Source organism: Streptomyces sp. NPDC086989 (genome assembly GCF_044745505.1).
Lineage (GTDB): Bacteria > Actinomycetota > Actinomycetes > Streptomycetales > Streptomycetaceae > Streptomyces.
Genome location: NZ_JBIVAL010000008.1, coordinates 394,244 through 442,618 on the forward strand (window position 1 = coordinate 394,244; position 48,375 = coordinate 442,618).

The window sequence follows — 48,375 nt, forward strand, 5'->3', positions numbered from 1 at the left end:
CGACGAGAACGGCAACGCCTTCGGCGTCTCCCGCCAGGCCGCCAGGCCGCCAGGCCGCCTGGCAACGCTTCACCGACGAACTGTTGGCCATGCCCCGCTATCCCTGTGCCTGCGGGGCGGGCTCGGCGCGATGGGCCTGGCGGTAGGCGCGGGGCGTGGTCCCGGTCAGAATGCGGAAGTGGCGGCGCAGGACGGCTGGTGAGGTGAAGCCGGTGCGGATGGCGATCTGTTCGACGGGGAGGTCCGTCTCCGTGAGGAGCCGCCGGGCCTCTGAGACGCGCGCGTGGAGCAGGTACTGTACAGGTGTGCGACCGGTGTGGGTACGGAAGCGGCGGGTGAGGCTGCTCGTACTGGTCCGTGCGTGGGCGGCCATCTCCGTGAGGGTCACGGCCTGGTCGAGCCGGGTCTTCAGCCACCGAAGCGTCGGTTCCAGCCCTGAGCCGTCCAGGACCTCCCGTTCGATGGTGTTCTGGACCTCGTCCGCATCGAGCTGCAGGGGTGTGATCAGCTGCCGGGCGGTCTCGCCCGCCACTGTTGCGCCGTGGTCACGGTGGAGAACGCGCAGGCAGACGTCCAGTCCGCCGAACATCCCCGCAGCCGTGAGGAAGGAGCCGTCCTCGACCACGGTGCCGAGCGGGTCGACGTCGATCCCGGGATGGCGCGTCGCGAGGTCCCCGGTGTATCGCCAGCCGGTCGTCGCGCGACGCTCGTCCAGCAGCCCGGTCGCCGCGAGGGTGAACACACCGGTTCCGACTGCTGCGATACGCGCTCCCCGGCCAGCCGCCGTGTGAAGCGCGGCCCGTACGGACGCCGGCGGCACGTCACGGTGACCGGCGTGCCCGGCGATCAATACGACATCGGCATCTTCGAGGCCGTCCAGGCCCCACGGAAGGCTGACGGGCAGCGGAGCGGGCGCACGGACCATCCGGAGGCCGGGGGCGGCGCACAGGCGCACCTCGTATTCCACCCCCGGATGCTGACGGGACGCAGCCCCGAACACCATCGCGGGGGTGGTGAGGTGAGGGCCGGGTACCCCGTCGAGCGCGAGGACGGCGATGACTGACATCTTCGGAATATAGCCCCGGGTCGGAGGACGGAGGTCGGAGGACGAGGACGGGGGTCAGAGGCCGGAGGCCGGGATCGGCGCCGGTGTGGCGTCAGGCTCCTGCCCAGCCCCCCAGGTCCCCAGGTTCCCGGGAACCCGTAGCCTGCCCCCTCGGGTCAGCCGGACTTGTGGATCGTCTTGTTGATCCAGTCCGCGTACACCGGCACATTGGTGTAAAGGCCGGGCCCCGTGGCACACGTGGGGTCGTTGTCACCGTCGCCCGACGTCGTACCGATGAGCTCCCAGCGACCGCTCCTGGAGCGCTGCAGCTGCGGGCCGCCGGAGTCCCCGTTGCATGCCATGGCATCCGGCTTGGGGCTCACCGTGCACAGCCGGGTTTCCCCCGCTCGACCGAAGCACTCGGCCTCGGATCCCCTGCGGGTGTCCAGCTGCTGGAGCCGCTCGGGGAACACCCAGTCCTTCGGGAGCTCGGCGCCGACGACGGTACCGAAGCCGAGGATTCGGGTGGGGCTGCCCACCGGGCCCGCCTGCCTCGCGATCCGGACGGGCTTCTGAGCGACAGGACGGTCCAGGCGTATCAACGCGAGATCGTCCTTGTTGGGCGCTCCGGCCTCGCCCTGCGCATAGCCCGGGTGCATGACGACCTTGTCCACCTTGCGCACGGTGCCACCGGACAGGCGGTGCTCGCTGCCCACACGGACCAACCCCTCCTGGGTGACCCCGAGTGCCGGGTCCACACAGTGCGCGGCCGTGAGCACCCATTGCCGGTCGATCAGCGTTGCCCCACATCCGGCCTTCAGTACCGCCCCGTCCTCCAGCGGGATCGACAGGGGGATCGAGGCCATGAAGGAGTAACGCTCCGTTGAATTCTCGCCGTTCACGATGGCACTCGCGCTGCCGGTCATCAGCGTCGCCCCGAGCACGGCGGCCGTGCCGATCGCGGCCGTGGCTCGCACCGTCAACCCGTGCCAACGTGCGGACCGTGACGGGGGAGTCGGGCGGTGGGCGGGGGGAAGAAGCATGTGAGTCCTTCCGGAAGGGGCGCAGGATGGGGTACGGGCCGGGCGGCCCCTCGCGTCCCGGCCCCGTACTGATCCCCATCGTGCGGGCCGGGCCCCCGCCCCGAACAGCCGCTCCGATGTCACTCTCCGCTAAATTCGGGACATGTCGCTGATCGCCGTCCTGGCATTCGACGGAGTTCCCGGGCACCAGCTCACCACCCCCGGGCTGGTCTTCTCCGCTGCATCCGGGCACCACCCGTGGGTCGACTACGACCTGCGGATCTGCGCCGCGCCGGGCTTCGAGAACACGGGCGGCCCCGCTCCCTTCCGCATCGAGACGCCATGGGGGCTGGAAGGCCTGGAAGACGCCGACACCGTGCTGTTGCCCGGCTGCGCGGGCTTCCGGGCCGAGCCCGCGCCCGCCGTGACCGCTGCCTTGCACGCCGCCGTCGCCCGCGGCTGCCGCATCGGCGCGATCGGTACCGGTACGTTCGTCCTCGCCGCCACGGGCCTGCTCGACGGACGGGCCGCTGCCACCAGCCGTCGGCACACCGAGGAGCTGGCGCGCCTGCACCCGGCGATCGACGTGGACCCCGACGGCGCCGTCGTGTCACACGGGCCCTTCCATAGCGCGGCAGGTGTCCTGGGAGGCGTCGACCTCTGTCTGCATCTGGTTGCCCTCGACCACGGCGATTCCGTGGTCATCGAGACCGAGAGACAGGCGTTCCTCCAGCTCCGCTCTCCGGCCGGCGAAGTCTGCGCCACGGGCCCCGCCTCCTCGGGCGGCACCCTCGACGAGGTGATCAAGTGGATGGAGGCCAACCTGCACCATCCGCTGACCCTCGCCGACATCGCCGAACGCACAGGGCTCGGCATACGCACCCTGACCCGCCGCTTCCGCGCGGAGACCGGCCTCAGCCCGCTCCAGTACCTGCTCCGCGCCCGAATCCAACTCGTTCAGCGGCTCCTGGAACGCACGGACGACCCCATCGAACGCATCGCCACCCGTACCGGTCTCGGTACACCCGCGAACCTGCGACACCAGTTCCATCGCTGCACCGACACCACTCCCGGCATCTACCGCAACGCCTTCCGCTCTCTCGCATCCGACCTCACCTGGGCGGATCGGGACAAGGACCCGGAGCCGTTGAACAGCAGGCGCCTCGGCGCGGGGAGCGCCCGACACCCCTGAACGACAGCGGCCTCCCGGGAAACACTGATCGCGGTACGGAGCAGGCGCTTGCCCGTGCTGGACGCGTTCAGCCCCGTGAGGCAGACGACAACGTGCTGGGGTCGATCCCGGAGAGTTCGACGATCCGGTGCGCCGGCACACCGGCGGCGAGGGCCCGACGCAGCAGGCCGTCACGGTTGTCCTCACTGTCGCGGAACGCGAGCAGCTCTTCCTCGATGTCCGCCACGCGGTCCGTGACGGTGGCCCGGCGGACCCTTTCCAGCTCCTCCTCGCTCAGCGGGACAGGGAGCCGTTCGGCGTCCTTCGGGATCAGCCCGGTCTGCTCCGGCGGAACCACGCGGACGACCGCGGATGTGGGGCGCACGTTCTGGGCCGTGAACCAGGCACGGACGGCCGGGGTGTCCAGGCACTCCAGCTCTCCGACGAGGGCCAGCGGCGTTCCCTGCCAGCCGTCCGTGCTCAACGCGAGGAACAAGTAGGCGTCATCCGTCATCGCGGGGTCACTCTCCTGACACGCCGTAGCTGCATACGATCGCGCCGCTCCTACCCCCTTCTCCCGGGACCAAGCTGACCCGTTCGGACCGACCTGACGACGGCCCACCTCCCTCGATCGGCCCTCCCCTCCCTTCCAGCCAGCTGCTTCCACCCTCCATGGCCGCTCGGGCGCCCGCGTCGCCGGACGGCCCGTTGGTGTCTCTGTTCGGGGGTCATGGACGGGCCGAACGCGGGCAGGGGCGCTTGCAGGGGAACGGCTCCCCGGGTACGGCCGGAGGCACGCTTCCGGCCGGTGAGAGGAAGGACGCTTCATGTCGCAGGTCGTTGAGTCGGTCGAGGTCGATGTCCCCGTTCGCACCGCGTACAACCAGTGGACGCAGTTCGAGTCGTTTCCGCACTTCATGGAGGGCGTGGAGCGCATCGAGCAGCGCACCGACACCATGACTCACTGGGTCGCGAAGATCGGCGGGGTGACCAAGGAGTACGAGGCGGAGATCACCGAGCAGATCCCGGACGAGCGCGTCGCCTGGACCACTCGGGGCGGCGAGGTGAAGCAGGCCGGCGTCGTCACCTTCCACCACCTCGGCGACAACAGGACCAAGGTGATGCTGCAGCTCGACTACGACCCGGACGGCTTCGCGGAGAACGTCGGCGACAAACTGGGTTTCGTCAAGCGGCAGATCACCGGCGACCTGAAGCGGTTCAAGGAGTACATCGAGGACCGCGGCAGTGAGACGGGAGCCTGGCGCGGCCAGGTCTGACCCCTCGCACACCTTCGTCGGGGTGAACCAGTCTCCCCAGCTCCTCACGCCGCTTCCCGGGGCCCGGGAAGCGGCGTGAAGAGGGGGCTCATCCCCCGAGACAGGGCCAGCCGTCGGCGTATCGGGGGTCGGGGTGCCTCTATGTTCTTCGTCAAGCGTGTGGGCGGCTTCGGCGCCCCGAGGTTCGATCTTCTTCGTGGAGCATGGCATCGTCGGGTCGTGCAAGAGATGATGAGTGGGTGGGAGGCGGCCTTGGCTGAGGCGTCGTCTCCTTCGTGGAAGCAACGTGCTCGTGCCGGGCGTGACCTTGCCTTCTTCGCTGATGTGCCTGAGGCTGCGGAAGCGTTGGTGGGGCTGCTGCTGGATGTCGAGGACACGGCGGTGACTCGACAGACCGCCGAGGCCCTGGCCCAGGTGGGGACGATGGCGGCCGTAAGACTCATCGCCCTTGCGGTTGCCGAGGCTGACGACAACCACGCTGACTGGCTGAAGACCGGGGTGTATGACGCGCTCGTGGATCCAGACGGCGTCGCAGCGACCTGCCGGAAGCTCGCCCGAGACCAGGAAGAAGCTGTCCGCCGCGGTGCCGAAGAAATCTCGGCGTGGGCAGACGGCACGAGGTGTTGATCTGAACCGACCAGTCTGTGGGCTGGTTCATGCAACCGACGCGTGGGGGCCGCGTGCCTCGAAGAAGGTTCCGTCGCGGAGCATGGCGCACAGCACGCTGAGGCGATGGCGGGCGAGGCGGAGGAGGGCCTGGGTGTGGGTCTTGCCGCGGGCCCGGCAGCGGTCGAAGTAGGAAGCGTGGTCGTGCAGGGCGGCGAACGCGGAGAGGGATATCGCGCGTTTGATCTGCCGGTTTCCGCCTCTGGGCATGTTCGCCGTGGATCGAGGTTCCCGACTGCTTCGTGGCCGGGGCGAGGCCTGCGTAGGAGGTGAGGTGGCCAGCGGTGGGGAAGCTGGTGCCGTCGCCGACGGTGACCAGAAGGACGGCGACGGTCCTGACGCCGCCGGGCAGCGACGTCAGGCCTGGGAAACAGGGTGGGCCACCAAGAGCTGGCTGACCTGGGCCTCCAGGGCCCTGGGTTGTTCGTGGACGGCGCGAGTGAGCGGGCCAGGGACGGGATGACCACGTCGAGGGTGCCGGTGCCCGGGATGACGGGCCGCAGCAGCTCACGAGGCTGCCAGCACAGCCACACCCTGCTCGGCTCCGCACGCATGAACATGGACATGGTGGTCAGCTCAAGCGACTGAAGTCCCCAAGCTCCCCGAGCTCCTCCCGGATCCAGCCTGCGCACCAGCCAGGGCCACGCGGGGCCGACGGTCCTGTCGCCCGTCCGCCCCTTTTGCCAGTTGCCGATCGCGGCGGGTCCAGCAGGCCATGAGTCGGTGCGCGGTGTCGCGATGCCGTTTTCGGTCAGCACAAGGGGGAAGAGGGCCTTTTCGGTGCAGGCGCGCACCGAAAGGGTGACCGGAGGCCACACGCGCTTCCCGTACGTCGACAACGCGCGCCGTCCTTCCCGTGCGCGGTTGAAATGACCACCGATTTCGCCCCCGAAGCCTCCACGGCGGCCGCGCCCTCCCCATGTCAAGCGGGCGCTCCGGAAGTCCGAGTCGGCTCGGCAGGCGGTGAGCACCTGCCCGGCTTAGCTTGGAACTGTGGTCTCCCACGGCGAGTGCGGGCAGCACGCCGGGCAGCGGAGGGTGGACGCCGCCGACGTCAAAGGCTCTGGACCACCGCCTCGCACCACTACTGCAGCCGGCCGGAACGCGCCACCAAGCCGGAGCTGCCCCTCCCTATTCGGAGTAGAACCATGAGTATCTTGACATGGCGTAACGCGATAACGGCAGTTACCTCAGCCGTCCTGATTTCCGGCATAGTCGTGGCGCCCGACGCCGCAGCGGCCGGACCGGGGACGGTGCAAAATACGACTGCCGAGGTCTTGGTCAATGCCTCCGGGCAGCTGGCGGACTTGCAGAAGGGATGTTTCTTCCGGGACGGTACGGCACCGGGCGGAGGCATGAACACCGGAGGAACGCCGCCCCGTTTCGCCTACGGGAACAGCCCCTACCTCGGTGCCCAACTCGACTCGTGCGGCGATGTGGTCAGAGTTTACTACGGCGGTTACAACGCCACGCACTACAACATCCGCTACGTGTCCCCCACTTCCGGCCGATGGGTACAACAAGAACTGGCCGGGGGGCCCAGGAAAGTGTGGACCATCACCGCCGAGGCTGGTGACTACAACTTCGTCGTCCAGGCGTGCAACCGCGGCGGCGCCCTGAGTAGGTCGTCCTGCACCCGGTGGTCCCCGCAGATCTACCTGAACGCACGGCCGTGGTGACGGTTTCGAACCCCTGGAAGGAACAGTCATGGGCACGCATCCGCGCGGGACATCCCACTGGGCGCGACGTTTCGCGTTGAGCGCGACAGCACTGGCCGCAGTCGGCCTCGCGGCCTCGCCGGCCGGCGCAGCGCCCGCGGGCCTGGTCAGCCCGGCCGGGTCGACTCAAAGCAGTCCGGAAAAGGCGCCGCAAGGCCTTTACTTGTTCCAGTACACCTACCGGGGGCATCTCAAGATCGGGGGCGGTAACTTCACCCTCGGCGGCAAGGTGTACATAGCCGTCAAGTACAACTCGGGACAGATCAGGTACAACGGGAACGTCATCGCGAAGACGAACCCCGGGGTCCCCGGCGGGGCCGCCTACCTGGAGACGAACATCTCCGCTCCTTGCGCCCCCGGCAACAACGGCTACGCCCAGGCATACGACTACACCACCGAAACCTGGTCGCCGAGACTGCCGGTGGCAATCTGTGTGCGATTCGACTGAGCCCCGGCTCGCGGCGTGCTGTCGTAAGCCACACTGGCCACGGTACGAAGGCGGGGCGGCGCCCCGGCCGTCGTGAGGTGGCCGTCGCCGGCAGGCGGAGGGTTTGGGCACCGGCCCGGCGACGGCACACCTGAGCCGTGGGGTGCCGGGCGCTCTCCGATGCGGCAGCGCCGACCGTGATAGCGCCCCGGGCCCTTGCCCGCACGGCGGCAGCGCAGCAGGGCCCCGCCGAGGACCGTCGTGTTCACCATGACTCCGGCGGCGCCCGTGAGCTTGCAGGGCACTGCCGAAAACGCGGCGGCGGCACGGGCGCCGCCCACAGCCTCGGCGCGCCGCGGAGGCCGATCCGGACGCCGTACCGCCGGGCTGGCCGGGGCGGCCGCCGACACGGACCGCGCCGTGGTCGGTGCCGGCGGCCGTCCCGCAGGCGGCCCGTCGTCGCCGGCCCCCGACAGGTGATCGGAGGGCGGGCCGAACCCGCGGTCGCCGGGCGCTTCTCCCGTACGGTCCTGCCGGGCCGGACGGTGTCCTCGTCCCCCTCCGGAGAGGGTTGCGAAGTCGTCAACCCGCCAGTGCCGCGGTGATCTGGCGGGCGGTCTGCGCGGCGACGCGGGGGCTCGTGGCGGCGTACGAGACGTGGGCGTTCAGGCCCGTCGCCAGCGCCCAGCCCCGCCCTCGCGTCCAGGTGTCCTCGTCCACTCCCAGCGTCGTGCGGAACACGGCCCGGCTGCGGGCCGACATCAGGGTGAAGGCGATCATCAGGTCGCAGGCCGGATCGCCCAGACCGAGCTCGCCGAAGTCGATGACCGCGCTCAGCTCGCCCCCGGCCGTCAGCAGGTTCCCGGTGTGCAGGTCGCCGTGACACCACACCGCGGCCCGCCCCCATGCCGGAGCGGCGAGGGCGGCGTCCCACAGCGCGGTCATCGCCCCGGCGTCGAACACCCCGGCCAGCGCGGTGATGGCCGCCCGCGTCGCGGCGTCCCGCTCCGCCAGCGGAGCCCGAACCTCGCCCCCGCCCTCGCCCCCGCCGTCCGTCGGGCAGGCCGCCAGCGCCGTCAGGAACCCGGCGAGGCTCCGGGCGGCCGGCACCGAATCACCGAGCCCCGCCGCCGTCGCCGTCTCACCCTCGATCCAGCGCGACACCGCCCACGGCCACGGGTACTCGGCTCCGCCCTCGCCCACCGCGACCGGCACCGGCACCGCCAGCGGCAGCCGCGGGGCGAGCCGGGGGAGCCAGCGCAGCTCCTTGGCCGCCTGGCCGACGGCATCCCGGTGGCACGGCAGCCGCACCGCCAGCTCCCTCCCGAGGCGGTGGACCACATGATCGGACCCGGCCGGCTCGACCCGCTCCAGCGGAAGCCCCGCCCACTGCGGGAACTGCGCGTCGACGAGCCGGCGCACCAGCGCGGTGTCAATGGCGGGCCTGCTGTCGACGGTCCCCACACGCGGCTCCGGGTTCCGGCCCGCACGACGACGGGCGCTACATGGTCCAGACCATCCCATCGCGACCAGCCCCGCCTGTCGACCGGTTTTCCAGCCCGCAAAACCGAGATCGGGCTGCGGTCGGGGCGGGAAGCCGGGCGGGTCACCAGGGCACGGGGCCGGTGGCGCCGGAGAAGGCCGGGCTCGGCTGGCCGGAGCCGGCGGTGGCAGCCGCGACGATCACGGCGGCGCCTTCCTCTACGCTCTGGGTGCCCTGGTGGCCGTTGAGGTCCGTCGCCGTGAAGCCGGGGTCGACGGAGGTGACGCTGATCTGCGGGAACGCCTGTGCGTAGACGACCGTCAGCATGTTCAGCGCGGCCTTGGAGGAGTTGTAGGCCAGCAGCGGCGCCCACGCGGTGAGGATGCTGGTGTGGGCGGCCGGGTCGGCATTGACCGCAAGTGAGCCCAGGCTGCTGGAGACGTTCACGATCGTGGGCCGGGCAGCCTCCTGCAACAGGGGCAGGAAGGCACGCGTGGTGCGCACCACGCCGAAGACGTTGGTGTCGAAAACCTGTTGGAGGTCGGCCGCGGTCAGCTGGCCGGCGGCCGCGGACGGTCCGGCGATGCCCGCGTTGTTGACCAGCACGTCCAACCGCCCGCCCTCGACACGCACCCGGGCAGCGGCAGCGGCCACGGACGCGTCGTCGGTGACGTCGATCAGCAGCGGTCGGGCTCCGAGGGCCTTGGCGGCCTGCTCGCAGCGATGAGCGTCTCGGGCGCCGACGTAGACGGTATGACCCTGCTCGATGAGACGGCGGGCCGTTTCGTACCCAAGGCCCTTGTTGGCCCCGGTGATCACAGTGACTGTTGTCATGGCACTCAGCCTGCACGCCACGGAAACACCGGGGGAGAGCTCTCCTCAGCGGGGGGTCGGCCAGTACCAGGCTGTTTCCGCCCCTCCGACGGAGAATGGATGCGTGAACGACGACCCCGTAGCCCTAGGTCAGGCCCTGCGCCACTGGCGCGACCGTACCCGCCCCCAAGACCTTGGCCTCCCCATCGGCGGTGTCCGCCGCGCACCTGGGCTGCGGCGCGAGGAACTCGCCCAGCTCGCCGGCCTGTCCGTCGACTACGTGACCCGCCTCGAACGGGGCCGCGCCACCTCACCCTCTCCACAGGTGCTGGCCGCCCTCTCCCGCGCCCTGCGCCTGACCGGCACCGAACATGACCACCTCCATCTGCTCGCCGGCCAGGCTCCGGCCGGCCCCGGCCAGATCTCCGCCCACGTCCCGCCCAGCGTCCAGCGCCTCCTCGACCAGCTGCGCACCACCCCGCTCAGCGTCCACGACGCTGCCTGGAACCTCATCTCCTGGAACCCGCTGTGGGCCGCCCTCGTGGGCGACCCCTCCCCATGGCGCGGCCGCGAGGCCAACATTGCCTGGCGGCACTTCACCGATCGGCCCACCCGCGTCACCCACACCCCCGAGCAGCAGTTGCGCTTCGAGACCGCACTCGTCTCCGACCTGCGCTCCTCTGCCGCCCGCTACCCCAAGGACAAGCCGCTCAGATCGCTGATCACCGACCTGCGTAGCGCCAGCATCCGCTTCGACGACGTGTGGGCGTCCCACACCGTCGGCTTCCACACCACTGACAGCAAGACCGTCCACCACCCCGACGTCGGGCCTGTCACCGTCGACTGCGACACCCTGACCATCCCCGGTAACGACCTGCGCATCGCCGTCCTCTCCGCGCCGGCGGGAACCGCAACGGCCGCCCAGTTCGACCTCCTGTCAGCCATGGGCACCAAGGCCGTGACGGCCTTTGCCGTCGAGCGTGTCTGAGACGAGTCCGGCAGCTCCTTGGAAAAGGGGGCGTGGAAGTACTCGCCTGAGGCAAGGCCGATGCCGTAGCGCCGTACCACTCGAGCCCGGGTGCACGGCCGCGGCCGCCTCGCCCTGTTCTGCCATGACTCGTCCGATCCGCTTGGCCCAAAAGCCCGAGGCCGAGTCCCGGCCAGGCTCTCCTGGGTCCGGCCCGTCGCGGAAACGTCGGGACCGTCTCTCAGGGGGATTCGATGGCCGACGACGCGGCCAGGCAGCCGAGCGCACGCGCGCCGCTCTGGCCTACGTGTGCACCCATGTCGAGCAGATCCGCGAGGATCTGCTCGAAACCGGCGACGCCGTTGCGCTGGAACGGGTGACGGCGGCGTTGCACGCCGACGGGAACCTGTCCGGGCCGCTGGACGTGCTCCACGGGGTGTCGCGGGCGTGTGGGCGGCGTCCAGGGCCGCGTCGTCGGGCCGCGGCCGGCACCCGTTCCGTCTCGGCGCCAAGCGCTGGCGACCTCGCCGATGACCACCGAGGAGCCGACGCTCGTCTGGGAAGCGGCATAAGGAACTCCGCACTTCCCCCGGCGATCCGGGACCGAGACGGGGGTCGGGCCGCAAGCCTCCACCCCGCGCATGCCGAGCGCCGCCCCCACCTGCCCGCACCACACCCGCCTGCCCGCACCGCCCTGGAGCGCGGATCCCATGAAGGGCTGGGCACGTAGTCAGCGGTACTCCCAAACGAGGTGAGCCTGCCCGCGACGGACATCTGGACCACCGCCTGCCAGGAGTTGCTGGCGGAGGTGGCGAAGGACGAGAGGCACGGCGGTCCTCCGAGAGGGCGACGCGGGAAGCCCTGACCGCGTTCGGTCTCGGGGGCGCCGAGTGCGTCGCGGGGCCGCCATCAGGAATGAGGCCCGAGCCTCCGCGGGTATCCGCGAGGCGGCCGGGGTGGATGTGACTTCGTTTGCCAGTCGCTACGGGCCGCCGGAGACTGGAGATATGAGCATGGCCCCGCCTCGGGAAACTGGGCTGGCCGGCGCCGATGCTTCTTCCCCTTGCCACGCCCAGCGGGCTCCTGCCGTTCGGCCACGAGACCCTCGCGGAGCGGCGTCGGCGTGGCAACGCCGTGTCCTGCCGCATCGAACGTCGTGCACCCTCCCCGCGCCGCTGCCTGCTCGCCCATTGTTCTTCTTTCCCAGGAGGTGTCCTATGTGCAAGACCTCCCTACTCAACTGCATCATCCCCCCGCACCTGCTCAAGAAGCTTCTGGAGAGCGAAGACACCGAGGTGCGCCAGGCCGCCTTGGACACCATGCTGACCACCGCTCGCCTGCGGGGCGAACGGGCGATCCGGGCGTCCTTCGCCGGCCCAGCCGCAACCGCAACCGGTAACGGTCGGCGCACCGTCTTCGACTGCGACCACGGGAGCTTCCTCGCATCCGCCGACCTGGCCAGGTCGGAGGATGGACCGGAGTCCATGGACGAGTCCGCGAACCGGGCATTCGACGGACTCGGCCTGACACGCGATTTCTACAAGGAGGTGTTCCAGCGTGATTCGATCGACGGCCACGGGATGCGCCTGGACGGGTACGTTCACTTCAGTGTGAAGTTCAACAACGCGTTCTGGGACGGACGGCAGATGGTCTTCGGTGACGGAGACGGAAAGATGTTGGACGACCTCACCAGATCCCTGGACGTGATTGCGCACGAGTTGACGCATGGAGTCACCGAACACACTGCGGGGCTCGTGTACCACAATCAGTCCGGGGCCCTGAACGAGTCGATCTCGGATGTTTTCGGGTCGTTGGTCAAGCAGTGGTCGCTGAAGCAGTCGGTTGAGGAGGCGGACTGGCTGATCGGGGCTGATGTGTGGACTCCCGGGATCGATGCCGACGCCCTGCGATCGATGAAGGCCCCGGGGCACGCATACGACAATGCACTGTTCGGAAAGGATCCCCAGCCTGACCGTATGAGCAAATTCATTCACCTGCCCGACACCGAGGAAGGGGATTCCGGCGGGGTGCACTTCAACTCGGGCATCCCGAACAAGGCGTTCTTCCTGGCGGCTGTGGGCATCGGCGGATTCTCATGGGAGGGTGCGGGGCCCATCTGGTACGAATCGCTGAAAGCGTCCGGCCCCGAAACCCAGTTCCAGGACTTCGCGGACACCACCTTCCAGAAGGCCGGGGAACTCTTCGGCATCGGGAGCGCCGAGCAGTCGGCTGTGCTGGCAGCGTGGCAAGAGGTGGAAATCCCCATCAGAGGCGTCCCGGCCGGAATCGCGCGGGCGCGGAGCCTTGCTGTCGACGGGAACGGTGGTGTGAGACGACAGGACGGGCTCGCATCCTTGACCAGGCAGGTCGGGGAACTGAGCACCCAGATGACGAGACTGGCCAAGGAGGTGGCCGCGTTGAAGCGGGCCGGTTGACACCAGAGATTGCCGCCGCCCGAACCCGGACCCATCGTAACGAGGTTGCGCGCAATGAAGGTGACTCTGGCGACACACGGCGGGTTGGCGGCGGCGGCCAATCTCCGCCTCCCGCCCAAGGTGCTGGATACGGACACCCTCCCGGAGAACGCTGCCTCGGAGCTGGCCCGGCTGGTGGAGGCGGCCGTCGCAACGGGCGAGCCGGACCAGCCCGGCCGGGCCAGGGATGCGATGAGCTACACCATCTCGGTGGAGGACGGCGGTCGTTCGACGGTTCTCAAACAGTCGGACGCCGCCATGACCCCCGCGTTCGCGGCCCTGCTCACCCGGCTGCAGGAGTACCTGGAGTAGCAACGACGCCTGCCGGGCCAGGTCGTCGGCCACTGGCGCCCACCTAGGCGGTGAGGGGGGCGCGGGCCGAGGCGGGGGCGCTGAGTGGGTCCTCCGCTGCCTCGTGTAGGGCGCGCATCGATGCGAATCGCGTTCAGGTGACTACTCTGCGTGCATGCCGAATGCTCAGGCGCAGTTGAAGCTGCGAGACGTGCCGGGCTGGGCGGTGGGGTTGTGCCTGTTCGGGCTTGCCGCCGGTCTCTTCATGATCATCTGGTACGTGGCGGATCCGCCGTTCCGCGCCAGACCCCCACTGGACAGCGAACTGCTGCTGCAGTTCGCGGCGACGGCAGATACGGCTCGTGCCATCGTGAAGGACGGAGGCGGGGCCAAACTCTTCCAGGACGGCCTCGTGCTGGACTGGCGCTGGTACGTTCCCGGGTACGGAGCGGCCCTCGCCGGGGCTTTCGGACTCGGGCACCTGCTCCTCTACCGGAAGTCCACGCGCCTGTGGGCCCGGCGCGCGCTCCTTCTCATCCCTGTGGTGGTCGCGGCGGATTGCGTGGAGAACATCTTCCTCTGGAAGGCACTGGACCGGATCAAGGCCGCTCCGGACGGTCCTGTACTGCCCTGGTTCGGCGTCTTGCGAACGGCCGCGGAGCGCGATCTGGAGCGGAACCTGAAGTGGGCGACCTACTTCGCCCAGGTGAAGTGGGCGCTCGTCGTCCCGCTGGTGGTAGCGGCCGTGCTGACCGTCCTCACCCTCTACTGCCGTCGTGTGCAGGACCCCTCCGTCCTGACGAGCGGCCGGGGGGACCATCCCCGTCCCGTCGTGGCCCACTGCAATCGGCCCGCCGACGAGACGGAGAGCCAGCGGAGCCACCCCGACGTGATCCTTCCGCCCGCTGCGCCCCACGACTGGGAGCCCCGGCCCGAGTGGACCGCCCCCGACCCGGCACGACCACCCCAGGCCCAGGCCCAGGACCCGGACGCCAACACGGTCACCCGCTGGCGCACGCGTGCCTACCAGCCGCCCGGTCGAAAGCCTGCTGAGCTCGGCTTCTGCGTTTCCGGCGGCGGTATCCGGTCGGCCTCGATCACCCTGGGCGCGCTCCAGGCGCTGCGCGGACAACTACTCAAGGCGGACTATCTGGTCTCGGTGTCCGGTGGCGGGTACACAGCCGGCGCCCTCCAGCTGGCCCTGACCGGTGCCCGGCTCAAGGACGCGGACGGGAAGCCCTCGGTGCGGCCCGGCCTTGCGGAGCCCGCCGACGCGTTCGCACCGGGCAGCCAGGAGGAGGACCACATCCGCCGCCACGCCAAGTACCTGGCTGACACGCCCAAGGAGAAGATGCACGCCGCGGGGGCGGTGCTGCGGGGCATGGCCGTTTCCTTCGGCATGTTGGCGCTGCTCTTCGCAGTGGCGGGCCAGTTCCTGAACGCGTTCTACTCGCACCTTCCGCTGACCGACCTGCACCGCTTCATGCCGCAGGCGAAGGTGTCCCAGCCGGCGTGTGCGGTTCCGAACGTCCCGGGGTGTCCTGGACTCCCACAGGTGTCCCTGCCGTCCTTTGAGTTGTATCCGCACGCGTGGCACCCCGTTCTGGCCCTGTTCGCCCTGGCGGGCCTGCTGTCCGTGGGCGCCGCCTTCGTAGGGGCGGGGAATATGAGGTCCCGCCCCGCCTGGCTGCGCAGCATCGTGAACACGATCGTGGCCATGGCCCTGACGGTCGCCCTCATCTCCATCGTCATCCCGGCGGTGATCTGGTTCTTCGCCTGGCTGGCGCGCGAACAGGGGGTGGTGCACAACGACGGCAGGGGGCTGTCGGCGCTCGCCGCGCTCACGGCGGTGGCGACTGCGGTCGGAACCTGGTTCACCGTCGTCCACAAGACGGTCAAGGAGCTGAAGCCGGACGGGGAGAAGCCCGGCCTGTTCGGCAGGGGCGGCCCGTCCCTCGTCGTTCACGTCGGTGCAAGCTGGGTCAAGGTCGTGGTGTGCTGGCTGGTGCTGCTCCTGGTCGCGTTCTTCTGCCTCGCCCTCATGTCCTGGGCCGCCGTCTACGCCGGTAGTTGGGACATCGGGTGGAAGGCCGGCGTCCCGATCGCCCTGATCGTGCTGTCGTTCGTGATCGACCAGACCACCTTCAGCCTGCACCCCTTCTACCGACAGCGGCTGGCGGGTGCCTTCGCTGTCCGGCGCGCGGTGTTGAAGGACGGCTCGGTGGGTGCTCTGCCGTATGACTACAACCACGAGCCGACCCCGCTGGACCCCTACGCGCAGCGAGTGCAGGGCTTCCCCCAGGTCATCTTTGCCGCCTCCGCTGCCATTTCGCTGCGCAACCGCACCGCCCCAGGGCGTCCCGCCGTGCCCTTCACCTTCGCCTCCGACTACTGCGGTGGCCCCGACACGGGCTGGGTCCGCACCGACACCCTGCAGAACACGGCACCCCCGCTGATCGGACGCGACCTGACCGTGCAGTCGGCCGTCGCCGTGTCAGGAGCGGCCTTCGCCTCCGCGATGGGCAGTCAGACGATCTTCATGGAGCGGCTGCTCGCCCTTTCCAACGTGCGACTGGGCACGTGGGTCCCCAACCCGCTCTACCTCGCGGAACTGGCGAAGTACGGGCCCTGCCGGCTCATGCCGCGGCTGCCCCGCGTACGGCGGCTCCGTTACCAACTCCAGGAGCTGGTGAGCTGGTACTCGGATACCACTCCCTTGCTGCTGTGCACCGACGGCGGGCACTTCGACAATCTCGGACTGGTCGAGACGCTCCGGCTCCGCTGCCGTACGGTCTACGTCATCGACTCCTCAGGGGACACGCCGCCCCTGGCCACCACCCTCGCGCAGGCGGTCACGCTCGCCTACGAAGACCTCGGAGTGAAGATCACCTTCAAGGACGAGGGGCAGAACGTGCTGGACCTGGTGCCCGGCAGCGCCCCACCGCTCCCGCCCGAGACACCGATGGCCGCGCTGAACGCCCGGTTCTCCGCCACCAGTGTGGTGCGCGGCACGATCGAGTACCCCGAGCCGGTCGAGTTCTCGCCCGGCACACCGGCCGACACAAAGGGGACGATCATCTTCGTGAAGGCCAGTCTGACTCCCGACATGCCGTACGAGCTGCTCAGTTACGCCCTCAGGGAGAAAGCCTTCCCCCGCCAGAGCACCTTCGACCAGTGGTTCGACCATGCCCAGTTCGACGCCTACCGGGCGCTCGGACACCACATCGGCACCAAGGCCGGGGAAGTGGGTGCTGCGCTGTCGGAGTCAGGGGTGGTAGCGGGGTGACCGGGCTCAGCCTGAGCCACGACGGGTCGGGCCCCGGCCTCGGGTCCGCCGGCCGCCCCGCGAAGGAACGGTCAGGTGACGCGGGAGGAGCGGTACGAGAGGGTGGGACGGGGATCCAAGAAGCGGCCGGAGGCGGAGAACGCGGCTGCGCCGAAACCCTCCTGCCGCATGTCAACCGCGGGGAACTCCTTGCAGGCGGTCTGCGGCTGGGCGGTGGAGTGGTTGAACCGGCAGGCGAGGCCCGTGAGCCTGATGGTGATGAAGTCCGCGATCTGGGCTCCGAACTCGATGGGCTTGCCGCCGATGGTGATGTCCCCGACGTCGAACCCCTTGCCCTGGGGCACTTCGTAGACGGCGCGGACACGGTGCTCCGAGTCGCCTCTCAGATAGGTCCAGTAGTCCTGGGGATCGGAGCCGTCCGGGGTCTCCCAGCCGTCCGTCGACAGGTCGTCGAAGTACAGGCCCACTGGGTCGGCGAGGCTGATGTCGGCCTTCTGACGGGCCAGGGCGTTGACTCCTGCGCCGATGTGGGGATCACTGTTGCGCTCCGCGGCACCGTACTTGCTGCAGTTGATGAGTTCCTGCTCAGTGCTCAGCTCCTGGCCGTTGACGACGCGCCGAATGGTGGCTGCCGCAGCCAACTCGATTTCTGCGCCCAGGGTGTTGTTCTGCTGAATCAAGTGCATGGCGCCGTGGCTCGTGGAGTTGTTCCACTTGTTGCGCGGTTGGTATCTGCCACTGGGCGAGAACAGATCCTCCTTGCGCACGTCCGGACTGATGAAGCTACGGTAGAGGGTGACCACCTTGTCCGGATTCGTCTGTGCCAGGATCTCCCAATACTCGGGGCCTTCACACGTGAACGTGACCTGGGTGATCTTTCCCGAACCATTCCGGGTGACGCTCCACTCGCAGTACTCGTCCTGGACGTCGCGGCTGGCGTCGGCGCGCTGCCACCGCTGGAGATCGCCAACGGAAGTGATCTTGATGATGCGGGGGAAAGCGGTCCATGTGATGGAGGCCCGCTGGACGTCCGACGCCGTATCCGTGCTGGTCAGGTTGTAGAACTGCGGTCGCGGACTGTCGTTCAGTACCTGACGGGGGTCGGGGCCCTGAATGGCCTCGTCGACCGTGTCGGAGATGAACACGTTCCATGCCTTGCGGCCGAAGTCGTCCAGATCGTCGAGGTTGCCGGGAGGCCCGTAAGCATCCACTGTGGCCATGGTGCTCGTTCTCCTTGCTCGGGAAGACGGAGGGGTGGGAGGCAGCGGTCGCCGGCGCCGCTGTAGCTGATGCCGTGCCGGCTGAGGAGGGTTGGCTTCAGGTCAGCTCCGCGACGGTGGCGTCCTCGCGCATCGCCAGCGGTGGCGCGTCGGGCGCAACGTTGGTGACCGGCAGGGTGAGCTCGAACTCGTTCAGTTTCATGAGACGAAATTGCCGGCGCCGTGACTCGGCCAACCGGACGTAGTCGTCGAATCCGGCTGCGGTCTGGATCTGTTGGGTGACCTTGCGCAGATAGCTGTCCACCCGCTGTCCGAACACTGATTGCCACCTGTCTTCAGGTACCTGCCAGTGCGCGGCGAAGCGGGCTTCGGGACTGTCGGCGGGCAGGTTTCGCGTTCGCGCGGCGTCCAAGATGGCCTGGGTGACGGTGTCACACAACTTCACGGCCTTGACCGGCGTGGTCGGCACGTACCGCATGAGGAGACTGCGGGCTGGGCTGAAGACCGGGTTCGGAAAGTCCACCATCAGCACGCACGCGGCGAACCTGGCCGAGATGAGCCCCCTGCGGACCATCTGCCGGATCACCTCGTTGTCCTCGTGGGCAGCCTCGGGGACAACGAAGGCGAAGAACGTGTCACCTGGCTGGGAGAAGCCGCTGATCTTCTCCTCCAGCCGGAAACCGAACCGCGTCAGGCCGGCCAGGTATGCGGCGGCCTGTGCCCGGGGCGGAGAGGCCTGCGTGAACAGTCGCAGGTCGTCGAACAGGACGTCCTGGTTCAGCCAGAACCCGGTGGGCAGCGTCAAATCGCCACTGTCCGCCGTGATGGTGCTGCTCTGCCGGTCCGTACTGGTGAGGTTGACCGTGGTGCTGGTGAACAGGTGGCGCAGTAGCCGGTCGGGGTGGTCCACGACGCCGTTCGCGGTGACCTCGGCGAGGCGGGCAGCCGTCCACCGGGTGATGAGGAACCTGACCGTCAGTTCCAGCCGCTCGGCTCCGATGACCTGCTGGAACAGCTGATCATGGCGGAGCGGGTCATCATCGGCGAGCCGGATCGTTGCCCGCTCCGACTGCCAGTTGTTCCAGGGGATCCTGAGTTCCTTCATCACGGCGCTGCCGTTGACGTGGCTGTCGAAGCAGCCCTTGCCCCGCGAGTCCGGCTCCAGCGCGTCCCAGGAGTTGCCCGCCCACACCCAGCTCGATCCGAAACGGGCATAGAAATTGAAGACCCTCGCTACAGAATCCCATCCCGCGACCTGAAGAAATCCCTGCCTGGGGTCGCCGCCGGCCTGGGTGCTGACCAGAAGGTCCACCTGATTGCCGTCCACGGCGGTCGTGATCGCGAACCGCATGTCGCGCTCGCTGATGGCAACCGGAGAGATCTGCCCGGCCTCGCTGACCAGATACACCTTGAGTGAGGCGGCTGCCGTGGCGGGGAGTGCGGAGAGCAGTTCCTGCACGGTGGTCGGAAACCTGCCGACGCGGAAGAACGTGACCGCCATCGGGTCACCCAACTCCGCCAGTTCCTCATCACTGACGGGCCGAGGCTGATCGTCACGGCCGCTGACCCTGCGGTACAGCCGCCCCGGCTCCAGCGCCGTGGAACCTGGTCCGCAGCCGCCCCCGGCGATGCCGGGCTTCAGCGGGAAGTGGCCGGATGGATCGAAGGCGGCCGAGATGCCGGCGGCGTCGGCCTGCTCGACGGCAGTTGCACTCATCCAGGCGGTCGCCCGCCGCAGCTGCGCGTGGTCGGGCATGGCCAGTCCGCTCCTACATCGCGTCATTCTTCCAGTGGCACTAAAAGGCAATGACTAAAAGCCAATGCGCCAATGCTGGAATGCATACCCAGGCATGCAACCCCATTTCTGCGGCCGGGTGCAGATCCACTCCAATGGCTAAACCGGACACTGATTCGGTGGGACGGCGAGACGCGCGTCCCGCATCGAAGCGCCCTGCGAATGGGGTCCGGGCACAGCCGTGCGAAGACCGTCCTCGCCCGCCGGTCAGGTTTTCTGCCGGCCGGCGAGGGTGCTGTGAGGCTTGGTGCTGGTGGTGTCAGAAGGTGATGGTCCGTCCCTCGCGCTCGGCTTGTCGCGCGGTGTAGGCGACGCCGTGGACTTTGATGCCATCCGGGTCGAGGAGGGTGATCGTGCCGCCTTGGTTGCCGAGATGGAATCCGTTGCCGCCCGGGACGGTGAGGGTGGTGCCGGGCTGGAGCGTGCCGGCGGGGAGCGGGAGGGTCTGCTGGTTGAGGTCGGTGAGCTGCCATCCTTGGAGGTCGATCGGCGCCGGAGAGGCGTTCAGTACGGTGACGGCTGCGGGTGCGGGGCCGGAGGGGTTGACCAGTGCGGCCATGATCCGCAGGGGTTCGTCGCGGTCGGCGGAGCGGGGTGGTGCGGTGTCGAGGGGGTGACCGGTGTTGTCGTCGGTGTGCCAGGCCTGGGACTGGAAGGCCAGGAAGATCGCGACCCAGCGGTTTTCGGCGGGCAGCTGTACGAGCAAGGCGCCGTCCTGCCAGACGCCGTTGTCGGAGCGGAAGCGGCCGCTGTTGCCCTGGTTCATGTGGATGTCGTGTACGCCGTTGCCGGGCCGGAAGCCGAACACCTTGTCGGCGATGTGGGCCTCGGGCCCGAATCTTTGCCCGAATACGTAGAGGCCGGCGGTGGGGTCGGCGATGGCACGCTGTACGTAGTGGTCGAGCAGGTCGGCCAAGTCGTTGTCGGCGCCTTCGACGTCGGGCGGGAGCATTCGCATCGCGGCGGGGTCGAACAGGTTGCCGCGGATGAAGTCCAGGCTGGCCTTGCCCGCTTGTGACACCAGGGCCGTCCATCCGCTGCCGGCCGGTGGGAGCAGCTCGGTCACGGGATGGCGGAAATCATCGTCGGCCAGGTACAGGAGCTCGGAGGGTGCCTGCTGTGACTCCACGTTGACAGCGGCCCGGTAGTGGGTGCCGGCGTTGTCGGTGAGGTGGATCTGATAGTGAGGGGTATCGGTGGATCCCTCCCGGCGCCGGTCGACGGCGCGGGCAGCCAGGACACCGTAACCTTTTAGCGGCATGGCTCATCCTCTGGATTGCGGTGGGAGCGACACGGCCGGGGCGCAGGCGTGTCGATGGAACGAGGTGGTGCGGGCCGTCGAGGACGTCGGCGAGGCCGGCTGGCGCCAGTGGACCGCCAACCTCCTGCACCCCGCCGACCTCCTGCATCCCGTGCCGATCGTGGACGAGCCGGGCGGTCGCACCGGCCGGCCTTCGGGCTTCGCTGTGTACACGGCCCGGTCTTCGGGCCCGAAGCGACCACAGGGCAAGTGGGCTTCTGTGGATCCCAGGTGCCGGTGACCGCCATGTCCCAACCTCGCCGCGAGCCGGGGCAGCCCTGACGACTGCATATCCTCCTGGCCGTTATCCCCCGACCGAGCCCCGGCGGGACACCTCATCACCTGATGTTCACCCGCCTTGCCCCGCAGCCCATCTCCTGCCGGGTCAAGACGGGTCTGCCGCACCGCTACTGGTCACCTCGCGGGCGAGCCGGCCCGCGGCACACGCGTCGAGGCGGGCGGCGAGCAGCCGGCAGTAGCAGATGGGGGTGCAGGTCTGCTGGTGAAGGCAGTCGGCAAGTGGCTGCCCCGACGCTCGTAGCGGCGGTGCGGGCGCCTGGCCAGCCGGCCGGGCCCTGGCTCGTCTGGATCACCCGGGCCTGCACCGCCCGGCACGAAGGTGTTCCGCATGCGCCTGGACCAGCCCCTGCTCGCAGCTCTGCGGCGCCCTGCTGACAAGCGTAGATTTGGTGGTGCGCCCGGCTGGAGGGAGACGATCCCATGGACACAGCCATCCGCATCGAGGTACTGCCTGCGCGATTGGGTGACTGTCTGCTCGTGGAGTGTGCGCGCGAGAGCGGACCGCCTTGGCGCATGCTGGTCGACGGCGGCCCTCCGGGCACCTGGCCCCGGCTCGAATCGAGGCTGAGCCGGCTCGACCCCGACGACCGGCGTATCGACGTCGCCGTGGTGACCCACATCGACAGTGACCACATAGGCGGCATGCTCCCCTTCCTGCGGAGCGAGTACGCCGGAGACGTCGGAGACTACTGGTTCAACGGCCCTCCGCACATGCCCTCCCGGAGCAGGGTGGAGGGCAGCGTCGCCCAGGGGGAGAGCCTGGTAGCGGCGCTGCTCGGGGAATCCGTCGGTCCCGTACTTCCGTGGAACCAGGCGTTCGGCGGCGGCCCCATCGACACCGGGGACGAGTTCGGGTTCATCGAGGTGCCGGTCCGCGACGGCCCGCACATCACCGTGCTCTCACCGACCAAGGAGCGCCTGGCGATCCTGGAGCGCGAGTGGTCCGAAACCATCGACCGGGCCCGGCGTGGCTGGCAGGCCGATGTGATGCCCGACATCCTGGAGCCCCTCGGCGATCTGGCCGCCGTAGCCGCTCATGAGACGGCCGACGACACGACAACCCCGAACGGGAGTAGCATCGCGCTGCTGATCGAGTACCGCGGCGCCCGCGCCGTGCTCGGGGCGGACGCGTTCGGCCCTGTGCTCGGGGCCGGCCTGAAAGGGGTGGCCGCGCACCGCGGTCTGCCGGTCTTGGAGGTGGACGCCTTCAAACTTCCCCACCATGGCAGCCGGCGGAACGTGACCGAGGCACTGCTTGAAGTCGCCCCCGCCCGGCACTATCTCGTGTCCACCAACGGTGACACCTACCACCATCCCGATGACGAGGCGCTCGCCCGCGTCGTACTGTCCGCACCGCAAGGCCCGACGCTGTGGTTCAACTACCGCACGCAGCGCACCGCCCGGTGGGCCGATCCGGAGCTGTGCGAGCGGTACGGCTACTCCGCGAGCTACCCCGCGGACCCGGAGACCGGCACGGTCCTCGAACTACCGGCGACGGCCTGATGCTCCACCGGGACCTCGCCGCCAGGTCTCGCACGACAGCCCCGTCGTCCAAGCCCCCAGCCGCCGCCAGCACGATCGGCGCCCACACCTGCGCCTTCCACGAGTCCGCTGTACGGATCAGACTCTGGCGCACCGTCTCGTCCAGCTCCACCACGACCGCCTCGCCTTGGACGTACGTGGCCGCGTACGTGGCTGCCTGAGGCCGTCCGAACAGTCGCGGGCCGTGGGTGTTGATCCGCTGAGCCGTCCGGCCGCTCCGGCGGGATGTCGCCGCAGCTTTGTCCGCGGGCCGTGTTGCGCTGGCCGGAGTCAACGCCCACCGTCATCGAAAGATGGTGCCCGGTGTACCGAGCCCGCTGCCTCGCGGCCGTCCCGTCCCTGTTCGTGGCCGCCCTCTCCACGCCTCCGCGCCGCCCTGCCCGGACCCTGGATGATGTCGTGATCAACCTGTCCGGCAGTCGGGTTGCGAGGCATTCGACGCAGCGTAGCGTGGGAAGTGTTCAACGCCGCTTGATTCTGGAGGTAAGCGATGCACCTTCGAAGACTGTGGCGCCGTGCACCGCATCGGCTCGTCCTCTTCGGCGACGGCCGCCTGATTCGCGGATTCAGCGGAGCACTCTACGACGGTCACGGGTACCAGTCCTGACCCAACCCACCATGTCGAACTCGGCCTGCAGCAGAGTACGTGCGGCAGGCCGGGTTTGGAGTGTGTGAGGTGGCACAAGAGACCGATGCCCTGGTGGCCGTGACGCGGATTCTGTCACCGCACTGCCATGTCACCAAAATGTCCAGCGGTGCTCTGATCTCCGACTGGAGGCGGCGGACCCGTTTTCTCGGCATGACGGCGACGGACGTGCAGAAGTTCGTCGTGGGAAGCTCTGAGGAGCGCGCACAGCTCGTCAACGATCTCATCCGCGCAGGGTGTGCAACGGCTCGCCGAAAGGCGTACTCGGACGCCGAGGTCGGGCTCTGGCTGCGCGGAGTGCACCTTTCGATCCGAACTATGGGGTTCGGGCGGGTCCTTCGGCTCCTGTCCGTGGCCGCACCGGTGTGCGCACGTGCAGACCTCCCGTCAGCGGAGGAGGTGGCACGGCTGAAACGAGCACTACGATCACACGGTCGCAGAAGCTGGTTCGTGAACGACGACTGCAAGGCCGAGGCCGTGACTGCCTTCGTGCTTCTGCGACGATGCGGCCTGAACGCCGTGCTTCACATCGGTGTGCGCGAGCACCCGTTCGCCCTGCATGCCTGGAGCTCCTCGGCGGGCGTGTGCATCCCTGATGCCGATCCGCGAGGACACGGGTTCACGCCGGTCCTCTCGATCAGTTGCGGCGGCCAGTGACATGCAAGCACTCCACCTTGATTGGGCCGGGGGTGCACCTAGGCTCAGGGCGGCCGAGGCCATGGCGCGGCACGGGCTCGTGACGACGGTCTCCTCGCGGGCCGGCACCGCCGTGGTCGTCGGCTGGGTCGGCTCGGCCGGTGACCGCGTGGCGGGTGCGCGCGGGCTCCTGGAGGACGTAGGCCGACCGGGGGCCACACCGCGCCTGCCGATGGGCGACTATGCGGCCGTCCTGGTGTACTCCGACCGCATTGTGCTGATGCGCGACTACCATGCGCGCATTCCCCTGTTCTTCAGGGAGTCCGGTGGGCGCGTGAACGCGGTGAGTACGTCAGCGCGCTGTCTGGGCGACTTCGAAGAGCTGGAACACAGCTACTTCTGCCGGTACCTGACCGGGAACCTGGCACAACCGCACTCGGAACTCACGCCGTTCTCCGGTGTGCACCGGATCCTCGGCGGCGAGGTCGTGGAACTCTCGGTCACCGGGCAGATGCGTGGCAGGGTGCGCAGACGTGCCCGCGAGGTCGACGACCTGCGGGAACCGACAGCAGTCGGGCTCGGTCTCAGCGGGGCCGGGAAGAACCTGCGCCTCGCACTTGAGAACGCCGTCGGGCGGCGAGTGGGCCGAATGACGGCATGTCACGTCTCCGGCGGCACCGACTCCACCAGCATCGCGTTGCTCACCGCACGCCTGCTGGGTACGGGACAAGGCCGCGGTGAGGACCTCGTCCTGCTCGCCGGGCGGTTCGACAGAGGAGAGCTGGCCGGGGAGCAGCCGTACCTCGAAGAAGCCATGAGGGAGATTTGCCGTCATGCCCCTGCGGCCCGCCCGTTGACTGTGGACATCGGCGACGTGGCTGACTTCGACGACTTCGAACACCACGCGGGAGACGCGGACGAGCCTCATGCGCATGCCTTTCGCGCCCCGTTCTGGAGCAGGCTCCACGGCGCCGCGGCGGAACTCGGCTGCGACATCCTCATGACCGGTTGCGGAGCCGATCCGATCGTGGATGCCAACCCCCTTCACCTGCACAAACTGGCCCGCACAGGGCAGCTCCGGCAGATGACGAAGCAGGCACGTGCCCAGGCCGAAGGAACCGAGCGCGGCGTGCGCGACGTCGTCTACGACTACGTCGTGCGGCCGGCCCTGCCGCTGGCGGCGGAGCGAATCACTGCGCTCCTCCACCGCGGAACCGTGCTGGGTGGCCTGGGAAGCTTCGCCCGTCCCCGCTGGCTGCGATCCGGATTTGCGCGGGCGCACGGCTACCGTGGGGCAAGCGTCGCGGAGAGCCGCTTCATGTTCGGACGCAGGCCGGAAGAGTCGTTCTTCGAAGCGGCCAATTACCTCGCCGCCCCCGACGCGGTGTCCTGGCACCGGGCGCGGCAGGACGGATTCTTCCTCTCGCACCCCTTCCTCGACCGGGAGGTCACCGCCACGATGCGCAGCCTCCCTGCTGCAGCCACGTTCAGTCAGGGCCGCCCGAAGGCCGTTCTGCGCGAAGCCATGGAAGATCTGCTCCCCGCGCGGATCCGTGACCGAGCGGTCAAGGTCCCCTTCGACCAGCTCTACGCCCATGGCTTGAGGAAACACGGCGATGAACTCATCGACCTCTGCCGCTCCGCGAGGCATCCGCTGGTCGCGGAGATGTTCGACATCGAAGTGCTGTGCCGGGCAGTGCGGGAGGCGCAGCTCGGCGTTGGGCACGCAGAATCCTGGGATCGCATGAACAGCTCTCTTGCCCTGGTGGCGTGGCTGGAACGATTGAACCCACGAACCCACGTACCTGCGCGCCCGGTTGAAGCAACGCCGCTCACGGACGGCTCTTGCTCTTGATGTCCCACAGCGATCGCTGGATCGGGCCCGTCAGGGCATCGACGAGGCCGTACCGATCCCTTACCGCGCGGCTTTCGGCTTCGGGCGGGACACGCGGTGATGCGGCCCACGAAGGTCAGGGCCTCGCTGAGGTCCTCGATGCCGAACCGACCCAGGTAGGCCGCCGTCACGAGGAGTACCAGCAGGATCAATACCGGGGCGGTCCGTGACCGTTCGATTCGCGTCGGTACCCGTCGCGCCCGTGGGTGCGAGCCGGATCCTGACTTGGGCGGTGTCCTCACGCGATCACCTCCTGAGAGTCGGTGCCTACGTGGTGCTCCGGAAGCGTCAATGACGACTGTGACCGGCACGGTGTCGCCCACCCATGCCGTTCCAGGCGGTCCGGCGCTGCCCTGAGGGTTCGAGCACCATCGTCCGTGCCGATCCGTGGGATCACCATCCGGAATCCTCTGCACGGCCTAACGCCGCCTGCGCGATGTCGAGTCCGCGAGGGGTGCCCTACCGCTGTGGCTGAGCAATACGTCGGCCGGCATGACGTGCCGGTGCGCCCTGCGCATCGATTCCCGGAGGCGGCGAAGGAGGTGGCTGCGACCCGCATGGGTGTTTCGAGGGCCGGCAGGCAGGACGGCAGCACCGAAGCTGATGCTCAGCACACCGGCTGGGCTGCAGACGAGATCCAGACCGGCGCGCCGCTGATGACGGATCCCGGTTCCGCTCCGTCGTGCCACTGGTCGCCTGGACCATGGTCGCGACGATCGAGCTCCTCGCCCACGTCGAAGCCCTGTGGAAGGACGGTGTTCTCCAGCTCCGGCCGGAAGACTTCGACGCGCGCGCCGCCCTGAGGCCGACGGTGCGCGAAGAGCCTGCTCAGGTGTTCTTCGCTCCCGTCGGGAGGGAGCCGCCATCAGGTTCGACGACCTCACTGCCCGTGGGGTGGCTCCCGCTGGGCAAGGACCGAAGGACGGCGGGGGCTGGCGCGGGACAGGGTGCACGGCGCTCTACGCCCAGCGCATCCCGGGCGGGGGAGCTGTTCCACCCTCGCCGGGGACAGGCTCGCGGCGCGGCTGCGCTCATCCCGAGCCGGGCTCCGAGCCGGAGTTCCTGTTCCTCCTGGCGGGACCGGACCGTCCCCAGCCGAATGGCCGTCCGTGCCGCGCTGTGAGCGCGGCAGAGCAAGCAGGCATCGGAGGAAGGCTGACCGGGGCAGGGCGTGCGGACGGGCTTCCGTGTGTCCCGGGGGGGGCGAGGCTCAGGTAGCGGGCGGGGCCGTAGTGGGGCGGGTCTGCTGGACGAGGACGGCGGTGGCGTGTTCCAGGAGTTCGCAGAGCATCGCGTGTTCGGAGGGGGTGAACGCGTCGGTGAGTGCGCGCTCCAGGACGGTCACCTCCTGGTAGGCGCGGTCGAGGAGCGCCCGGCCCCCGTCGGTCAGGGTGGCGATCTGTACCTTGGCGTGTACCGGGGACGTTTCGCGGCGGATGAGTTCCTTCGTCCCCATGTTGGTGAGCACGCTGCTCATGCTCTGCTGCGTCACCCCGCAGGAACGGGCCAGCTGGGCTCCGGACATCCCGCCTTCGCGGGAGAGGGCCAGCAGCACGGTGTATTGCGTCATGGTCAGTCCATAGGCGCGCAGCACCGCCTCGTGGTGTGCCATCAACGCCTGGTCCGCCCGCTTGATCCGCGTGCAGAGGAACTCCTCGGCCTGGGCTTCCATCACGCACTCCCACTCATTGACAGGTTCATGGGTTGACTCAGGAACCTTATATACGTACCGTCTCCGACTGTAAGGATACTGAGTCAACGCAAGGGGCTGTGATGATGAAGGCCGTTCTCCTCGACACCGAGGACCACTACCGCGTCGCCGAACTCCACGAGCCCGCCCCCGGCCCCGGCGAGGTGGCGATCCGCGTCGCCTACGCCGGGATTCAGTGGGGCGACACCATGGTCCGCGACGGCCACTTCCCCGTACCGCGGCCCTTCGTCCCGGGGTTCGAGGCATCCGGGCACATCGCGGCGGTCGGCGAGGGCGTAGACGCACTCCGAGTCGGTCAGGCCGTCACCGCGCTGACCACCTCAGGCGCCTACGCCGAGGTGGTCCTGGCACCGGCCGCCCTCACGTTCGGGATCGGCAGCGTGCCCCTGAGGGCAGCCGCAGGTCTTGGGTGGGGCGCACCGACCGCCTACGACCTGATCAACACCATCGCGCGCGTACGGCCCGGCGAAAGCGTGCTGATCCACGCCGCCGCCGGCTCAGTCGGCACCTTCGCCGCCCAGTTCGCCCGACTGGCCGGAGCGGGTCGGATCGTCGGTGTGGTCGGCACTGCCGACAGGGCCCACTACGCCGCGCAGTTCGGGTACGACCGGCTCCTGCTCCGCAAGGAGTTCCCGACCAAGCTCGGCGACGAGAAGCCGGACGTCATCCTCGACCCGGTCGGTGGCTCGACCCGCACGACCAGCCTCGAGCTGCTCGCTGCACACGGCCGACTCGTGGCATATGGCAACCTCGCCACGTACGAGCCCGTCCTCCCCAACGCCAACGACCTTCTCGCGCACGGCGCGTCACTCCTGACCTACAACAGCAACCTGCTCGGCCGGACCCACCCCGAACGCCTCGCCGACAGCGCCCGCCGCGCACTCGCCCTCGTCGCGGAGGGCAAGGTGCGGGTGGACATCACCGCCGAATACGAGCTGGCGGACGTGGCCACCGCCGTCCAGCGGCTCGCTGAGGGCACCACCCACGGCAAGAGCATCCTCCGCGTGGCCTGACCGAATGCCGGTACGCCGACCACGAGGTACCCCTTCGCTCCGTCAGGCCGGACCCTTCCTCCCGGCCCGGTGCGCAGTCGGAGGCTCGTGCAAGTCAGGGGGCAGGGCGACGAGAGGGTCCACACGGGCGGGACCCGGGCGGTTGGAGCAACCGCGGCCGAATCCCGCCACGGACCCGGGACACGCCACGGACACCCCACACGCCCTGCCCGGCCCTCTACAGTGCGGCTGTGGATGATCACGAGAGGGACCTCCTGGACGCGGTGCGCACCGCTCTCACCGAAGCAGGGTTCGACCCTGGGAGCGAGAGCGGCAGTGGGAGCGGTGAGGGCGTGCATCTGGTCCGCCACGCCCGGGGCGTGATGGTGGGCTGGCTGCCCGAAGAGATCGACGATTTGCACGCCCGCACCAGCGGTGCGCACACGCAGGGCGAGGACGGTACGGGGCTGGCCGGGCTGCACCACGCCACCGGTCTCGCCCTGGACGCCGCGCTCCGTACCGCAGGCTTCACCACCGAAACCCTCGACGACCACATCCTCGTACTGCTCCCGCCCCCGCCACCCGCGTGAAAGCCCCGCCGCAGCCCCGGTCGCTGTGCTCTTCACCCAGCACCGGCGGTCCACGATGCAGTTCATGATCGATCGGATGAGTCTGACCCCTCTGGACGCGGACGGCACCACGTTCGGCTGCGCCGGGGAACATCCCGGTTTCGCAGACCCGGCCTACGTGCGCCGCAGGAACCTGATCGCCGAACGGGCGGAGGGCCACCCCGTGGGCGAGCCCTCACCCGAGGTGCACTACACCGACGCCGAGCATGCCACCTGGCGCGCCGCGCACGGTGCACTGCTGCGCGCGCAGGACCGCTGGGCCTGCCGGGAAGTTCTGGGAGCCCGGGACGTCGCGCCGATTCCGGCCGGCGGTGTCCCGCAGCACGAGGAGGTCTCCAACCGGCTGCAGGCCCTGACAGGATTCCGTTTCACCCTGGCGGGCGGGATCGTTGCAAACAAGCGTTTCCTGGGCGCGATGGCCAAGGGGTATTTCCATGCCGTGCAGTACGTACGGCATCCAGCGATGCCGCTGTACACGCCGGAGCCGGACGTCCTGCACGATGTGTTCGGGCACGGTATCCATCTCGCCGATCCGTTCTTCGCCGACCTGTACCGCACGGTGGGCCGGGCCGCGGCCCGGGTGGAGACGGCCGACGCGCTGGATCTGATCAGCCGCGTGTACTGGTTCACCCTCGAGTACGGCACCGTCCTCGAGCAGCGGCGGCCCAGAGCGTACGGGGCGGCCCTGCTGTCGTCCTACGGCGAGCTCGGGCGCTTCGCCCGGGCCGACCTGCGGCCGTTCGACCTCGCCGAGCTGGTCCGGATGCCGTACCAGGTCGCCGGCTACCAGCCCCTCCTCTTCACCGTCCAATCCCTGGCCCACCTCGCCGACCTGCTCCACGGGCTCCTCGACGACTTCGACGAGTCCACGCGCGATCGCTACCGCCTGCCCGTCCTGTCCGAGCGCGGCTATATGGGCCGTCCCCACCCACCACGCAGCGGGCCATCGTCGAGGGCTGCAAACTGACCGACTACGTTGACGCCTGATGAACCGGTGCCCGGCTCCGGGCAGGCGCTCCGCTGAGACCCTCACGGGAACCGGCAGGCTGCCGCGGGCGGGGGAGTGGCCGGTGGTCCGGTCCACGAAGGTGGAGAGACGAACACGGCGCGTGTGAACACCGCTCGGGGCAGTTCGGTGCCCAGCGCGACCGGTCAGGCTGCTGGGGCGGTCAGGGCGGTCAGGGCGGCCTTGGCCGCCGATCGGAGATTGCTGATCATCGGATTCGGGTCGCCCTTGCGGCTGACCAGGACGACCTGGCTGGGGGGAGCGCCCTTGACCGGGACGGTGACGAGGTCGGGGCGCAGTGAGCTCCGCCGGTCGCCGACGGGTAGCACGGCGATGGCTCTGCCGCTCGCGACGAGTTCTAGCTTGTCCTCGTAGCTCTCGATCGGCGGCACGTCGGCCCCGAGGATCCGGTAGGAAGCCCAGTCCGCGGTCTCGAACGCGCAGTGCGCCGCCTCCTCGCCGGCCAGTTCTTCTGCGGTCACCGACGTGCGGTTGGCCAAGGGGTGGCCGCGCGGGACCACGAGCATCCGGGGCTCCTCGTACAGCGGGGTGGTGAACACATCGTCGGTGGCGAGCGGCAGCGGGGCCCGCGCGATCAGGGCGTCGACGCGCTTGTCGGACAGCGCTCCGGTGTCGCGGCAACTCAGGTACCGGGTGGCGATCTCGGCGTCCGGGTAACGGCGGCGCAGTTCCCGTACGGCGTCAGTGATCACCAGGTCTTCAACGTAGCCGATGGCGATTCGTTCGGTCTCGGCCTGTTCACGCACGGCCAGCTCGGCCTGGCGGGCGGACTGCAGCAGGGCGTGGGCGTGCGGGAGGAACCTCTGGCCGGCCGGAGTGAGCCGGGTGCCCTGGGGTACGCGGTCCAGCAGTCGTGTGCCGAGATGCTTCTCCAGCCGCTGGATCTGGCGGCTCAGCGCCGGCTGGGCCACGTGCAAGTCGGCGGCGGCGCGGCCGAAGTGCTGGTGTGCCGCCACCACGGTGAAGTAGCGCACCAGCCGCAGTTCCAGGTCGTGTCCGAGATCGTTCACCCTTCCAGCGTAGGCGTCATGCCGTTTCGGAATGCTCAGGTTGCCGAACCGGTCTTGGACGGCCATGCCGTCCTGGGCCTTGACTGAAGGAGCAACGTTTCCTCTAGAGAGCGACAGACGCGATGAAGGCGATTCAGTTCCACGAAGCGGGCGGGCCGGAAGTTTTGCAGTACGACGAGGTGCCGGTTCCCGAGATCGGCCCGGGCGAAGTGCTCGTCCGGGTGCACGCGGCGGGAATCAACCCGCCGGACTGGTACCTGCGTGAGGGGATGAAGGTCATGCCGGCCGAGGTGAGGCCGACGCTGGAGTTCCCCCTGATCCCCGGAACGGACGTGTCGGGCGTGGTCCAGGCGGTCGCTCCGGACGTGCTTGGGTTCGCCGTCGGTGACGAGGTCTTCGGCATGCTCCGGTTCCCCGGATTCGACGGCCGGACATACGCCGAGTACGTGGCCGCGCCGGCTTCGGACCTGGCTCACAAGCCGGTCGGTATCGACCACGTGCAGGCGGCCGGGGCTCCGATGGCCGTGCTCACGGCCTGGCAGTACCTGATCGACCTCGGCCACGACGTGCCGTCTCCTTTCACCGGCCAGGTGCACAAGCCGGTGCCGATTACGCCTGGTATGACGGTGCTGGTCAACGGGGCGGCCGGTGGAGTCGGCCACTTCGCGGTGCAGCTGGCGAAATGGAAGGGTGCGCATGTGATCGCGGTGGCCTCGGGCCGGCACGAGGAGTTCCTGCGCAAGCTCGGCGTCGATGAGTTCATCGACTACACCAGGACGCAGGCCGCGGACGTGGTCAGCGGTGTCGACCTGGTGATCGACACCGTCGGCGGCCCGGAGAGCTCACGCTTCCTGAGCGTGCTCAAGCGCGGCGGCACCATGCTTCCGGTGTTCTTCGCCCAGTACGACCCCGAGGAGACGGCCAGGCTGGACATCACGGTCTCGAACATCCAAGTGCGTTCCAACGGCCCCCAGCTCGCCGAGATCGGGCGCCTGTTCGACGAGGGCAAGCTTCGGGTGGGGGTGGACAGCACCTACCCGCTGCCCGAGGCGGGCAGCGCCCACACGCGAGCCGCGCAGGGCCACCTCCTAGGCAAGATCGTGCTGACGGTGGTCTCGTGATCGCCGAACTCCAGCAGGGAGCGGCCGGCCGTGCGGCATCGAGGTGGTCGCGCGGACGTTTGGGTGAACCGGCCGGATGTCGCGACCTACGACGACGCTCCGCACACGGCCAGCGCGTCTCGCGCCAGCCCGCGCAGCCAGGCGTGAGCGTGGTCGGTTTCGTAGCGCTGATGCCACGACAGGTATATCGGTGCCGAAGGCAGTTCGAGCGGCAGCGGGAGTACTGCCAGGCCGAGGTCGGCGACCGCTGACCGTGTGGTGGCTTCGGGGACGCTGATCACCAGATCGGAGCATCGCGCGAACTCCAGCGCTGCCGCTTCCGTGGGCGCGGCCGCCACCACGCGGCGGGTGAGGCCGTGCAGTGCGAGGGCGTCGTCGAGGGCACTGCTGAGGTTTCCACGTCGCGAGACGGTGACGTGCTCAGCGGAGGCGTACTGCTTCGCCGTGACGGTCCTGACGCGGGTGAGGGGGTGCCCCTGCCTCACGACGATGACGAGGCGGGTCTCGCCCACGTTCTCGGCACGGACGTCCGGTGCGCTCGGGCGATTGGCGTTCGCCTCCAGGTCGACCTCGCCGCGCCGCAACTCGTGTGTGTCGTTGCTCGATTCCGCCACGAAGCGCAATCGCACGCCCGGCGCCTGTCCGCGCACGGCCGAGAGCAGTGTGGGCCCGCTCAAGGCGACGAGGGAATCATGCCAGCGGAGTGTGAAGGTGCGCTCCAGCGTCGCCAGATCGAGTTCACGGCTCGGTGCCAGCACCCCCTGGACCTGGTGCAACAGCTCGTGCACCTGTGCCCGGACGGCGATCGCATACGGCGTCGGGGTCATCGTGCGGCCGGTGCGCACCAGAATCTGGTCCCCGGTCGTGCGCCGGATCCGGCCCAGACTCCGGCTCATCGCGGGGGCGGTGACATGCAGGCGCGCGGCCGCCCCGGCCACACTGCCCTCCTCCAGGAGCGCGTCGAGCGCGGCGAGCAGATTCAAATCCAATTGCATGGGAGTAATTCTAGCCGTGCTTCACATGCATTTGAAGTTAATTAAAGGGCTGGATACCTTCGAGATGAGAGAGCGAGACGGAACGCACAGCCTGGTCCGACCGGCTTCAACCACCCTTCCTCACACGGGAGTACCTCCATGTCCGCAATACCTTAGAACACGGCCGCCGCCTCCGACGCAGACCTGCTCGCCCAGACGGTCATCGCCGTCCGCGTGGCCGGTTCGGCGCTGCGCGAGCGCTTCGGCGAGGTGGTCCGCCACCAGACCCGCGAAGAGCTGATGCTCGCGCTCGCCGCCAACGACGACACGGCCCTCGCCATCCTGCGCCCCCGCCTCACAGCACTGCGCCCGGATGCCGGCTGGGTGGAGGACGAACTCGACGGCGGGGCGTTGCCGCCCGGCGAATGGTGGGTCGTGGACCCGGCCGAAGGCAACGTCAACCACCTGCATGCTCTGCCGGACTGGGCGGTGACCGCCACCCTCGTGCGGGAGAACCGGCCGGTGCTCGCCGTGGTCCACCTGCCGTTGACCGGCGAGACCTACACCGCGCTCGCCGGAGCGGGCGCCCACCTCGACGGCCGGCCCCTGCATGTCTCCCGGACCGCGGACCTCGGCCTGAGCATCGTCGCCACCAGCCAGGCCCGGCCGGACGAGGACGAGAAGGTCGTGCGGCGCGTCGGGGCCTCGATCACCGCGATGCTCTTCGACGCGCTCGTCGTCCGCACCTCCGTGCCTGCGACCCTGCACCTGGCGAACGTGGCCGCCGGACGGACCGACGCCTTCTGGCAGTTCGCCGGCGCCCGAGCCGACCTGCTGCCCGGGGCGCTGCTCGTCGCCGAGGCCGGCGGACGGATCTCCGACGCCGAGGGCCGCCCCTGGACCCCGCAGAGCGAGAGCTTCCTGGCTGCCGCGCCCGGTGTCCACTCCGAAGCCGTCACCACGCTCTCACGCTGACCGCGCACCACATCCTGCACGAACGGAAGGAATCGATCATCATGACCACGATCGCAGTTCTCGGAAACGGCCGCGTCGGCGGCAGCCTGGCCGCAGCCCTCACCCGGGCAGGGCACGAGGTGACCGGGGCGGACAGCACGCCGGGCGCTGCCGCCGACGCTGCCCGGACAGCCCGGATCATCATCAACGCCACCCCAGGAGCCGGCTCGCTGGACAGGCTCGTCGCCCTGCGCGAGGAACTGCGGGGCAAGATCCTCGTCGACGTCTCCAACGCCACCGTCGACGGCCCGGACGGCCTGCCCGCCCACCTGATCTACCCCGGCTCCAGCCTCGCGGAGCAACTCCAGGAAGCACTTCCCGAAACGCGCGTCGTCAAGACGCTCAACACCATGCTCTTCCCCGTGATGACCGCGCCGGCCACGCTCACCCAGGCGCCGACCGCGTTCCTCTCCGGCGAGGATCCACAGGCCAAGCAGACGGTGCGTGAACTGCTCGGCGACCTCGGCTGGCGGGCCGAGTGGATAAGCGACCTCGGCGGAATCAGGACCGCCCGCGCCACGGAGGCCGCAATCCTGTTCGTACCGCACGTGATCCGGTCCGGCGGATTCGCGCCCTTCGCGATCGCGCTTGCCCGCTGACCCGCACACTGCACCGCCGCCGGGGCGGCGTCCAGAACCACCCTCAACTGAGCCGGGCCCAAACGGCAAGCAAGGGGCCGCGGCGCGGCGCACGCGTGGTCGCGTCGATGGCCTGGACCGATGTGTCCGGGGCCGAGGGCCTGGCCATCGAGCCCCTCAGTTCGACGAGAACCAGGCCGAGGGCCGGCTGCGGGTTGTGGTGGAGGTGGCCGACCCGGAGCAGGTGCGCGCGGCCCTTCGTGGCCCGATGGGTGGTCGCCGTGGGGGAGTCGTGACTCCCTGAACGTGACTAGTGCTGCTCCGCGGAAGTTCGTGGAGGGGAGTTGATCACCAGGTGTCCTGCACACCTGGGGCTTCACGCTCTACCTCGCCAGCCGGGACGGCTACGCCGACACCTTCCTGCCCCAGCGGACTGCTGGCCTGCTCCCCAGAAGAAGCCCCGGACTGCGCTTGCGGGCTCTACCTCGATCACCGAACAACCCTCCACGAATTTCCGCAGACCAGTGCCGCCAACCCCGCCCATGAACGACAACGGCGCCGTCCCGAGCGGGAGGTTCTCGGCTCAGTCAGGGGCCGACGTATTCGAATACGCCCCCATGCGGGTGGCGCAGGACCGCTCGGTGACCGTTGGGCGTGGGCTGCGCCGGCATCACCACCGTGGCACCGGCTGCAACCCCTTCTTCGACGGCAGCGGTCAGATCTCCGACCGCCAGAGTGGCACTCACCCCGGCGACCTTCTGCACTGCCTCGTCCGGACCGCAGAACAGCAGGAAGGGCCCGACACTCGCCAGTTGCACACCGGCGAACTCGAAGCGGCTGGCCGTCCGATCCGTAAGCCGCTCGTAGAACGGGAGGGCTGCCTCCAGGTCGTCAACGCGCTGTCGTGCGATCACCGAGTCGATCTTTATCGGCATGCTGGAACCTCTTCAGGGTCGGTTCTGCGTTATATACAGTCATTGTCATCGATTCGAACGGGCCGTGGCCCGGCGCCGTCCGGCACCGGGCCACGGCCGAGCCTACGAACGGTCAGCCATCAACCGTGGCCTGCCCGGGGCCGCTCGCGCAGCGAGATGCGGTTGCCGTCCGGATCCACCGCCTCGATGCGGATGCCGAACCCGTAGTCCTCCGGCTCCGGCTGGTCGAAGGTCACACCGCGGTCGCGGAACACCTTGCAGTCCTCCCGCAGGTCGTCCGACTCAAGGAAGACCGGGCCGGGCGCGGCGCCGAGCAGTACCTCGGTCGGCTTCCCCGCGGCCGCGGCGCGCGCCCACAGGACGAGCTCAACCGGACTGCCGGGGACGCCCACGGTGAGAAATCGTCCGTCGGGATTAGGGAAGTCGATGCGCTTCTCCAGGCCGAGCTGCTCCGTGTAGAACTTCAGCGCGCGGTCCTGATCGGTCACGTAGAGCGTCACGTACATGACGTTGGTCAGCAATGTGTTGGTGTCCTTCCGTGAGGAAAAGTCAAGAGCTCTGGATGGGTGCCGGGTGTCGGGGGCGTCGTTCGTTCGCTCGCCAGTGCAGTGGTCGGCGGCGGCGTTCCCAGATCTCGTCGGTCACACTGGGAGCACCATTCCTGGATACGGGTGGCGGCCTCGGTCAGCGCGAGCGCCGCCCGATCCTCATCCATGAGGAAGCGCGTTTCGCGCCACGCGATGACGTCGCGCACCGCTCGCCAGCATCATCGGCCTTCTTCGCCAACGTGCTCAAAGCGAAAACGCAGGGGCTCCAGCCGCTGAGCCGGCCGGCGCGCGGGTGGACCAGCGGCAGCAGACGCTTGTCTGACGCGCCCGCCTGAATCACCTTGTCCGGCTGCGTCGCTGAGCGATTCCCGCGAACAGCTCGGGGCACCCCACACGTTGTCGGCGTGCTTTCATCGTCCTACTCCTTCATCGGTTACCAGCGCCCTTCCGGGCCCGTCATCACCCATGACGGAGCGGATCCGAGGAAGGTAACAACATGCCCGACACCAGCCCCACCGCCTCGATAGCCGAGGTATTCGAATCCCAGCGCGACCGGCTGCGCGCGGTCGCCTACCGCATGCTCGGATCACACGCCGACGCCGAGGACGTGGTCCAGGAGGCATGGCTGCGGCTCTCCCGCCAGGACACAGCGGCCATCCAGAACCTCGCCGGCTGGCTGACCACGGTCGTCGGCCGGATCAGCCTCGACGTCCTGCGATCACGCCAAGCCCATCCCGAGACGTCCCTGAACGACCGTCTGCCCGAGCGCATGGTCACGCTCGACGACAGTCCGGCCCCGGAAGAGGACGCGCTGCTCGCCGACTCGGTCGGGCTCGCGCTCCTCGTCGTCCTCGAATCACTGCGGCCGAACGAACGGCTGGCGTTCGTGCTGCACGACCTGTTCGCGGTGCCGTTCGAGGAGATCGGCAAGATCCTCGGCAAGTCCACCGACGCCGCCAAAATGCTCGCCAGCCGCGCCCGCAGGAGGGTGCAGGCGCCCAAGCAGCCGACAAACGTCGAACGGGGGCAACGCGAGGTGGTCCAGGCATTCCTGGCGGCAGCCCGCGACGGCGACTTCGAGGAGTTGCTGCGGGTGCTCCACCCTCAGGTGAGCCTGACCGTCGACACCCCCGCCGGCGTGGTCGTCACCCTCGGCGCCACCAAGGTCGCCGCCGGCGCGCAGCTGGCCGCCAGCGCAGCCCCACTGGGGCGAGCGGCGTTCGTCAACGGCCTGCCCGGAGTCATTTCCTGGGGCGAGGACGGCTCCCCGCTCTCGGTCCTCGCGTTCACCGTCGTCGATGGCCAGATCATCGGCATCACGGCCGTCGTCGACCCGGCCAAGCTCGCGCAGATGAACCTGCCCGCGCCATGATCACCGTCTGTCGGCGGGGTCGAGGGGCGGGAGCGGATGATGGGGGCGAGGGCGGTTGCGGCAGAGCTCACCGAACCGGTACGGGCACGCTTGGAGCGGCTGGCGGCGTCGGTAACCGGGCAGGTCCGACAGGTGCTGCGGGCAAGGATCGTGCTCGCAGCGGCGGACGGACTGGCCAACGGTGCCATCGCGCGGGAGCTGAAGGTCTGCGTGAACACGGTCCGCAAGTGGCGGGGCCGGTTCGCCGCCCGCGGACTGGCGGGCCTGGAGGATGCGAAGCGGTCGGGGCGGCCCAAGACCTACGGGCCTGAGGTACGCGTGGCGGTGGTGGCCGCCGCCACGAGCGCGCCGCCACACCCGGAGTCGACCTGGTCTCACCGGGCGATCTCCCAGTGGGTCGCCGGTACCGTCTTCGCGAAGATCTCCCCATCCCAAGTCGGGCGGGTCCTGGCCGATCTGGACCTCAAACCGCACCGGGTGCGACGCTGGCTGGCCCGTCGCGACACCCCCGACTTCTGGGACAGGGCCGCCGACGTCTGCCGCCTGTACCGCACCCCGCCCGCCGGAGCGGTGGTGCTGTCCATCGACGAGAAGACCGCGATCGCTGCCCGATCCCGCAAGTACTCCGCCAGGCCCGCCGCTCCCGGCACCCCCGTCCGCCAGGAGTTCGAGTATCTCCGGCATGGCACCGCCTCGCTCGTGGCCGCCCTCGACGTCACGACAGGCGAGGTGCTCACCGAGCCCATCGCCCGCAACAACGCCGTCACCTTCACCGCCTTCCTCGACCGATTGGACGCCGTGATCGGTCTGGGCAAGGAGATCCACGTAGTGCTCGACAACGGCTCCTCTCACACCGCCAAGCACACCAAGGCATGGTTCGCCGCTCATCCGCGCTGGCACGTGCACTGGACTCCGCCACACGCCTCCTGGCTCAACCAAGTCGAGCTTTTCTTCTCGGCGTTGACCCGCCGCGTGATCCGGCACGGCGACTTCGTCAGCCGCGATGACCTGATGAACAAGATCGACGACTACGTCGTCGGACACAACCAGACCGCCAGACCTTACCGCTGGACCTACGACGGCACCCCACTCAAGACGACGTGATCAACTCCCCTCCACGAACTTCCGCGGAGCAGCACTAGTCCGCAAGGCTGGCCTCCTCGCCTCCTCGCCTCCTCGACTACCGGGTGCGGTGACCGAAAACGTTTACCGGGTTTGACTGCGTGCTGGCAGGATCACGTTATGGATCTTTCCGAGGGTTTGACTGGCTGGACTGACTGGGACGGTGCCGCCTTCGAGGTGGGCCGCTCGTTGGGTATTTTCGGCGAGTCTGAGACGTTCACCAAGGTCAAGTGGGTGTTCTGGAGTGACAACCCGTTGGGAAACGCGCTTCACGAGGTGCTTCTCCAGCTGGCCGCTGCTGGAGTGCTGGAACGACGGGAGGAGCCGGACGAGCAGTTCTTGTGGTCTGGCTATGACGTTCAGACGGCTTCGACATAGCGGCGCCCGCCCCACCGGATGCCCTCGAGGCGGGCGCGCCTACCTCGCAGAGTTCGCCGCGGCCCGAGCCCTCGTCCAGGGCCCGCCCACCACCTGAAATCCCGCTGAACGGCCAACCAGCCCGCCGTGGGGTTCAGATGGAGCCGACAACCTTGCGCGCAGTGATGCGGATGACGACGCGCGCGCTGTCCTCCCCGGACGCAGGGTTGAAGTCCGCGTACTCCTTGCCGGTGTACTTGCGGGAGAGCTGGTCGATCAACTCCTGCCCGCCCTCGGTGGTGAGCTCCGCCGTCCCGCGGACCTCGGCGTAGGTGTAGGGGGCGTTGTGCGGGTTGATGAGCACGGACACGCGGGGGTCGCGACGCAGGTTGGCCTCCTTGCGACGTCCGACGGTGGTGGAGATGAGCAGGTCGTCGCCGTCTCGGGCGAGCCAGGTGACGGACACCTGTGGGCTGCCGTCAGGCTGGATCGTGGCGACGGAGGCGAAGACCGGCGTGTCGTCGATCAGTCTCTTGAGGTCCTCGGAGAGCGCACTCGGCATGGTCGGTTCCTTTCCTGGGGGCGTCCAGGACAGCTTGCGAAGACGACAGGACTCTGGGCAAACCGTGAACACGGGACTGCGGCCGGCTCGGCATGCGCCCGCGGCCCCGGATTTCCGCCGGGACGGCCGGACGCAGACCCCAGCGGGGACAGTCGAACGGCGCCGGCGATCTCACCCGTACGGGCCCACCCGGCTACTCGTTCCGTGTCGATCACGGCCAGGGCGTGCACCGCGGGGGTAGCCTCAATCCGGTCGGCGGTGTTCAACCGTTGCGGCCTGCTGGGGCGGCGGCCGGCGCACCCCGCGCCCCTCGGGGGAGACCCTGGCGGAACACTGCAGCCCGGATCGTCTTCGGCATCAACCGGCAATTGGCCGACACCTCGCTCGCGACCCAGGGCACCCTGAAGTGGCACCAGCCCTGAACCCGACCCCGCAGCCCGAGCCCCCTTCCGGGCGACGGGCACGGCCGACCAACGGAACAACTCAGCCGACGGCGAGACTGCGACGTTCGACCCACCTCGCCTGCCGGCCGACCGTGCCGACGGGGTTCCCCACCGGCGGCGGCGTCCTGGACGGGTACCCCGAATTCCTGTGACGAACCGGTGACGTCGACGCCGCCGTCCGCCTCTTCCTTCCTGGTAATTTGGAACACTCTTTCTAGCAATTCGTGCTCCACTGGGGGACTTCTCGTGCACAAGAACCTGCGCCACAGCCTCATCGCCACGGCCGGCATCGTGGCCGCCCTGGCCCTCACTGCCTGTGGCAGCGACTCCGGCAGCGACAAGACCGCCATCTCGAAGGACCCGAAGCCGGCTGCGACGCCGAGCAGTCCGTCAACCGCGCCCAGCTCCGGTGCCGATGCCAAGGGCGGCAGTGTGGAGGGCGGCTGGATCTCGATCGCGAACCCGTCGAAGCCCGTTGTCCTGACCGTCAAGGGCAAGACCGCCGTGGTCGTCGAGGGCGCCTCCGGCTTGACCTGCCAAGGCACCACCGACGGCAAGTCCTTCGACCTCAAGTGCCCGGCGGGCGCACTGCACGCCAAGGGCCAGGTCGTCTCAGCGGGCGCGGCCGAACTGAAGGTCACCTGGCAGGAAGTCGGCACCGAGACCTACCAGAAGAGCGAGCCGGGCAAGCTCCCCACGGGCCTCCCGACCACCCTCCCGAAGCCCTGACTCACCCCCGTACGGTCCCGTGCCGCGGGCAGTCGGGACCGTACGGTGGCAGTGTGCGGCCCGCAGGGGCGGCGGCGGGAGTTCCCGATGCCCGGTCGGCACGTGACCTACGCGGTCAGCGTCTTCGCCGCGGACCCCGCCTCGTCACCGGCTGGTGGCACACCCCACCGGCCGGGACACGCGCCGAGACCGGCGGCAACGTCCTCAGGGGCCGCCGCCAGGCCACGCCGTTCGCCTCCAGCTCGACACCCGTGCCCGGGCGGTTTTCGGCAGCGTCCGCGGCCCGATCGCTAATGGTGGCACGGCCGAGGATCTGTCCACCCCGGAGCGGCCAGTCCGGGTCCCTACGTCACGTCGCCTGAGGCACGGCCGGTTGGCCGCACCCAGGACCATTCTCGTCTTCGGGAACCATCACGAGGTGCCGTCCTTGCTGCTGCACGTGTTCGATGACGGTCAGATGCATGCGGTCCGCTTCGTCCCGGTCGCCGTGGCCATGGCGTAGGGCAGCGGCACTGGAACGAATCATCACTCGTGCGCGGAAGGAACGAGGCGAGCGTTCACGACGTGCTCCCCGGTCCTGGGCCGCGGCCGCGTCCAAGCAACGGCCGACGCCTTCGAGCAGGCCCGCCCGCGGCGCCGAGCGCCCGTGCCGGATGGCGTGCCCCGGTCTGGGTAGGGGTCCGACCTGGACACTGGGGGCCCGCACGGCGCCTGGGTCGGTGGCGCCGCGGTCATCCTCACGTTGCATCTTACGCTCGGGAAGGCGGTGGGCGCTGCCGCCGACTGGCACCGGGCGCAAGCCTCCGCGGGCAGGCGAAAAGTGTGTACGCCGCATCGTGGCTTGCCGACCGCCGCGCCCTTGACCAATGGACCGGCCTCAGCGCGTCCGGCCCCCGGCTAGCCGGGGGCCGTCAGGTACGCGTTGACCCGGTGACCGGGAACGGCGTGACCGCCACGCTCAGCACCCTCGCACTCGGGATGCGGTGCAAGGGGATGGCGAGCATGGTGGAAGAGAGGCATGTGCTGCCCTCCAGCTGGCCCGAGATGATGTCGCCCTGGGGCCTCGCTGGTTGTGGCGGTAGTCGGCGGATGCGCAGCCATCAGACATTGAGGGCGAGCGTGCCGGACAGCAACACCTGCCGCAACCTGCACCGCCTCCAGGTCACAACAGAGAAGAAGGTGCCACCGCCGCGGAGTACGGCGTACTCGGCGCACTGGTGAATCCCGCGTCAGAAGGCCCCGTCAACTTCACGTGGAACGCCAAGAGCCGCTCGACCGTCAGGCAAACTGACCCGAGCGGGCGCCGAGTGGGTCTAGTGCCACTTGAACTGGCAATGCGGGGTGGAGATTTCCCGGCGATGGCACCCCTGGTACTGAGGCTCAGGCCCCGACGAGCTCCAGCCGAGCAGACTTTGTCGTCGACTGCCTGAAAGGGCCGGCATCAATTGCTGTCCTTCCTGACCGGTTGGGTCATGGTGCAGTGTCGAGAGGAGAAGTCCGTGAAAGGCAAGATCGTAGCGAGTGTCGCCGTGATAGTCGCGCTAGGAGGCGGGATGGTTGGAGCCACCGTCACCTCAGCTTCGGCCGCTACCGCCCCGACGTGTCGGGTGAGCGGAACCACTCTGACGGGAGATGGCTTCGCTGCCAGTAAGACGTTCACTGTCTCGCCTGGCGGAAAGTCTGTGCGCTCCTCTTCTAACGGTCACATCGGACCGGTCACCGTTACGGGCCAGGGCCCGTTCTCCGTAGGTTCTGTGGTTTGCGTCGGCCCTGCAGCGTCCTCGGCACAGGCAGCCGCTGCTCTAAAGGCAGGAACGGCTGCAGCGCAGGCTGCGATTCGGAGAGGCGCCCCACCGCAGGTGGTGAAGGCGGAGGCCAGAGCAGCGACAGAAGCCGCGGGGAAGCGCCTCGGCATTGCGCAACCGGTCATCATCAATATCATCAACCAAATTAACCAGCAGCAGCAACAACAACAGCAACAACAGCAGCAGCAACAGCAACAACAACAGCAGCAGCAGCAGCAGCAGCAGCAGCAGCAGCAGCAGCAACAGCAACAGCAACAGCAGCAGCAGCAGCAGCAACAGCAGCAGCAACAACAGCAACAGCAGCAGAACCCGCAACAGCAACAGCAACAGCAACAGCAGCAGCAGCAACAGCAGCAACAGCAACAGCAGCAGCAGCAGCAGCAGCAGCAGCAACAGCAGCAGCAGCAGCAGCAGCAGCAGCAGCAACAGCAACAGCAACAGCAACAGCAACAGCAGCAGCAACAGCAGCCATAATCACTCGGCAGTTGGATGGCGGGGCGACATGGTTCTGCGGGTCGTGGCCTGTGCCTTATGACCGGTGGGAACGTGTGGCCCCGCCACTGCCTCCTCGACGTCGAGGACATCCGGCGCGTTGCCGGCTATGACCGTGGGGCTTGGACCGACGTGTCGATCTAAACGATCGGTTGCAGTGACACACATGCCAGCGGCGTCCGCAGGACTCGTCTGTGGCTGGCGCAAGCGCCCCTTCACGGGGCGTCGTCCATGTTCAGCACGTCCGTATCGCGGAGTTGCGTCCAGATCGGACCTTCGCGGCGGCTGCAAGCGATGCTCAGCTCGCTTTTTACGGCCTGGCCGGGTCTCATTCGATCACGGAACGCCGGGTCAGGGGCTCTTCAGCTCGGCTCCCGTAGCGCGCAGCAGATCAACGACTGCAGGGGCCCCCAACCCGTGGAGAGGGAGCGGGGCCTGCAGCGTTCGCTGCTGCACCGCCAGGGCTTACGCGCGCCACCGCTGGGGGCGCTCCTGGCATACGGTGACGGTCACTTGTGGCTGCTGCCTGCGGGAGCTTCGAGGAGGGAGGAGTCCCGCGTGCCCTTGCCGAGCCGGAAGGGCTCTGCGAACCGCCATGCCGTTCTCGCCGCTTACAAACATCAAGGAAGCGCCGTGGAGCCGCGCCCAGCGGTCGATATCCGGCGTCGCGCCGGCCTGGAACCGCAGTGGAATGTCCTGCGGCACATAGGAGCGGACGTCCTGGACCCCGGGGTAACGCAGCAGGCCTTCCAGGTGCGGGGCGGCACAGTGCGCGTACCCGAGCTTGGGAGTCGAGCTGGGGAGCCGAACTGGTAGAAGTACGTGTGAATGCCTGGAGCGACTGGTCGGTGCAGACGGGCAGCTGGGTGACCCGGTCCACCTGAGCGTAGAGCGCGTGGTCCGTCGCGTCCCTCGGCGGAGGGAGCACTAACACAGTCTGCGGCCGTTAGGACGGGGGTAGGACCAGTCGGCTCCACAACAGGTCCCGACCCACGGCCGTCAGGGGCTCCGCCGGATCACCCCCTGCCGCCACACCACGACTGCCTGTGGTGGCTCGGCGTAGCTGGTTCGGTGCGTCATCGAACGTATCGAAGCCACCGGGGTGGATACGTCCACACCACCGGGTTCGTGACGTACTAGGCGACCGGTTGGAAGCTGGCGACGGCCCCAGAGTGACGGTTCCGGCTCGTCTTGCCCCACACCGTGGGACGTGCATGCCAGGCGACCGCGCCCTGCTCGTCCAGTATGTCCGTCGGAGTAGCCGCCACGTCAATCACCATGGCGAAGGACCGGCTGTCGGTCGTCACATCGGTAAGCCGGTCGTCGCGTGCCACGTGCTGCGCCCGGTGTCCGGCTTCTGCGGCAGTCGGGTCTCCTGTCGCAGTACGACGCAGCCTTGGGCGTCGTGCTCGTAGCGGACTTCGCCAGCCCGGGTGATCGGCGTCCAGGTGTCCGCGCGCTCGTCGGTCGGCTCGGTGTCCATATGCCCGGCCGAGCCGACGCGACCTGGTTTCCGACGTCGTCGTAGGCGCACTCGGGTGCTGAGCGCCCGCCGCCAAGCCCGACAACCCGTCGCCCCGGCAAGGGAATTACCGGACTACTTGCCGATTGTGGGATAGGTCACGCGAGGAGAGAGTGAGCGCCCTCACGACAGGAACGAGGAGCCATGAGCACGGATACCAGCACCGGTGGCGGCGCACCCCAGGTCCAGCGGCTCAAAGCCAATTCGGTGGGGCTGGTGGGCGTCGTCTTCATGGCCGTCGCCACGGCCGCTCCGATCACGGCGATGACCGGCAACCTCCCCATCGCCGTCGGCTTCGGCAACGGGATCGGCGCTCCCGCCGGGTACCTCTTCGCGACTGCCGTCCTCACCGTCTTCGCCGTAGGTTACGTGGCCATGGCCAAGCGGATCACCGCGGCCGGTGCCTTCTACGGGTACATCTCGCACGGCCTCGGCCGGATCGCCGGCATGGCCTCCGGCATGCTCGCGGTCCTCGCGTACATCGTCTTCGAGGCCTCGATCGTGGGCGTGTTCTCCTACTTCACCAAGACCACCGTCCACGACCAGCTCGGCATCGACCTGCCCTGGATCGTGTACGCGATCGCCATGCTCGCCATCACCGCCGCTCTCGCGCACTTCGACATCAACCTCACCGCCAAGGCACTGGGCGCAATGCTCGTCGCCGAGATCGCCGTCCTCTTCGCCGTCGCCACCGCCGTACTGATCGCGGGCGGCGGTCCGGACGGGATCCCGCTCGAGCCCGTCAACCCGAAGAACGCCTTCACCGGAACCTCCGCCGGCCTCGGCCTGTTCTTCGCCTTCTGGTCCTGGGTCGGATTCGAATCCACCGCCATGTACGGGGAGGAGTCGCGCGACCCGAAGCGGGTCATCCCCAAGGCCACCCTGATCTCCGTCGTCGGCGTCGGCCTCTTCTACATCTACGTCTCGTGGATGACCATCGCCGGCAACGGACTCGCGGAGTCCGTGGAACTCTCCGCCTCCGCGAGCCCGCTCGACCTCTTCTTCGCGCCCACCCGGACCTTCATCGGCTCCTGGGCCGTGGACGCCTTCCAGTGGCTGCTCCTCACCGGCTCCTTTGCCTGCGGCATGGCCTTCCACCAGTGCGCCGCCCGCTACCTCTACGCCATCGGCCGCGAGGGCTTCCTCCACCCCGGCCTCGGTCGTACGCACGCCAGGCACGGCTCCCCGTACATCTCCTCCCTGGTGCAGACGGTCATCGCCACCACCCTGGTCGCGCTGTTCTGGCTGACCGGACAGGACCCGTACATCCACCTGTACACGCTGCTCGCGATCCTCGGCACGATGGCGATCCTCATCGTGCAGACCCTGTGCTCCTTCGCCGTGATCGGCTACTTCCGCAAGAACCACCCCGAGGACCGGCACTGGTTCCGCACCTTCACCGCCCCGCTGGTCGGCGGCGTCGCCATGGCCGCCGTGGTGGTCCTCCTACTGCTCAACATGAAGACGGCGGCCGGACTCGCCGCCGACTCCGTCTTCTTCACGCTGATCCCGTGGATCGTCGGCGTGGTGTTCTTCGGTGGCCTGGCACTGGGCCTGTGGCTCAAGTTCAAGGCCCCCGAGCGCTACGAGATCATCGGCCGTGTCGTCCTGGAAGACGCCGCCGAGCGCACCGACGAGCCCGCCCCCTCCGCCGCGACCGTCTGAGAAGGGACCACCGCCATGGCACGTACGCCCCTGATGCACGCGCTCCGACGGCTCGCCGCCGAACACGCTGCGGCCCGCCGGCTCGGCCTGCCCGTCGACGAGGTCCGCGGCTCCACCAGGCGACAGCTCATGGGACGGGCCGCCGCCCTCGGGCTGGGCACCGCCTTCGCCTCGGCGGCCGGGGCTTCCACGACCGCCCACGCCGTCGATGCCCTCCCCGTGAAGAAGCCCGTCACCCCCGCCCGGGTGGCCGTGGTCGGCGCCGGCATCTCGGGGCTGACCGCCGCCCTCACGCTCAAGGACGCGGGCGTCGACTGCACGCTGTACGAGGCCAATCCGAGCCGGGTCGGCGGCCGGATGTGGAGCCAGCGCTCCCTGTGGGCCTACGGCCAGACCTCCGAGATCGGCGGCGAACTGATCGACACCAGCCACAAGAAGATTCTGGAGCTGTGCCGCCGCTTCAACCTGCCGACCGAGGACTTCCTGGGCGGCGGGCCGAACGGTGCCGAGGAAGTCCTCTGGTTCAACGGCACCTACTACCCGCGCGCTCAGGCCGACGTGGACTTCAACGCCGTCTACCAGGCGTTGCACCGCGACCTCCAGAACGCCGGAGAGGTCTCCTGGAACTCGGCCACCCCGGCGGGTACCGCCCTCGACAACATGACCTTGTACGAGTGGATCGAGACCAGGATCCCCGGCGGCCACGGCTCGCAGCTCGGCCGCTTCATCGACGTGGCGTACAACGTCGAGTACGGGGCCGACACCGACCGGCAGTCCGCCCTCGCCCTCGTCCTGTTGATGGGCTACCAGCCGAACCCCGGCAACTTCAACGTCTGGGGCCTGTCCAACGAGCGGTACCACATCGTCGGCGGCAACGATCAGCTGCCGAACGCCATCGCCAACTCCCTTCCCGCAGGTTCACTCGTCATGGGCCGTGAACTGGTCGCCGTCCGCGTCGCGGCCGACGGCACCCAGACGCTGACCTTCAACGATGCCGGCGCCACCCGCACGGTCGTGGCCGACCACACGATCCTGTGCGTGCCGCTGCCGATCCTCCAGCGGATCGACATCACGGGTGCCGGCTTCGACCCACTGATGACGAACTTGCTGCGCGACGCCCGCATGGGCTACTGCACCAAGCTCAACATGCAGTTCACCAGCCGCCCCTGGCGCGGCACCGGCCCCTGGCCCGGAGTCTCCGCCGGGGACTGCTTCACCGACCTCGACGTCCAGCAGACCTGGGACACCACGAAGGTCCAGCCGGGCAGCGGGGGCATCCTGCTCCAGTACGGCGGGGGCACACTGGCCGGCTCGCTCACGCCGGGGAGCCCCTTCGCCACCGACTCCGACCCCTACGTACGCACCCTCGCGGGCCGGATGCTCACCGGGATCGACCGCTTCTTCCCGGGCACCAAGGCGGCCTGGACCGGGCGGGCCCAGCTGTCGGCCTGGCACCGCAATCCGTACTCGCTGGGCGCTTACTCGTACTGGCCGACGGGCTACCTGCACAAGTACGCGAAGTACGAAGGCACCGCGCAGGGCCGGATCCACATCGGCGGCGAGCACTGCAGCTACGACTTCCAAGGGTTCATGGAAGGCGGGGCCACCGAGGGGGAGCGGGCGGCGAAGGAGGTGATCACCGCCCTGAGCTGAGCCCTGCCGAGGCCTGGGCGTGGGCCGGTGAACAAGGAGACGGCGCTCGCGCCCCCGGGGGCGCGAGCGCCGGCCCCAGACGACCAGCCAGATCGGCGGGGGGGGGGGTTGATCGGGAGAGCGGCGGGGAGGGAAAGAGTG

General features: G+C 68.9%; 42 protein-coding genes and 1 pseudogene. 24 read left to right on the top strand and 19 right to left on the bottom strand.

Features of this window, described 5'->3' with window-relative positions; all coding sequences use genetic code 11:
• Nucleotides 1-97: 97 nt before the first annotated feature.
• Entirely contained in the window at nt 98-1,066 is a 969-nt protein-coding gene (locus tag ACIPK4_RS22115) for a GlxA family transcriptional regulator (RefSeq protein WP_402315092.1), read from the bottom strand.
• Between the two features lie 155 nt (nt 1,067-1,221).
• The gene (locus tag ACIPK4_RS22120) at nt 1,222-2,028 is read right to left on the bottom strand and encodes a S1 family peptidase (protein WP_402315094.1); all 807 of its coding nucleotides are present in this window, start codon (nt 2,026-2,028) and stop codon (nt 1,222-1,224) included.
• A gap of 202 nt (nt 2,029-2,230) precedes the next feature.
• Here ACIPK4_RS22120 and ACIPK4_RS22125 point away from each other — a divergent pair, with 202 nt between their 5' ends.
• Nucleotides 2,231-3,259, top strand: a complete 1,029-nt coding sequence (locus tag ACIPK4_RS22125) for a GlxA family transcriptional regulator (RefSeq protein ID WP_402315096.1) — start codon at nt 2,231-2,233, stop codon at nt 3,257-3,259.
• Nucleotides 3,260-3,326: 67 nt separating this feature from the next.
• Here the strand turns inward: ACIPK4_RS22125 and ACIPK4_RS22130 are convergent, their stop codons facing one another.
• Nucleotides 3,327-3,752, bottom strand: coding sequence for a DUF6003 family protein (locus ACIPK4_RS22130; protein WP_402315098.1), 426 nt, complete (start codon nt 3,750-3,752; stop codon nt 3,327-3,329).
• Between the two features lie 313 nt (nt 3,753-4,065).
• On the opposite strand from ACIPK4_RS22130, the gene ACIPK4_RS22135 reads away from it, so the two are divergent.
• Both ACIPK4_RS22135 and ACIPK4_RS22140 read left to right on the top strand, forming a co-directional pair.
• Nucleotides 4,066-4,515, top strand: a complete 450-nt coding sequence (locus ACIPK4_RS22135) for an SRPBCC family protein (RefSeq protein WP_402315100.1) — start codon at nt 4,066-4,068, stop codon at nt 4,513-4,515.
• 141 nt (nt 4,516-4,656) lie between these two features.
• Nucleotides 4,657-5,142 carry a hypothetical protein gene (locus tag ACIPK4_RS22140; protein WP_402315101.1) on the top strand — a complete coding sequence of 162 codons (486 nt, stop codon included), beginning with the start codon at nt 4,657-4,659 and terminating at the stop codon, nt 5,140-5,142.
• Between the two features lie 27 nt (nt 5,143-5,169).
• Here ACIPK4_RS22140 and ACIPK4_RS22145 read toward each other — a convergent pair.
• A pseudogene (locus ACIPK4_RS22145) lies at nt 5,170-5,675 on the bottom strand (transposase); the annotation flags it as partial.
• Nucleotides 5,676-6,536: 861 nt separating this feature from the next.
• Between ACIPK4_RS22145 and ACIPK4_RS22150 the strand changes: the two are divergent.
• Entirely contained in the window at nt 6,537-6,860 is a 324-nt protein-coding gene (locus tag ACIPK4_RS22150) for a hypothetical protein (protein WP_402315102.1), read from the top strand.
• Nucleotides 6,861-7,062: 202 nt separating this feature from the next.
• Nucleotides 7,063-7,347: a hypothetical protein gene (locus ACIPK4_RS22155; RefSeq protein WP_402315104.1), complete on the top strand. Its 285-nt coding sequence runs from the start codon at nt 7,063-7,065 to the stop codon at nt 7,345-7,347.
• A gap of 561 nt (nt 7,348-7,908) precedes the next feature.
• Here ACIPK4_RS22155 and ACIPK4_RS22160 read toward each other — a convergent pair.
• Together ACIPK4_RS22160 and ACIPK4_RS22165 are read right to left on the bottom strand one after the other, a co-directional pair.
• Entirely contained in the window at nt 7,909-8,790 is an 882-nt protein-coding gene (locus tag ACIPK4_RS22160; protein ID WP_402315106.1) for an aminoglycoside phosphotransferase family protein, read from the bottom strand.
• Between the two features lie 142 nt (nt 8,791-8,932).
• Nucleotides 8,933-9,643 carry an SDR family NAD(P)-dependent oxidoreductase gene (locus ACIPK4_RS22165; protein ID WP_402315108.1) on the bottom strand — a complete coding sequence of 237 codons (711 nt, stop codon included), beginning with the start codon at nt 9,641-9,643 and terminating at the stop codon, nt 8,933-8,935.
• Nucleotides 9,644-9,746: 103 nt separating this feature from the next.
• Here ACIPK4_RS22165 and ACIPK4_RS22170 point away from each other — a divergent pair, with 103 nt between their 5' ends.
• Complete coding sequence (locus ACIPK4_RS22170; protein WP_402315110.1) at nt 9,747-10,610, top strand: helix-turn-helix domain-containing protein; 864 nt, start codon at nt 9,747-9,749, stop codon at nt 10,608-10,610.
• Between the two features lie 220 nt (nt 10,611-10,830).
• On the opposite strand, the gene ACIPK4_RS22175 is transcribed toward ACIPK4_RS22170, so the two are convergent.
• Nucleotides 10,831-11,022: a hypothetical protein gene (locus tag ACIPK4_RS22175; RefSeq protein ID WP_402315112.1), complete on the bottom strand. Its 192-nt coding sequence runs from the start codon at nt 11,020-11,022 to the stop codon at nt 10,831-10,833.
• A gap of 784 nt (nt 11,023-11,806) precedes the next feature.
• Here ACIPK4_RS22175 and ACIPK4_RS22180 point away from each other — a divergent pair.
• The 3 genes from ACIPK4_RS22180 to ACIPK4_RS22190 all read left to right on the top strand — a co-directional run bounded on the left by ACIPK4_RS22180 (nt 11,807) and on the right by ACIPK4_RS22190 (nt 16,640).
• A complete protein-coding gene (locus ACIPK4_RS22180) occupies nt 11,807-13,024 on the top strand; it encodes a M4 family metallopeptidase (protein ID WP_402315114.1) in 1,218 nt (405 codons plus the stop codon).
• Nucleotides 13,025-13,078: 54 nt separating this feature from the next.
• Complete coding sequence (locus ACIPK4_RS22185; protein WP_402315116.1) at nt 13,079-13,375, top strand: protealysin inhibitor emfourin; 297 nt, start codon at nt 13,079-13,081, stop codon at nt 13,373-13,375.
• A gap of 154 nt (nt 13,376-13,529) precedes the next feature.
• Nucleotides 13,530-16,640 (top strand): hypothetical protein, encoded by a 3,111-nt coding sequence (locus ACIPK4_RS22190; protein WP_402315118.1) that lies wholly within the window; start codon nt 13,530-13,532, stop codon nt 16,638-16,640.
• Nucleotides 16,641-16,711: 71 nt separating this feature from the next.
• On the opposite strand, the gene ACIPK4_RS22195 is transcribed toward ACIPK4_RS22190, so the two are convergent.
• The 3 genes from ACIPK4_RS22195 to ACIPK4_RS22205 all read right to left on the bottom strand — a co-directional run bounded on the left by ACIPK4_RS22195 (nt 16,712) and on the right by ACIPK4_RS22205 (nt 20,916).
• Nucleotides 16,712-17,860 (bottom strand): hypothetical protein, encoded by a 1,149-nt coding sequence (locus ACIPK4_RS22195; protein ID WP_402315120.1) that lies wholly within the window; start codon nt 17,858-17,860, stop codon nt 16,712-16,714.
• A gap of 97 nt (nt 17,861-17,957) precedes the next feature.
• Entirely contained in the window at nt 17,958-19,616 is a 1,659-nt protein-coding gene (locus ACIPK4_RS22200) for a hypothetical protein (RefSeq protein ID WP_402315122.1), read from the bottom strand.
• A gap of 298 nt (nt 19,617-19,914) precedes the next feature.
• On the bottom strand, nt 19,915-20,916 hold the full coding sequence (locus tag ACIPK4_RS22205; protein ID WP_402315124.1) for a DUF2278 family protein: 1,002 nt from the start codon (nt 20,914-20,916) through the stop codon (nt 19,915-19,917).
• Between the two features lie 759 nt (nt 20,917-21,675).
• Here ACIPK4_RS22205 and ACIPK4_RS22210 point away from each other — a divergent pair.
• The 3 genes from ACIPK4_RS22210 to ACIPK4_RS22220 all read left to right on the top strand — a co-directional run bounded on the left by ACIPK4_RS22210 (nt 21,676) and on the right by ACIPK4_RS22220 (nt 25,934).
• Nucleotides 21,676-22,758, top strand: coding sequence for a ComEC/Rec2 family competence protein (locus tag ACIPK4_RS22210; RefSeq protein WP_402315126.1), 1,083 nt, complete (start codon nt 21,676-21,678; stop codon nt 22,756-22,758).
• Nucleotides 22,759-23,473: 715 nt separating this feature from the next.
• Nucleotides 23,474-24,100 (top strand): lasso peptide biosynthesis B2 protein, encoded by a 627-nt coding sequence (locus ACIPK4_RS22215; RefSeq protein WP_402315128.1) that lies wholly within the window; start codon nt 23,474-23,476, stop codon nt 24,098-24,100.
• Between the two features lie 61 nt (nt 24,101-24,161).
• A complete protein-coding gene (locus tag ACIPK4_RS22220) occupies nt 24,162-25,934 on the top strand; it encodes an asparagine synthase-related protein (protein WP_402315130.1) in 1,773 nt (590 codons plus the stop codon).
• A gap of 1,249 nt (nt 25,935-27,183) precedes the next feature.
• On the opposite strand, the gene ACIPK4_RS22225 is transcribed toward ACIPK4_RS22220, so the two are convergent.
• Complete coding sequence (locus ACIPK4_RS22225; RefSeq protein WP_402315132.1) at nt 27,184-27,645, bottom strand: MarR family winged helix-turn-helix transcriptional regulator; 462 nt, start codon at nt 27,643-27,645, stop codon at nt 27,184-27,186.
• A 101-nt stretch (nt 27,646-27,746) separates the two neighbouring features.
• Between ACIPK4_RS22225 and ACIPK4_RS22230 the strand changes: the two genes are divergently transcribed.
• The 3 genes from ACIPK4_RS22230 to ACIPK4_RS22240 all read left to right on the top strand — a co-directional run bounded on the left by ACIPK4_RS22230 (nt 27,747) and on the right by ACIPK4_RS22240 (nt 30,272).
• A complete protein-coding gene (locus ACIPK4_RS22230; RefSeq protein ID WP_402315134.1) occupies nt 27,747-28,697 on the top strand; it encodes a zinc-binding alcohol dehydrogenase family protein in 951 nt (316 codons plus the stop codon).
• 230 nt (nt 28,698-28,927) lie between these two features.
• Nucleotides 28,928-29,266 (top strand): hypothetical protein, encoded by a 339-nt coding sequence (locus tag ACIPK4_RS22235; RefSeq protein ID WP_402315135.1) that lies wholly within the window; start codon nt 28,928-28,930, stop codon nt 29,264-29,266.
• 76 nt (nt 29,267-29,342) lie between these two features.
• The gene (locus ACIPK4_RS22240) at nt 29,343-30,272 is read left to right on the top strand and encodes a phenylalanine 4-monooxygenase (protein WP_402315137.1); all 930 of its coding nucleotides are present in this window, start codon (nt 29,343-29,345) and stop codon (nt 30,270-30,272) included.
• A gap of 185 nt (nt 30,273-30,457) precedes the next feature.
• Here the strand turns inward: ACIPK4_RS22240 and ACIPK4_RS22245 are convergent, their stop codons facing one another.
• On the bottom strand, nt 30,458-31,342 hold the full coding sequence (locus ACIPK4_RS22245; RefSeq protein ID WP_402315139.1) for a LysR family transcriptional regulator: 885 nt from the start codon (nt 31,340-31,342) through the stop codon (nt 30,458-30,460).
• 122 nt (nt 31,343-31,464) lie between these two features.
• On the opposite strand from ACIPK4_RS22245, the gene ACIPK4_RS22250 reads away from it, so the two are divergent.
• Nucleotides 31,465-32,463, top strand: coding sequence for an NADP-dependent oxidoreductase (locus ACIPK4_RS22250; protein ID WP_402315141.1), 999 nt, complete (start codon nt 31,465-31,467; stop codon nt 32,461-32,463).
• Nucleotides 32,464-32,549: 86 nt separating this feature from the next.
• On the opposite strand, the gene ACIPK4_RS22255 is transcribed toward ACIPK4_RS22250, so the two are convergent.
• The gene (locus ACIPK4_RS22255) at nt 32,550-33,458 is read right to left on the bottom strand and encodes a LysR family transcriptional regulator (protein ID WP_402315143.1); all 909 of its coding nucleotides are present in this window, start codon (nt 33,456-33,458) and stop codon (nt 32,550-32,552) included.
• Between the two features lie 183 nt (nt 33,459-33,641).
• Here ACIPK4_RS22255 and ACIPK4_RS22260 point away from each other — a divergent pair, with 183 nt between their 5' ends.
• Both ACIPK4_RS22260 and ACIPK4_RS22265 read left to right on the top strand, forming a co-directional pair.
• A complete protein-coding gene (locus ACIPK4_RS22260; protein WP_402315212.1) occupies nt 33,642-34,412 on the top strand; it encodes an inositol monophosphatase family protein in 771 nt (256 codons plus the stop codon).
• Between the two features lie 41 nt (nt 34,413-34,453).
• Complete coding sequence (locus ACIPK4_RS22265; protein WP_402315145.1) at nt 34,454-35,050, top strand: NADPH-dependent F420 reductase; 597 nt, start codon at nt 34,454-34,456, stop codon at nt 35,048-35,050.
• 566 nt (nt 35,051-35,616) lie between these two features.
• On the opposite strand, the gene ACIPK4_RS22270 is transcribed toward ACIPK4_RS22265, so the two are convergent.
• Both ACIPK4_RS22270 and ACIPK4_RS22275 read right to left on the bottom strand, forming a co-directional pair.
• Complete coding sequence (locus ACIPK4_RS22270; RefSeq protein WP_132919482.1) at nt 35,617-35,964, bottom strand: VOC family protein; 348 nt, start codon at nt 35,962-35,964, stop codon at nt 35,617-35,619.
• A gap of 119 nt (nt 35,965-36,083) precedes the next feature.
• Nucleotides 36,084-36,485 (bottom strand): VOC family protein, encoded by a 402-nt coding sequence (locus ACIPK4_RS22275; RefSeq protein ID WP_402315147.1) that lies wholly within the window; start codon nt 36,483-36,485, stop codon nt 36,084-36,086.
• A gap of 523 nt (nt 36,486-37,008) precedes the next feature.
• On the opposite strand from ACIPK4_RS22275, the gene ACIPK4_RS22280 reads away from it, so the two are divergent.
• The 3 genes from ACIPK4_RS22280 to ACIPK4_RS22290 all read left to right on the top strand — a co-directional run bounded on the left by ACIPK4_RS22280 (nt 37,009) and on the right by ACIPK4_RS22290 (nt 39,384).
• A complete protein-coding gene (locus tag ACIPK4_RS22280) occupies nt 37,009-37,884 on the top strand; it encodes a sigma-70 family RNA polymerase sigma factor (RefSeq protein ID WP_402315149.1) in 876 nt (291 codons plus the stop codon).
• Between the two features lie 132 nt (nt 37,885-38,016).
• On the top strand, nt 38,017-38,988 hold the full coding sequence (locus tag ACIPK4_RS22285) for an IS630 family transposase (protein WP_402315150.1): 972 nt from the start codon (nt 38,017-38,019) through the stop codon (nt 38,986-38,988).
• Between the two features lie 138 nt (nt 38,989-39,126).
• Nucleotides 39,127-39,384, top strand: a complete 258-nt coding sequence (locus ACIPK4_RS22290; protein WP_402315152.1) for a hypothetical protein — start codon at nt 39,127-39,129, stop codon at nt 39,382-39,384.
• A 133-nt stretch (nt 39,385-39,517) separates the two neighbouring features.
• Here the strand turns inward: ACIPK4_RS22290 and ACIPK4_RS22295 are convergent, their stop codons facing one another.
• Nucleotides 39,518-39,925, bottom strand: coding sequence for a PPOX class F420-dependent oxidoreductase (locus ACIPK4_RS22295; protein WP_402315154.1), 408 nt, complete (start codon nt 39,923-39,925; stop codon nt 39,518-39,520).
• Nucleotides 39,926-40,614: 689 nt separating this feature from the next.
• Here ACIPK4_RS22295 and ACIPK4_RS22300 point away from each other — a divergent pair.
• Nucleotides 40,615-41,097, top strand: a complete 483-nt coding sequence (locus ACIPK4_RS22300) for a hypothetical protein (protein WP_402315156.1) — start codon at nt 40,615-40,617, stop codon at nt 41,095-41,097.
• A 1,802-nt stretch (nt 41,098-42,899) separates the two neighbouring features.
• Here ACIPK4_RS22300 and ACIPK4_RS22305 read toward each other — a convergent pair.
• From ACIPK4_RS22305 to ACIPK4_RS22315, 3 genes are all read right to left on the bottom strand, one after another.
• Entirely contained in the window at nt 42,900-43,364 is a 465-nt protein-coding gene (locus tag ACIPK4_RS22305; RefSeq protein WP_402315158.1) for a hypothetical protein, read from the bottom strand.
• 495 nt (nt 43,365-43,859) lie between these two features.
• Complete coding sequence (locus ACIPK4_RS22310) at nt 43,860-44,147, bottom strand: hypothetical protein (protein WP_402315214.1); 288 nt, start codon at nt 44,145-44,147, stop codon at nt 43,860-43,862.
• A gap of 550 nt (nt 44,148-44,697) precedes the next feature.
• Nucleotides 44,698-44,877 (bottom strand): hypothetical protein, encoded by a 180-nt coding sequence (locus tag ACIPK4_RS22315; protein WP_402315160.1) that lies wholly within the window; start codon nt 44,875-44,877, stop codon nt 44,698-44,700.
• Between the two features lie 183 nt (nt 44,878-45,060).
• Between ACIPK4_RS22315 and ACIPK4_RS22320 the strand changes: the two genes are divergently transcribed.
• Nucleotides 45,061-46,581 (top strand): APC family permease, encoded by a 1,521-nt coding sequence (locus tag ACIPK4_RS22320; protein WP_402315162.1) that lies wholly within the window; start codon nt 45,061-45,063, stop codon nt 46,579-46,581.
• Between the two features lie 15 nt (nt 46,582-46,596).
• Complete coding sequence (locus ACIPK4_RS22325) at nt 46,597-48,234, top strand: flavin monoamine oxidase family protein (protein WP_402315163.1); 1,638 nt, start codon at nt 46,597-46,599, stop codon at nt 48,232-48,234.
• Nucleotides 48,235-48,375 lie beyond the last annotated feature (141 nt).

Excerpts from the sequence above, each read along its gene's own strand:
- ACIPK4_RS22115 (WP_402315092.1), bottom strand. The coding sequence starts at position 1,066 with ATGTCAGTCATCGCCGTCCTCGCGCTCGACGGGGTACCCGGCCCTCAC.
- ACIPK4_RS22125 (WP_402315096.1), top strand. The coding sequence starts at position 2,231 with ATGTCGCTGATCGCCGTCCTGGCATTCGACGGAGTTCCCGGGCACCAG.
- ACIPK4_RS22130 (WP_402315098.1), bottom strand. The coding sequence starts at position 3,752 with ATGACGGATGACGCCTACTTGTTCCTCGCGTTGAGCACGGACGGCTGG.
- ACIPK4_RS22135 (WP_402315100.1), top strand. The coding sequence starts at position 4,066 with ATGTCGCAGGTCGTTGAGTCGGTCGAGGTCGATGTCCCCGTTCGCACC.
- ACIPK4_RS22140 (WP_402315101.1), top strand. The coding sequence starts at position 4,657 with ATGTTCTTCGTCAAGCGTGTGGGCGGCTTCGGCGCCCCGAGGTTCGAT.
- ACIPK4_RS22150 (WP_402315102.1), top strand. The coding sequence starts at position 6,537 with ATGAACACCGGAGGAACGCCGCCCCGTTTCGCCTACGGGAACAGCCCC.
- ACIPK4_RS22165 (WP_402315108.1), bottom strand. The coding sequence starts at position 9,643 with ATGACAACAGTCACTGTGATCACCGGGGCCAACAAGGGCCTTGGGTAC.
- ACIPK4_RS22180 (WP_402315114.1), top strand. The coding sequence starts at position 11,807 with ATGTGCAAGACCTCCCTACTCAACTGCATCATCCCCCCGCACCTGCTC.
- ACIPK4_RS22185 (WP_402315116.1), top strand. The coding sequence starts at position 13,079 with ATGAAGGTGACTCTGGCGACACACGGCGGGTTGGCGGCGGCGGCCAAT.
- ACIPK4_RS22190 (WP_402315118.1), top strand. The coding sequence starts at position 13,530 with ATGCCGAATGCTCAGGCGCAGTTGAAGCTGCGAGACGTGCCGGGCTGG.
- ACIPK4_RS22195 (WP_402315120.1), bottom strand. The coding sequence starts at position 17,860 with ATGGCCACAGTGGATGCTTACGGGCCTCCCGGCAACCTCGACGATCTG.
- ACIPK4_RS22200 (WP_402315122.1), bottom strand. The coding sequence starts at position 19,616 with ATGCCCGACCACGCGCAGCTGCGGCGGGCGACCGCCTGGATGAGTGCA.
- ACIPK4_RS22205 (WP_402315124.1), bottom strand. The coding sequence starts at position 20,916 with ATGCCGCTAAAAGGTTACGGTGTCCTGGCTGCCCGCGCCGTCGACCGG.
- ACIPK4_RS22210 (WP_402315126.1), top strand. The coding sequence starts at position 21,676 with ATGGACACAGCCATCCGCATCGAGGTACTGCCTGCGCGATTGGGTGAC.
- ACIPK4_RS22220 (WP_402315130.1), top strand. The coding sequence starts at position 24,162 with ATGGCGCGGCACGGGCTCGTGACGACGGTCTCCTCGCGGGCCGGCACC.
- ACIPK4_RS22225 (WP_402315132.1), bottom strand. The coding sequence starts at position 27,645 with ATGGAAGCCCAGGCCGAGGAGTTCCTCTGCACGCGGATCAAGCGGGCG.
- ACIPK4_RS22230 (WP_402315134.1), top strand. The coding sequence starts at position 27,747 with ATGATGAAGGCCGTTCTCCTCGACACCGAGGACCACTACCGCGTCGCC.
- ACIPK4_RS22240 (WP_402315137.1), top strand. The coding sequence starts at position 29,343 with ATGAGTCTGACCCCTCTGGACGCGGACGGCACCACGTTCGGCTGCGCC.
- ACIPK4_RS22250 (WP_402315141.1), top strand. The coding sequence starts at position 31,465 with ATGAAGGCGATTCAGTTCCACGAAGCGGGCGGGCCGGAAGTTTTGCAG.
- ACIPK4_RS22255 (WP_402315143.1), bottom strand. The coding sequence starts at position 33,458 with ATGCAATTGGATTTGAATCTGCTCGCCGCGCTCGACGCGCTCCTGGAG.
- ACIPK4_RS22265 (WP_402315145.1), top strand. The coding sequence starts at position 34,454 with ATGACCACGATCGCAGTTCTCGGAAACGGCCGCGTCGGCGGCAGCCTG.
- ACIPK4_RS22270 (WP_132919482.1), bottom strand. The coding sequence starts at position 35,964 with ATGCCGATAAAGATCGACTCGGTGATCGCACGACAGCGCGTTGACGAC.
- ACIPK4_RS22280 (WP_402315149.1), top strand. The coding sequence starts at position 37,009 with ATGCCCGACACCAGCCCCACCGCCTCGATAGCCGAGGTATTCGAATCC.
- ACIPK4_RS22290 (WP_402315152.1), top strand. The coding sequence starts at position 39,127 with ATGGATCTTTCCGAGGGTTTGACTGGCTGGACTGACTGGGACGGTGCC.
- ACIPK4_RS22295 (WP_402315154.1), bottom strand. The coding sequence starts at position 39,925 with ATGCCGAGTGCGCTCTCCGAGGACCTCAAGAGACTGATCGACGACACG.
- ACIPK4_RS22315 (WP_402315160.1), bottom strand. The coding sequence starts at position 44,877 with ATGGACACCGAGCCGACCGACGAGCGCGCGGACACCTGGACGCCGATC.
- ACIPK4_RS22320 (WP_402315162.1), top strand. The coding sequence starts at position 45,061 with ATGAGCACGGATACCAGCACCGGTGGCGGCGCACCCCAGGTCCAGCGG.
- ACIPK4_RS22325 (WP_402315163.1), top strand. The coding sequence starts at position 46,597 with ATGGCACGTACGCCCCTGATGCACGCGCTCCGACGGCTCGCCGCCGAA.